We start from the raw sequence: 55,965 nt of genomic DNA, 5'->3' as shown, positions 1-55,965 counted from the left end.
CACCGCATTGAGCCGTTCGCCGGTTCGCCGCCTTTCCCGCCGCTACCATCTGTGACTGTCCGTACGGGAATGGTCACCTGGAGGCGTGCGTGCGCGACGAGGCTCGCGGTGAGGGGCTCATGACCGTCGTCAGATCCGGCCATGTGGCCTCCTGGCGGGCCAGCCCCCGCACTCCCGCCTGGATCCACTCCTATCGCCGGCAGGCCCTGGCGGCCGACCTGTGTGGGGCGGGCATCGCGTCGGCGATCGCGTTCGGCGTCAGATTCGGCGGGCTCACGCCGTACGTGCTGCCGTACCTGCTGGTCAGCCTGGCGCTGCCGGTGGTGTGGACGTGTGCGGTGGCGCTGCACCGGGCGTACGAGCCGCGCATGATCGGGGTCGGCTCCGAGGAGTTCCGCAGGATCCTGCAGTCCGGCGTGGCGCTCACCGCGGGCACCGCCATCGGGTCCTACGTGACCAAGACCGACGTCGCCCGCGGCTACGTGGTGCTCGCACTGCCCCTGGTCACGCTGCTCACCCTGGTCTTCAGGTACGCGCTGCGCCGCTCGCTGCACCGGCGCAGGGCCGCGGGCCAGTGCATGCGCCGGGTGGTCGCGGTCGGCCACGCCACCTCGATCGCCGAGCTGGTGCGGCTGTTCCGCAGGGAACGCCACCACGGGATGGAGGTCGTGGCCGCCTGCCTGCCCGGGGCCGCCCCCGGCGAGCGGGTGGCCGACGTGCCGGTCGCCGGCGACCTCAGCGACGTGCCCATCGCCGTAGACCAGCACGATGCCGACACCGTGGCCGTGCTGGCCTGCCCCGAGATGGACGGGCAGGCGCTGCGGCGGCTGGCCTGGCGGCTGGAGCGCACGCGCACCGAGCTCGTGGTCGCCCCCGCGCTGATGGACGTGGCGGGGCCGCGCACCATGATCAGGCCGGCGGCCGGATTGCCGCTCCTGCACGTCGAGCATCCCGAGCTGACGGGAGCCAGACAGCTGATCAAGAACGTCTTCGACCGGCTGGTGGCCGCCGCGCTCCTGGTCCTGCTGGCGCCGCTGATGGCGGGGCTGGCGATCGCGGTGCGGGCCACGAGCCCCGGTCCGGCGCTGTTCAGGCAGACGCGGGTGGGCAAGGACGGGCGGCTGTTCACGATCCTGAAGTTCCGCACCATGCGGCGCGGGTCCGAGCAGCAGAAGGTCACCTTGGTCAGCGACCGCGACGGGGTGCTGTTCAAAATTCGTAACGATCCGCGGGTCACGCCGCTCGGCGCCCGCATGCGCCGCCACTCGCTCGACGAGCTGCCCCAGCTGATCAACGTCGTGCTCGGCCACATGTCCCTCGTGGGACCCCGGCCGCCGCTGCCGGAGGAGGTCGCGCGTTACGGTGACGACGTGCGTAGACGGCTCCTCGTACGCCCCGGGTTGACCGGGCTGTGGCAGGTGAGTGGTAGATCTGACCTATCTTGGGAGGAATCCGTACGTCTCGACCTGCGTTACGTGGAGAACTGGTCCCTCACGCTGGACCTGCAGATCCTGTGGAAAACCTGGTCGGCCGTCGCCCGCGGGCAAGGAGCATATTGATGACGATTCGCGACGACCACGCGCTCGCCGCCGACCTGGCGACCGAGGCAGGCGAGAGACTGCTGCGGATTCGCGAGCGCTTGGGGTTCGGCGATCAGCCCGCGTTGAAGGCCGAGGGCGACCGGGCCTCCCACGTCTTCCTCATGGAGTCCCTGGCCCGGCTGCGGCCCAGCGACAGCGTGCTGTCGGAGGAGGCCACCCGCGAGGAGCGGCTGGACCCGCGCAGGCTCAAGGCCGACCGGGTGTGGATCGTGGACCCGCTCGACGGCACCCGTGAGTTCGCGGAGCGGCGAGTAGGCCCCGGAAGCGGCAGCCTGCGTGACCAAGACGGGGCCGTAGGGAGCGCGACCATAGGCGCAGCAGAGGGCCGGGCCGACTGGGCCGTTCACGTGGCGCTGTGGGAGGGCGGCCGGCTGACCGCGGGCGCGGTGGCGCTGCCCGCCCAGGGGCGCACGCTGACCACCGCCGAGCCGCCCAAGCCGCCCGCCTTCGACGGCGGCCGCTTCCGCATCGCGGTGAGCCGCACCAGGCCGCCGGAGTTCGTCCAGAAGCTCGCCTATCTCCTGGGCGCCGACCTGGTGCCGATCGGCTCGGCGGGGGCCAAGATCTCCGCCGTGCTCACCGGCGAGGTCGAGGCGTACGTGCACGCCGGCGGCCAGTACGAATGGGACTCCGCCGCGCCGGTCGCCGTCGCCCTGGCCGCCGGAGCCCACGCCAGCCGCATCGACGGCGCGGCGCTCACCTACAACCAAGCCGACCCGTCACTACCGGATATTCTGGTTTCCCTACCGGAGCTGGCGGCATCCCTGCTCGCCGGGATTCGGGACCTGCACCGCTAAACGCCGGAGGAAGCTCCCATGCTCCAGCGCGACTACACGACGTCGCAGCTCGACGTACTCGAAGCCGAGGCCATCCACATCATGCGCGAGGTGGCGGCCGAGTTCGAGCGTCCGTGTCTGCTCTTCTCCGGGGGCAAGGACTCGATCGTCATGCTCCGCATCGCGGAGAAGGCGTTCTGGCCCGCGGCCATCCCGTTTCCCCTCATGCACGTCGACACCGGCCACAACTTCGACGAGGTCATCGAGTTCCGCGATCGCCGCGCCGCCGAGCTGGGCGCTCGCCTGATCGTGGCCAGCGTTCAGGACTCCATCGACCAGGGCCGCGTCGTGGAGGAGACCGGGCGGCGCGCCTCGCGCAACCGGCTGCAGACCACCACGCTGCTGGACGCCATCGAGGAGCACGAGTTCGACGCCGTGTTCGGCGGCGCCAGGCGCGACGAGGAGAAGGCGCGCGCCAAGGAGCGCGTGTTCTCCTTCCGCGACGACTTCGGCCAGTGGGATCCGAAGAACCAGCGCCCCGAGCTGTGGAACCTCTACAACGCGCGCATCCGCAAGGGCGAGCACATCCGCGTCTTCCCGCTGTCCAACTGGACGGAGCTCGACGTCTGGGACTACATCAGGCGCGAGGGCATCGAGATCCCCTCCATCTACTTCGCCCACACCCGCAAGGTCTTCGAGCGCGACGGCATGCTGCTGCCCGACTCCGACGTGGTGCAGCGCGGCGAGGACGAGCCGCTGTTCGAGGCCGTGGTGCGCTACCGCACCGTGGGTGACATGACCTGCACCGGCGCCGTGCAGTCCACGGCCGCCACGGTCGAGGAGATCATCGAGGAGATCGCGGCCACCCGGATCACCGAGCGCGGGGCCACCCGGGCCGACGACCGCTCCTCCGAGGCCGCCATGGAGGACCGCAAGCGAGAGGGCTACTTCTAATGGACATTCTTCGCTTTGCCACCGCGGGAAGCGTCGACGACGGCAAGTCCACCCTCATCGGACGCTTGCTCTACGACTCCAAGGCGATCTTCGAGGACCAACTCGAGGCCGTCGAGCGGACCTCGCGCGACCGGGGCACCGAATACACCGATCTGTCGCTGCTCACCGACGGGCTGCGGGCCGAGCGGGAGCAGGGGATCACGATCGACGTGGCGTACCGCTACTTCGCGACGCCGCGCCGGAAGTTCATCATCGCCGACACCCCCGGCCACATCCAGTACACCCGCAACATGGTCACCGGCGCCTCCACGGCCGACCTGGCGATCATCCTCATCGACGCCCGCAAGGGCGTGCTGGAGCAGTCGCGCCGGCACGCGTTCCTGACCTCGCTGCTGCGCGTGCCGCACCTGGTCCTCGCCGTCAACAAGATGGACCTGGTGGACTACTCGCAGGAGCGGTTCGAGGAGATCAGGGAGGAGTTCACGGCGTTCGCCTCCAAGCTCAACGTGGCCGACCTGACCTTCATCCCGATCTCCGCGCTGCACGGCGACAACGTGGTCTCCCGCTCGGAGAACACGCCGTGGTACCAGGGCACGTCGCTGCTGCACCACTTGGAGAACGTGCACATCGCCTCCGACCGCAACCTCACCGACGTGCGCTTCCCCGTGCAGTACGTCATCCGCCCCCAGCGCGCCACCGATCACGCCTTCCACGACTACCGCGGCTACGCGGGGCAGGTCGCCGGCGGCGTCCTGAAGCCGGGCGACGAGGTCGTGCACCTGCCGTCGGGGCTGACCACGCGGATCGCCTCGATCGACACGTTCGACGGCCCGGTGGAGGAGGCGTTCCCACCCATGTCGGTGACGCTGCGCTTCGAGGACGACATCGACATCTCGCGCGGCGACATGATCGCCCGGCCCAACAACCAGCCGCACGTGGCGCAGGAGCTGGAGGCGATGGTCTGCTGGATGACCGACGGTCTCAAGCTGACGCCGCGCTCCAAGCTGACGATCAAGCACACCACCCGTACGGCCCGCGCCCTGGTGCGCGACCTGCACTACCGGCTTGACGTCAACACCCTGCACCGGGACGAGGAGGCGACGTCGCTCGGCCTCAACGAGATCGGCCGGGTGTCGCTGCGGGTCACCCAGCCGCTGTTCGTGGACGACTACGGCCGCAACCGGCTCACGGGCGGGTTCATCCTGATCGACGAGGCCACCAACGGCACGGTCGCCGCCGGCATGATCATGGACGTGCGCTGAACGGTAGATCTTTTCGCAGTTCACCGACCCTCTGGTAACGCTCCGCGCTAGGGTCTTCGCGTTCCGTGTTCACGACGCGAAAGCCCGACTCCGTGACCGATCGCGCAAGCACCACCCGGGTGATCTACCTCGGCGGTTTGGGCCGCAGCGGCACCACGCTGCTCGAAAGGCTCCTCGGCGAGCTGCCGGGCGTGGTCGCGCTCGGTGAGGTCGTGCACCTCTGGGAGCGCGGAGTGCTCGCGGAGGAGCTCTGCGGGTGCGGCGTGCCCTTTCCCGCCTGCGCCTTCTGGCGGCAGGTGGGGGAGCGGGCGTTCGGCGGGTGGAGCAGGCGGCTGGCGGAGCGGGTCCTGGCGCTGCGGTACCGGGTCGACCGCACCCGCAGGATCGCCCGCATCGCCCACCCCGACCTGGCCGAATACGCGCGGGCCTACCGGCTGCTCTACGATGCCACGGACGCCCAGGTCGTGATCGACTCCAGCAAGCACGCCTCGCTGGCCTGCTGCCTGGTGACCTGCGGCGTGGACGTGCGCGTGGTCCACGTGGTCAGGGACCCGCGGGCCGTGGCCCATTCGTGGGACAGGACCGTGGCGCGCCCCGAGGACGGGCGGCCCATGACCCGCTGGGGGCCCGCCCGCACGGCGCTGCACTGGACGGCCCAGAACGCCGCGCTGGAGCTGCTCGCACGGCGTGGGGCGTGGGTCACCACCGTCCGCTACGAGGACCTGCTCGCCGACCCCGGGCCCACGCTCACGGCGCTGGCCCGCGAGCTCGGCCTGGCCGCCGGGCCGGAGCTCCCGTTCGTGGACGGCCGGACCGCCTGGCTCGGGCCCTCGCACACCGTCTCCGGCAACCCGATGCGTTTCCACGTGGGACGCGTGGAGCTGCGGCGTGACGACTCGTGGGCGACGGGGCTGGGCGACGGCGACCGGCGGGTGGTCAACACACTCACGTGGCCGCTCAGGGTCAGGTACGGATACTGGGGGGTGGCGGCGTGAGGCCCGTCGGCGTGGTGATCCCGACCCGCGGCGACCGCCCCGTCCCGCTGCGCGAGGCCGTCGAGGCCGCGCTGGCCCAGGACTGGCCGGTCTCCGTGGTGGTCGTCGTGGACACCCCGGCCCAAGAGGGCGTTCCGGTGGATGTCCCGGCCCAGCAGGGCGCCCCACCGGATGGCACGGCATGCCGGGACGTCGCGGCGCAACTCGCCGGCGTGTCCGGCCCCGTCCGGGTGCTCCCCAACTCGCGCACACCCGGCCTTCCGGGAGCGCGCAACACCGGCGTCGACGCCTGCGACACCGACCTCGTGGCCTTCTGCGACGACGACGACGTCTGGCTGCCCGGCAAGCTCGCCGCCCAGGTCCAGGCGCTTCGGGACGGCGCCGAGTTCGCCAGCTGCGGCATCGAGGTCGAGCACGGGCGCCACCGCGTGGCCAGGCTCGCCGGCGTCCCCGCCGTCACCGCGGCCGATCTCGTACGCTCCCGCATGGTGATGGTCCACTCCTCGACGTTCCTGTTCGAGCGCGGCCGGCTGTGGGCCGACGAGAGCGCGCCCGCAGGACAGAACGAAGACTGGGACCTGGCGCTGCGCGCGGCCAAGCGGCGCCCGATCGCCTACGTCGACCGGCCGCTGGTCCGGGTGCGGTGGGGCGGATCCCACTACGCCGCCCGCTGGGCGGACCGCATCGCCGGGCTCGACTGGATGCTCGCCCGGCACCCCGAGCTGGCCGTGGACTCGCGCGGCGCGGCGCGGGTCTACGGCCAACTGGCCTTCGGTCACGCCGCGCTCGGGCACCGGCGCGAGGCCGCCCGCTGGGCCTTGCGCACGTTCGCGGCCCGCCTCGGCGAGCCCCGCGCGCCGATCGCGCTGGCGGTGGCGGCCGGGCTCGTCCCCGCCCGCGCCGTGGTCTCGATGCTGCACAACCGGGGGCACGGCATTTGAGCACGTCACAGGCGGCAACCGGCCACTCGACCCCCTCACGTCCCGAGCCCGCGCCCGAGACCGGAGCCTCCGTCGACCAGCACGAGCCTGCGGCCGCAGACGGGCGGACGCGGGTGGGCGGCGTCGGGGTGGACGCGCTCACCGAGGAGCAGGTGGTGCGCCGCGTCGCCGCCGCGCTGGAGGCGGGCCGGGGCGGCCACATCGTCACCCCCAACGTCGACATCTGCCGGCTCGCCACCGCCGATCCCTCGCTCATGGAGCTCGTGTGGGCCGCCGAGCTGGTGGTGGCCGACGGGATGCCCCTGGTGTGGGCCGCCAGGATCCTCGGCACGCCGCTGCCGGAGCGCGTCACCGGCGCCGACCTCATCTGGGCGCTCAGCGAGCTGGCCGCCCGCCGGGGCTGGCCGGTATACCTGCTCGGCGGCCCCCAGGGCGCTCCGCAGCAGGCCGCCCGCGAGCTCACGAGCCGCTTCCCGGCACTGCGGGTCTGCGGTGCCCACGCGCCGCCCTACGGCTTCGACACCACCCCGGCGGGACGCGACCTCGTGCGGCGGAAGGTGATCGCCGCGCGCCCCCGGCTCGTCTTCGTGGGGCTCGGCTTCCCGCGCCAGGACCGGCTCATCGCCGACCTGCGGGGAGGGCTGCCCGGCGCGTGGTTCCTGGGCTGCGGGGCGGCGATCGCCTTCGCGGCGGGGACGGCCCCCCGGGCGCCGGAGTGGATGCGGCGGGCGGGGCTGGAGTGGGCGTTCCGGCTCGGCAGCGAGCCCGGGCGGCTGGCACGCCGCTACCTGGTCGACGACCTGCCGTTCGCCGTGCGGCTGCTGGGCCGGAGCCTGGCCGAGCGGCTCAGGGCGGGTGGGTTCACGGCCGAGCGGCTCACGGCAGGGTGGTTCGCGGCAGGGCCAGGGCACGCACGCGGGCCGCGTCCTCGGGGCTGAGGCCGCGGGCGGCACCCTCGAGCGCTCGGCGGGAGTCCATCCGCCGGTACGCCGTACGGGACAGGCCCGACCAGCGGAAACCCCCCTCCCGCGCGGGGCCGGTGCACGCCCTGGCGATGCGGCGTTCGGCGGCCGGCGTCCAGGTGAGGCCCGCGTAGGCGTACAGGCGGCGGAAGCCCGCGATCGGATCGGCGGCCAGGGACTCGTACGACGTGAGCAGAATCCCCGGCGTCCGGCCGAGGATCGTGTGGGTGACCCGCCACAGGGCGGCCGTCTTGGCGACGGCGTCCTGTGAGTCGTCGAGGGTCAGCAGCTCAGGGTGGTCGCGTACCAGCAGCGGCTGGTCCAGGAGCTCGCGGAAGCCGACCGTCCAGCCGAGCCGCCGCCAGCTCGCCACGAACGACACCGGGTCACGCACCAGCGCGATCACCCTGCAGCCGAGCCGCCGGGCGAACCAGCCGGCGCTGAGCACCGCGAACGGGTCGTCGAGCAGCGCCCGCCGCCCGGCCAGGCGGCCGTACGCGAAGGCAGTGCCGTACCGGAGCAGGCGGGCCAGGTCGTAAGGGGAGTGGTTCGCGCGCAGCTCGGCCAGCCAGTGGTAACGCAGGGCGACCGTGTCGCGGAAGGCGGGCAACCAGGAGTCCGCGTTGTCGTCGCAGATGTACTGGAACCTGTGGGTCACCTCGGCCCGCAGCACACCGGGGCAGCGGCCGGGCGGATGCTGGGGGTTGAGGGGCTCGTTGACGTAGATCAGCTCGCCGCCGGCCGCGAGCATCTTGCCGGTCCAGCTGGTGCCGCTCCTCGGCAGCCCGGTCACCAGGACTGGGGCCGTCATGCCGCCGCCCACGTACGCAGGCGTACCGCCGCCAGGGTGTGGCGGCCGAACGGGCGCAGGCCGTAGCGGCGGTGGAGCTGCCACAGCGGGAGCAGGTTCTTGACGAGCACGCCGCCCGACCAGCCGGCGACCGCGCCCAGGGCCCCGTACGCGGGGATGAGGGCGAGGTCGAGCGCCAGCGTGCAGGCGACCGCCGCCAGCAGGTTGAGCAGGCTCGCCCCGGTGTGCCCGGCGGCGGTGAGCACGACGTCGACCATCCCGCAGGCGGTGGCCACCATCATGGTTCCGGCCAGCACGAGCGCCACCGGCGCCGCCGACGCGTACGAGGGACCGAACAGGCGCAGCAGCCACGGCGCCAGCGCCGCGTACGCCAGCCAGACCGGCCACGTCAGCAGCACCAGCCAGGCCGTCGTGGTCTGGTACAGCTCCCTCGCCCGCGCCGGCTCCCCGTCGGCGAGGGCGGCGACCAGCCGCGCCTGCGCGGCCTGCGCCAGCCCCTGGTTGGCCAGCTGCCCGACGACCTTGAACCGCGTGGCGGCCGTGTAGACGGCGGCCTGCGCGGGCCCGGCCAGCACGGCCACGATCACGACGTCCACCCGCTGGAACACCGCCTGGATCGCTCCGGCGAGCGACCGCGGAGCGGTGTGCCGCCACAGGTCGCGTCCCGTCCCCGGCAGGTACGGGCTCCGCGGCACCCGCCCCCGCAGCCCGGCCGCCGCCAGGACCAGCACCGGCACGTACGGCAGCCCCCACGCCACCGGCAGCCACTCGGCCGCCCCCGCCACGGCCACGCCGGCGACCAGGACGAGCTGCGCGGCAGGCAGCAGCACCCCGTCCAGGAGCACCGTCGCCCGCATGCTCCCGAAGCCCCGGGTGGCCGCCAGGAGCACGTCACCCAGCACCATGACCGGCAGGACCGCCGCGACCATCCCCACGTGCGGGTAGAGGACGACCGAGGCCACGCACGCCATCACCGCGCAGGGCACGAGCGCCGCCCGGATATATCCAGAAATGCCGCGATAGCCGTACGTCTCCGCTCGCGCGATGAAGTACACCAGCCCGTTGCCCGCATCCAGCTTGGCGATCCCCGCCGCCATGAGCACCACGGCGGTCACCGCGAAGAACCCCCCGGCCTCTGCCGCGGTGAACGCCCTGGTCACGATCACCACCAGCACGAACTGCGCCAGCGCCGAGAGCCCCGCCCCGGCCACGCCCGCGATCCCGCCCCGCGCCACCCTCGCGGGAACCCGCGTCACCGCCGCCACGACGGCTCCTCGCCCAGCCACCGCACCAGCCGCGCGTCGTACGCCTCGAAGTGGTCCCGCAGCGCCCGCCAGAGCGCCGGCGGCACCGGCCGCGGCAACGACCGGCCGTTGTGCCGCTCGAACGTGGGATAGCCCAGATGCGGCATCCCCAGGAACTCCAGCACCCGGTCGTAGACCTGCTCGGGGTCCTCGAAGAACCGGTGGCTGTCCAGCACCAGGATCCGGTCCGGCCCGAAGAACGGCTCCAGCCGGTCGAGCTGGTCGGCGTAGCGGCCCCGGGCCAGGTAGGCGTGGTGGCGGTGGGAGCGGTGCAGCGCGTACGGTGACTGGCGCAGCAGTTCCTCGGCCCCCGCCAGCCGCCGCGACTCCAGCTCGATCGCGTACTCGAAGTGCGACTCCGTCTCGTAGCCGCGGGCCAGCTCGTGGGCGTGGGCCGAGCAGGCGCGCTCGACCGGATCGCGGACCAGCACGATCAGCTTCACCCCGGGCAGATCGGCCGCGATGCGCTCGCCGGCCAGCGGATGGAACAGGTAGTAGGGGGACGACTCGAACGCCTGCGCGCGGGCGCCGTACCGGTGTCCGAGCAGCGCCGCGCTGACCCGCAGCGGGAAATGCCCCTGATACCAGGACAGCCCGCGCCAGTAGGCGACGTCGAAGTAGTGGACCCCCTTGTGCAGCACCGGCTTGAGCAGCAGCGGGTGCTGCGCCAGCGCCCGGTACATCGACGTGGTGCCGCACCGCTGCGCCCCCGCGATCAGGAACGACGGCAGCATCCGCGCCCCCGCCGTGACCCTGCCCGCGCTCCGCGACAGCGACAGCGCCGACCGCTTCATCGTCTTCATGTGAGCAGCTCCTCGGGGTCGACGGCCGGATTGAGCCAGGTCTCCGGCGGGCCGAGCGGCGCGTGGCCGTCGGAGGCGTGCCGGTGGGCCAGGGTGATGAGGTAGCGCAGCGCGGTCTGCCTGGCCACGGCCGCCGACAGGCCCAGAGGCGCCAGCTCGCGCGCGGCCTGCGCCACGCACGCACGGGCGGCGGCAGGCGGGCGCATCCTGCGCAGCGACCGCTGGAAGAAGTGGTGCACGGCGTCGAACCCGAACGGCACGCCGATCTCGTACCGCTCCCAGTCCCACACGAGCAGCCGCCCGTCGGGCCCAGGGCACATGTTCCACGGTGCGAAATCACCGTGCCAGGCAGGGCCGGCCTCTCCCGTGCCCGCGATCTCCTCGATCGCGCTCATCAGCAGCGGGCGCGGTGCGCGGCGCCGCCGCATCGGCACCGGGAGCGGCGACAACGCCAGCACCGCCAGCCCGCGCCAGTCGCCGTGGTGCAGCACGCCGGGCGTGGTCACGGTCTTCAGCCCGAGCCCCGCCAGCCTGCGGAGCGCCGCCGCCTCCGCATTGATCAGCTCGCGGGCCCGCGCGCTGTCACCGATCTTCACGAACGCCAGCCGCCGCCCGCCGGAGCGGGCCTCCAGGAGGGGTTTGCGATTGGCCCGCCGCGCGGGGCGCACGTGCAGGACAGTCTCGACCGGCCTGCCGAAGACCTCGCTCAGGTACGCCGCGATGGACCCCTCGGCCGGCACCACGACCCGGGACCATAGGTGCCACCAGCGGCGCGGCGCCAGCCTGCGGGGCATGGCGGCGTGCGGCAGCAGGGTGTACGCCCGGGGCGAGCCGGAGCCCGGATAGAGCAGCCTGACCGTCTCGGCGAGGTAGTCGAGGCGGACGGCGGCGTCATTCATGGGTTCCTCCACAAGAGGGCGAACGAGATCAGGTAGAGGCCGAGCGGCGTGACCAGGCCGTCGTAGACGAACATGTAGAGCAGTACGAGGCCCATCACCAGCACTCCGGCCAGCCCGATCGGCGTGCGGTCGCGCCAGTGGCGACGGATCGCGCCGGCGAAGAACGCGATGTACAGTGCCGCGCCGGTGAACCCCTGCGTGATGATCAGCAGCCAGAGCTGCCCGTCGCTGCCCAGCGGCGGATGCCCGCAGCCCGTGCACCACTCGGTCTTGCCCGTGGTGATCGTGCGGTGGTTGCCCAGGGCGTTGCGGGTGTTGCCGTAGCCGATCACCGGCGAGTGCGCGGCCGCCGCGAGGGTGGCGGTGACGGTGAAGGCCCTGATGTCGTTGGAGTGGGGTTTGTCCAGCCGCTGCGCGAACAGGGCCGCGAGCGGGCTCAGCGCGAACGCCAGCGCCCCCGCCGCCACCGCCGCGCACAGCGCGACCCTGGTGCGCCCGCCCACACGGACGATGAGATAGACCACGGCCAGGCCCAGGCCGATCCAGAGACCGCGGTTGAGCGAGTAGACGACGGGGATCGCGGCCAGGGCGATCGTCACGGCCACGAACAGCCGGTGCCGCGGCCCGCCGTACACCCACCACCCCACCACGGCCCAGATCAGCAGCACCGACACGTTGCTGCCCCACGCGTTGGCCCACTCGAACGGCGCCTCCGGCCTGGGCATGGCGTAGCCGAGCACCTTCTGCGTCTGCGCCGCGGTGGGGTGGATGAGGTTCTGGACGAACGGGTTGTCGCCCAGCCATCTGGGCAGCAGCCACTCCACCGGCGAGGTGAAGGAGAACCCGGGCAGGAACACGCCGAGCAGCCCGCCCGCGACCGTCGTGACGAACAGCACGCCGAGCCACCGCACCAGGCGCAGCTGCGGCAGCTCGCGCTCGGTCAGATTGCCCAGATAGAGCACCATGACGAGGACGGCCGCGTAGAGCGCCAGTCGCATGGCGTAGCCGATGATCCGGCCGGGGCCGAGCTCGCCGTACGTGCCCGGCGGCATCTCGGCCAGCATCAGCGCGCTCACCAGATAGCCCGCCAGCAGCAACAGCCACAGCCCGAACCCGGGCGGGACCCTGATCGGCCTGCGCCGCCACAGCAGCACGGCCATCGGCACAGCGAGCACGATCACCGACAGGCCGCCGAACCCGAGCGCCCACCAGACCGGATAGCCGACCAGCAGCGCCGCGACGGGCCAGGCCGGTCCTCTCACGTCGGCCGGCCGGGCGGGGACTGGTGCAACGCCTGCATGGGCGTGGTCTCGGCCGACATGCTCACCCCGAACTCGCCGGTCGCGACGAGCTTGCCGAGCGGGGTGTGCGGGCGCGGCTCGGGCAGCGGCACGAATGACGGCGGCGCGTCGGCGGCCGTGACCACGCCGATGATCGGCACGTCGTGCCGGCCGAGCCGGCGCACGGCGGCCGCGACCCGCTCCGCGGTGACCCGGCCGAGCCCCACCACCAGCAGGGCGGCGTCCGCCCTGGCCAGGTCGCGCACGTCGGAGCCGTCGAGCACCGACAGCGGCGTGCCGACCTCCAGCGGCTCGGCCGGCGAGGCGGCGCGGAGGTCCGCGGGCAGCGTCTTGACCAGCAGTCGCTTGCCCGGGCAGGCGGCGACCACGGCGCAGGCCAGCTCGTGCAGCACGTCGGGGTCGCGTGGGGGCGACAGGTCGCCCAGGACGGGCAGGCCGGTCAGCCGCTCGACGTCGGCGGCCGTGCGCAGCCGCGTGTCGAGGCGGTCGCGGGCGTAGGCGGCGGCGGAGCCGGCCAGCAGGCCCGCCATCAGGCCCGTGCCGAGGTAGAGGGGCAGGCTGGGCGAGCTGGGCGCGGTCGGCGGCGCGGCCCGGCCGATGATCGCGCCGGGGGTCACGGCGACCGTGCGCAGCGCGTCGTACTTGAGCGCGAGATTGGCGGCCTGCCGGTTGAGCACACCCCGCCGCTGCAGCGCGATCTCCCGCTCGGGGCTGCCCTTGGCGAGGCGGCCGAGCCCTCTGATGGCGGTGTCGAGGCTCGCGTTGACCTGTTTGAGCTTGGCCAGCACCGCCTGCTGCTGCTCGGCGAGCGCGGCCAGCGCGCTCTCACGCCGGTGGGCGAGGTACGCCTCGGCGTACGCGTGCGCCTGGGCGGCCGAGACGTCGGGGTCGGCGGCGGTCACCGAGATCAGCAGGACCGCCGAGTTGGGCGGCACCGAGACCTCGACCGGCTCGGCCGCGTCGATCCCCAGGCTCTTGGCGGCCCGTGCGGCCACCACGGCCGACTGCGCGACCTGGGCCTCGGTGTCGAGGTTGAGCGGCTCGCGCTGGCGCGGGGTGACCTGGTTGCCCGGCTCCTGGGGGCCCACCGGCATGACGTGCACCTGCGTGGTGGCGGTGTAGGCGGGCGGGGTGAGTCGCATCAGCGCGAGCCCCGCCGTGCCGCCGAACACGACGCAGCCCACGAGGAGCAGCCACCGCCTGCGCAGCAGCGAGAGATGCTCCTCCAGGTCGGCGCCGGGGCGGCGCGCCTGGACGTCCGGCGACTGGCTCATGGGGGAGGTCTCCTGGATGGTGTGCGCATTGTCGTCGGACGACGACGCAGCGTCACGTGCCGAGGTGTGCGCCCACTATAGGCCGGACGATCAGCACCCAGGCCGAATATGCAAGATTTTCTCCTGTACGGCAGGAAAGAAGGGCCTACATAAAACGAAATTCCCGAAAATTCCGGCGAGCTGTTTTCCCAGCACGAACTGCGGATTCGGGAATGGCATGGCAAGGTTCAGGAGACCGATGAGAAATCTGCGAAGCGGACTGCCGCTACGGTCTTGGCCGGGCGCCACGGTGGGGCGGCAGTCTGACGAGCAGGTTTCTTGTCGGCCAGCTCAGTCCTTCGACAAGGGGGTTGGACGGCTTTGCAGCTACGGGGAATTTCTCACAAGACGACGGGGCTGGTCGTGGTGGCGGCCCTGGCCGCCTGCACCGGCGCCGAGGAGTCCAGCGCGCGGGCGCCGGTAGGCACGCCCGTCAAGGAGATCGCGGTGGAGCCGACGTGCACGGCCACCTCCAGGCTCATCCCCTCCTGCGGCGCCTGGTGGGGGCTGGCGCCCGAGGTCTTCACCGGCGTTCCCGTCGACGAGGCGCTGCGCGGCGCGGAGGAGCGCATGGGCGCCACGGCCGACGTGTTGCACGTCTATCACCGGGGCAGCGAGCTCTTCCCCACCGACGCCGAGCTCAGGCTGGCCCGGGACCCGGCGCGGCCGCGGCTGCTCATGATCAACTGGAAGCCGTCGTTCGACCACACGTGGGCCGAGATCGCCGACGGCGCGCTGGACGCCAGAATCGACCGGCTGGCCGGCTACCTCAGGCGCACGTTCCCCGAACGGTTCTTCCTCACCATCCACCACGAGCCGGAGAACGACGTGGACGACTCGCCGGGGTCGGGCATGCGGGCCGCCGACTACGCCGCGATGTACCGGCACATCGTGCTCCGGCTGCGCGACCGGGGCGTGCGGAACGCCGTCATGGTCATGACGTACATGGGGGCGCCCAACTGGGCGGCCCAGCCCTGGTTCGAGGAGCTCTACCCGGGCGACGACGTGGTCGACTGGGTGGCGATGGACCCGTACGCCGACGACCGGGTCCAGGACTTCGACGGGCTGGTCAACAAGACCCGTGAGGAGTACGCGCACTGGCCCGGCTTCTACCGGTGGATGCAACTGCGCTTTCCCGGCAAGCCGGTCATGGTGGCCGAGTGGGGGGTGTTCGAGCGGCCGCACGATCCCGGGTTCAAGCGGAAGTTCTACGAGTCCGTACGCCGCCAGATCAAGCGCTATCCGCAGATCAAGGCGCTGGTGTACTTCGACTCGCCGCGGGCGCCGCGCGGCGACACCAGCTTCGACTCCAACGAGGCGGCGGACCGGGCGTTCAGCCGGCTCGCGCGAGATCCTTACTTTCGCTCGACCCGCGTCCCGCGACCTTGACCCGCCATCCGACGACGGTGACCACCACTGCGATCACCAGCGCGCAGACGGTGAGCGTGTTGTCCACGTCGAGCAGCTTGAGCGCGGAGGCGAGCAGCACGATCGCCAGCATGGCCCTGATCAGGCCGCCGGGGGCGCGCGAGGAGATCCTGGCGCCGAGGTAGACGCCCGGGATCGAGCCGATGAGCAGCGACACCGTGAGGTCCATCTGGAAGTCGCCGAACAGCAGGTGGCCGAGCGCCGCCGCGCTGACCAGCGGCACGGCCTGCACCAGGTCGGTGCCGACGAGCTGGTTGGCCTTGAGCGCCGGGTAGAGCACGAGCAGGGCCACGATGATGAGCGATCCCGAGCCGACGGAGGAGACGCCGACCACCAGGCCCCCTACCATACCGACCAGTAGGGTGGGGATCGGGCGCACGACGATCTCGTGCGCGCTCGACGTCCCGCCCCGTTGACCGAGCAACGCCTTCAGCACCATGCCCGCGACGGCGAGCAGCAGCGCCACGCCCAGGGCGTACTTCACGCCGTCGGTCACCGGGAACGCCCGGGCCACGAACACCCCGCAGAACGCGGTCGGCACCGATCCGGCGCACAGCCACCCCACCAGGCGCAGGTTGACCGTGCCCCGGCGCAGGTGCACCACGCTCCCGACCGGCTTCATCACCGCCGAGGCGACCAGGTCGCTGGAGACCGCGGCCAGCGGTGGCACGTTGAAGAACAGCATCATCATCGGCGTCATGAGGGCGCCGCCGCCCATGCCGGTCAGCCCGACGACGATCGCGACGAGAAAGGACCCGGCGATCAGGGGGAAATCGATCAACGGACCCAACCTCCAGACCGCAGCGTCCCCAGCACCTGGGAGACGGCCGCGTCGATCGTGATGTGCGTGGTGTCGATCACCAGGTCGGCGTCGTCCGGCTCCTCGTAGGGGTCGGAGATGCCGGTGAACTCGGGGATGAGGCCGGCGCGTGCCTTGGCGTACAGGCCCTTGCGGTCGCGCCGCTCGCACTCCTCCAGCGGCGTCGCGACGTGGACCAGCAGGAAGTCGGCGCCGACCGCCTCGACCATCTCGCGGACCTCCGCGCGGGTGGCCGCGTACGGGGCGATGGGGGCGCAGATGGCCAGCCCGCCGTGGCGCGCCACCTCGGCTGCCACGAACCCGATGCGGCGGATGTTGAGGTCGCGGTCGGCCTTGGAGAACGTCAGGCCCTTGGACAACAGGTGGCGCACCACGTCGCCGTCGAGATAGGTCACCGTGCGGCTGCCCAGCTCCAGCAGCGCGTCGCGCAGCCCGCGGGCGATGGTGGACTTGCCGGAGCCCGACAGACCGGTGAAGAACACCACGAGCCCGCGCCGGTGCGGCGGGCCGGGGATGCTCACCGGCTCGGGTCCGGCCAGGTGCTCGGTCGCGCCGTAGGCGGTGGCGACGTGCTCGCGCAGCTCCAGGTCGATCTCGGGTTCTTCGCGCGGCGCCAGGGGCACGGAGACGACGAGCGTGTCCTCGGGCAGCCGCTCCTTGGCGCGCAGGGCGGTGCGGACGACCGCTGGCCCGCCCTCGCCGTACGAGAGGGCGAGCAGCATGATCACCGCGTCGAGTTCCTTCGCGGTGGCGACGATCTCGGAGAGGTCGTCGAGGGGGCCCCGCAGGGTCACGACGAGCGCGGGACGCCCGCCGAGCTCCTCCTTCACCTGGGCGGGAGTGCGCCGGAGGCGCGCGAACGGCCCGTGCTCCGGCGTGCCGAGCCCTTTGACGGGGCCCGAGGTCAGCCCGTCGGCCTCCTGAGCGGTCACCGTGAGGACGGCAAGGGGCAGGCCCTCCGGGTCCAGCAGGGTGACCTCGTCGCCGGGGTGGACCTCGACGGGCAGGCGGAGGGTGACGGGCGCGGGCCACGGGGTGCCGTCGGCGAGCGTGCCCCGCTCGTGCACCGCGTGGAGGTCGTCGTGGCCGAGGAAGCCGCCGAGCGGCTCGAACGCCCCGGAGAGCAGCAGCTCGAGGTCGGCGAGCTCGTGCGGCTCGGGGGTCCACTCCACGGTTCCTACATCCCAACTATTCCGATTGAATTGGTAGGGAAGGAGTTTACCGAGAGATGTCGGTACGCCGCTAGATGACCCGGGCGAAGTGATGCTGCGGCTTCCTGATCACCATCGTGATCTCGTCGTGGGAGTCGGGGTAGCGGCCGTTGGTGAGCCTGGCGACGGCCTTGATCGCGACGCGGGCGATCCAGCTGGCGCGCGCCGGGCCGCTGGAGTTCCGCACATCGTCGGTGATCATGAGGCCGCGGCTCAGGCAGAACGCGTGCATGCCGTCGCTCGACGCCAGCGGCTCGTAGACGGCCGGCAGCGGCCCCGTCGGGCCGGAGCCGACGAGCGGCCGCCACAGCAGGCGGCGCAGCCATGCCGGCGTCATCCGGTCCAGCAGGCCGTAGGCGGACCTGCGGTCGCGCATGCGCAGCAGCACCAGCCCGCCCGGGCGCAGGGACTGCAGGAGGCGGTCGAAGATGAGCTCGGCGTGCCTGACCCGCTCCAGCAGGAACGACAGCTGGATCACGTCGTACGCCCGGTGCTCCAGCGGCACGCTGCGCAGGTCGCCCAGCGACCACTTGACCAGGTCGGTCCGCTCCTCGAGCGCGGCCCTGATCGCGGGGTGGTCCTCGTCGACGCCGGTGGCCCTGGTCTCGATCCGCTCCAGCGGCGGCGGCTGATCGTGCGCGCAGCCGGCGACCAGCACGTCGAGCCGTCTGCCGTACTGGCCGGTCCAGTGCTCGCGGATCCGCTGACCGAAGAGATCGCCTCGCTGGGCGACCGATCTCACCTCTGACATGTCACCTACAGTAGTCACTCCATCCGTATCGGTAAGGCATTTCCCTGCTAGCGTCCTGGCCTGTGAGCGATCGCATCTACGTGGGCAACGCGGCGGGGGACGCGCTCGGTGACCGCGGCTGGCTCCTCGGGCACTTCAAATCCCCGGGCGATCCGCGTCACAGCGACGAGGTCGAGATCAAATGGGGCGTGCACCCGCCGGGGGACGAGCGGGCCGAGTGGGTGCGCGGCGAGGAGCGCACCGCGCTTCTCGTGCTGATCAGCGGCCGCTTCCGCGTCGAGCTGCCCGGCCGCAGCGTGTTGTTGTCCGAGCCGGGCGACTACGTGGTGTGGGGCAAGGGCGTCGACCATTCGTGGCGGGCCGAGGAGCACTCCACGGTGCTCACCGTGCGGTGGCCGTCCGTGCCTGGTTACCGCGTCGGCTGAGGGCCCGGGCCGAGTAGTCTGGTGAGGGACACCCCCGCGACCTGACACGGCCGGGGGTAATCGTGTTGCCGTCGTGGGGCTGTGGGCTTATCTGATGAGTCTTTCCGGACTGCTTGACCTTGTTCGCGCCGACCCGAAACTGACCGCCGCTCTCGAAGAGGGCGGCGACGTCGCGCTGATCGCGCCGTCCGCGCTGCGGCCGTTCGGCGTGGCCGCGCTGGCCGGGCACGACCAGCGGACCGTGCTGGCGGTCACCGCGACGGGCCGCGAGGCCGAAGACCTGGCCGCGGCGCTGACCAGCCTCATCGAGCCCAGTTCGGTGGCGGTGTTCCCGGCGTGGGAGACGCTGCCGCACGAGCGGCTCTCGCCGCGCAGCGACACCGTCGGCCAGCGGCTGGCGGTGCTCAGGAGACTGGCGCACCCGGTCAAGGGCGACGCAGCGGCCGGGCCGCTCAGCGTGATCGTGACCCCGGTGCGGGCGCTGCTGCAGCCGGTCGTCAAGGGCCTGGGCGACCTGGAGCCCATCAGGCTGCGCGCGGGCGACGACGCCGACCTCGAAGACGTGGTGGACGCCCTCGTCACCAACGGATACCACCGGGTCGACATGGTGGAGAAGCGCGGCGAGGTGGCCGTGCGCGGCGGGCTGCTCGACGTGTTCCCGCCGACCGAGGAGCATCCGCTGCGGCTGGAGTTCTGGGGCGACACGGTCGAGGAGATCCGCTGGTTCAAGGTGGCCGACCAGCGCTCGCTGGAGGCGGCCGAGGACGGGTTGTTCGCGCCGCCGTGCCGCGAGCTGCTGCTGACCGACGAGGTCCGGGCCCGGGCGCGGGAGCTGGCCGAGGAGCACCCGGCGCTGGCCGAGGTGCTCGACCAGCTCGCCGAGGGCACTCCCGTGGAGGGCATGGAGGCGTTCGCGCCCGTGCTGGCCGGGGAGATGGACCTGCTGATCGACCACCTGCCGATCAGGTCCGCCGTGTTCGTGTGCGACCCCGAGCGGATCAGGGGGCGGGCCGAGGAGCTGGTCCGCACCTCGCAGGAGTTCCTGGAGGCCTCCTGGATCAACGCGGCGGCCGGCGGGGAGGCGCCGATCGACCTGGGCGCGGCCGCGTTCCGCACGCTGGAGGAGATCCGCGAGCACGCCGACGCGCTGGGGCAGCCGTGGTGGACCATGGCGCCGTTCGGCGGCGGGGTGGAGCTCGACGCGCAGGACTCCGAGTCCTATCGCGGCGACACCGCCAAGGCGCTGGCCGACATCAAGGGCTGGCTGGCCGACGAGAAGGCGGTCGTGCTGCTCAGCGAGGGCCACGGTCCGGCCGAGCGCATGGTGGAGCTGCTCAAGGGCGTGGACGTGCCTGCCCGGCTGCAGAAATATCTGGATAAAGCGCCCGAGCCGAAGGTCGTCCACGTCACGACCGGCCTCATCGAGCACGGCTTCATCACCCCCAACCTGGCCGTGCTCACCCACCTCGACCTGGTCGGGCAGAAGGCCTCCACCAAGGACATGCGGCGCCTGCCCTCGCGCCGCCGCAACATGGTCGACCCGCTCCAGCTCAAGGTCGGCGACCACGTGGTTCACGAGCAACACGGAGTGGGCCGCTACGTCGAGATGGTGCAGCGCACGGTGCAGGGCGCCACGCGCGAATACCTCGTCATCGAATACGCCAAGGGCGACCGCCTCTACGTGCCCACCGACCAGCTCGACGAGGTCACCCGCTACGTCGGCGGCGAAGCGCCCACGCTCAACCGCATGGGCGGCGCCGACTGGGCCAAGGCCAAGTCGCGGGCGAAGAAGGCGGTCAAGGAGATCGCCGGGGAGCTGATCAGGCTCTACTCGGCCCGCATGGCCTCGCCGGGGCACGCGTTCGGCGACGACACGCCGTGGCAGCGGGAGATGGAGGACGCCTTCCCCTATGCCGAGACGGCCGACCAGCTCGCGGCCATCGACGAGGTCAAGCGCGACATGGAGCGCGGCGTGCCGATGGACCGGCTGATCTGCGGCGACGTCGGCTACGGCAAGACCGAGATCGCGGTGCGGGCGGCGTTCAAGGCCGTGCAGGACGGCAAGCAGGTCGCGGTGCTGGTGCCGACGACGCTGCTGGTGCAGCAGCACATGTCGACGTTCACCGAGCGGTTCTCCAGCTTCCCGGTCACGGTCAAGCCGGTCTCCCGCTTCCAGACCGACGGCGAGGTCAAGGGCACGCTCGAAGGGCTCAGGTCGGGCGCGGTCGACGTGGTGATCGGCACGCACCGGCTGCTCAGCCCCGAAGTCAGGTTCAAGGACCTCGGGCTGATCATCATCGACGAGGAGCAGCGGTTCGGCGTCGAGCACAAGGAGGCCATGAAGCACCTGCGCACGCAGGTGGACGTGCTGGCCATGTCGGCCACGCCGATCCCGCGCACGCTGGAGATGGGCCTGACCGGCATCCGCGAGATGTCCACGATCCTCACGCCGCCGGAGGAGCGGCACCCGATCCTCACGTTCGTGGGGCCGTACGAGGAGAAGCAGATCGCCGCCGCGATCCGGCGCGAGCTCATGCGCGACGGGCAGATCTTCTTCGTGCACAACCGGGTGGCCTCGATCAACCGGGTCGCCGCGCGGCTACGGGAGATGGTCCCGGAGGCGCGCATCGCGGTGGCGCACGGGCAGATGAACGAGCACCAGCTCGAGAAGATCATGGTGGGCTTCTGGGAGCGCGAATACGACCTCCTCGTCTCCACCACGATCGTCGAGTCCGGCCTCGACGTGCCCAACGCCAACACGCTGATCGTCGACCGGGCCGACAACTACGGCCTGTCGCAGCTCCACCAGCTCAGGGGCCGGGTCGGGCGAGGCAGGGAGCGCGGATACGCGTACTTCCTCTATCCGCCGGAGAAGCCGCTGACCGAGACCGCGCACGAGCGGCTCGCCACCATCTCGCAGCACACCGAGATGGGCGCGGGCATGTACGTCGCGATGAAGGACCTGGAGATCCGCGGCGCGGGCAACGTGCTCGGCGCCGAGCAGTCCGGCTTCATCGCGGGCGTCGGGTTCGACCTGTACGTGCGGCTGATGGCCGAGGCCGTGCAGGAGCAGAAGGCCAAGCTCGACGGCCGCGAGGTGAAGGAGGAGCTCCACGACGTCAAGGTGGAGCTGCCGATCAACGCGCACATCCCGCACGACTACGTCACCTCCGAGCGGCTGCGGCTGGAGGCGTACAAGCGGATGGCGGCCATCGCCGAGGAGAGCGACATCGACGAGGTGCGCGACGAGCTCACCGACCGCTACGGCAAGCCGCCGACGGAGGTGGACAACCTCCTGGAGGTGGCCAGGTTCCGGATCAAGGCCCGCCGGGCCGGGCTCACGGACGTCACGCTGCAGGGACAGAACATCAAGTTCGGCCCGGCCAGGCTGAAGGAGTCGCAGCAGGTGCGCCTCGAGCGGCTGTACAAGAAGGCCATCTACAAGCAGGCCGCGGAGACGCTGCTGGTGCCCGTCCCCAAGACGAAACCGCTGGGCGGGCAGCCGCTTCGCGATCTCGACCTGCTCAAATGGTGCGGCGACCTGGTCGAGGCACTGTTCCTCGAGCCCGCACGGGTAAGCTAGCGGCGGTTTTTCGGTCGGAAAGGGAAGCATGTGAAGTCGATACGAGTGGCTGTGGCCGCCGCCGCGGTGGGCATCGCGCTGACCGCCTGCTCCTCGCCCATGCAGGCCGGAGCCGCGGCCGTGGTGGGCAACGAGCGCATCACGGTGAGCAAGGTCAACGCCGACGCGGAGGCGTACGTCGCGGCGCTGAAGAAGGCCAAGCTGTCCGAGGCGGACCTCGGCGGCGTGCCGGTCAGCCATGTCGTGCTGCAGCGCCTGATCAACATCGCCGTCACCGAGCAGCTCATGGCGCGCTACAAGGTGAACGCGAGCGAGACGGAGATCGACAACGCGCTCAAGGACCCGGGCCAGTTCGGGTCCCCCGAGATCAACCTGTTGTCCCAGGGCGTCGCGCCGACCGACGCGCGTGACTGGGGCAAGGCGATCGTGGGCCTGCAGAAACTGCAGCAGCAGTTCGGCGGCGAGAGCGGGCAGCAGCGGCTGAGCCAGGAGTTCAGCTCGATCAAGCCGGTTCTCAACCCCCGCTACGGCGCCTTCAACCCGCAGCGCTCGCAGGAGAACCCCGGGATCTTCGTGGACACCGGCAGGTTCGGCAAGCTCACCCCCGAGCCGGCGCAGCAGCAAGCGCAAGGCTGACCCGTGCCGCTGGTCCTCGTCACCACGTCGCCCAGGGTCGCCCCCGGGCTGCTCAGCCACCAGGCCTGGCAGGCTCTGCGCTCCGGCCCGGTGCTGACCGGGGCGGCCGCGCACCCGCAGCTGCCCTACCTGGCCGAGGCCGGGATCGACGTCGAGGTCGTCGAGCCGGACGCGCGGGCGCTGGCCGCGCGGGCGGTCGGCGAGACCGTCGTCTGGCTCGCGGGGTCGACGTCCGAGGGGGCCGACGAGGACTTCATGCGGGCCGTGGGGCACGCGGCGATCGCACTCGACGAACCGCCGGTGATCGAGGTCGTGCCGGGGTCCTACGACCTGCCGGGCGCGCGGGTGCTCGACCTCGTGGCGGTGATGGACCGGCTGCGTACGGAATGCCCGTGGGACCGCAAGCAGACCCACGAGACGCTGGTGCCATACCTGCTCGAAGAGGCCTACGAGGTGCTGGAGACCATCGAGCAGGGCGACTACCCGGCGCTCCGGGAGGAGCTCGGCGACCTGCTGCTGCAGGTGGTCTTCCACGCCAGGGTGGCCGAGGACTTCGACATGGACGACGTGGCCGCCGGCATCGTGGAGAAGCTGGTGCGCCGCCATCCCCACGTGTTCGGCTCGGTGCGGGCCGAGAGCGCCGACGAGGTCAACGACAACTGGGAGGCCATCAAGGCGGCCGAGCGGGCGTCCAAGGGGAGCGGGTCGGCGCTCGACGGGGTCCCCATGGGGCAGCCGGCGCTGTCGCTGGCCGCGCAGCTCCTACGCCGGGCCGACCGCGCCGGGGCGCCCGATTCGCTGGCGGCCGGGGTCGGGCAGGGGGTGGCTCGGGAGCTGTTCGACCTGGTCCGCCGCGCCGCCGCCGCCGGCCTGGACGCCGAGGCCGAGCTCCGCGCCGCCGCCCGCACCTATCGCGACCGCGTCCGCGCCTGGGAATCACGCTGACCCCGCCCGACGGGATGTAAGGGACGCTGCGCCGAGGGCGGATCGCGCCATCGACACGAGGGCTGATCGCGCCATCGGCGCCCCCGGGCATCACCGCACACCAACCGGCGAGCCGTCGCACGGCGCCCTCCGACGGTGCGCGTGCTTCTTCCCGGCGCCGACCGAGGGGCCGTTGAGTGGTGCGCCCTCCGGTGGTGCGCGTGCTTCCTCCCGGCACCGACCGACGGGCCGGTGAGTCGTTGTGTGACGCGGCGCCCGGTGGCGCGCGGGCTTCGTCCCGGCGCCGTGCCGGCGGGGTGTGGTCCGGTGCGGCCTTCGGCGGCGCCGGGTTTCTACCGGCGCCGGGCCGGTGTGGTGCGGTCGTGATCGGCGCAATGCGGCCGGCGCTTGGCGTGGTGGGCCGTGCCCGGCGCGTCCGGCCCGCGCCTGGTCGTGGGCGCGGGGGTGTCCGGAGCAGGGCAGAAGGGGCGGTGGGCGGGCAGAGCGTGCGATGGGAAGGGCGCCGGGGCGCGTGAGGTGTGTGCCGGGGCGGGCTTGCCGTCGTCGAAGGGTAGGGGACCGATAGGCTCTGAAGGCATATTGCCTTTTCGATTTAGGAGCGCATCCCGTGGCTACCATCGAGGTCGTTTACGCTCGCGAGATCCTCGACTCCCGGGGCAACCCGACGGTCGAGGTCGAGGTGGTGCTCGACGACGGCAGCACCGGCCGCGCGGCCGTGCCGAGCGGGGCGTCCACCGGCCAGTTCGAGGCGGTCGAGCTGCGTGACGGCGGCCAGCGTTACGGCGGCAAGGGCGTGGAGAAGGCCGTGCTCGCCGTGACCGACGAGATCTTCGAGGAGATCAGCGGCGTCGAGGCCGAGGATCAGCGCATCATCGACCAGATCATGATCGATCTGGACCGCACGCCCAACAAGTCGAAGCTCGGCGCCAACGCCATCCTCGGCGTCTCGCTGGCCGTCGCCAAGGCCGCCGCCGACAGCGCCGACCTGCCGCTCTTCCGCTACCTCGGCGGCCCCAACGCGCACGTGCTGCCGGTCCCGATGATGAACATCCTCAACGGCGGCGCCCACGCCGACACCAACGTCGACATCCAGGAGTTCATGATCGCGCCGATCGGGGCGGAGACGTTCCGCGAGGCCGTGCGCATGGGCACCGAGGTCTACCACGCGCTCAAGAGCGTGCTCAAGGAGAAGGGCTACGCCACGGGCCTGGGCGACGAGGGCGGTTTCGCGCCCAACCTGCCGTCCAACCGCGACGCGCTCGACCTGATCCTGGTCGCCATCGAGCGGGCCGGCTACACCCCCGGCGAGGACATCGCGCTCGCGCTCGACGTGGCCGCCTCCGAGTTCCACAAGGACGGCGTCTACACCATCGACGGCAAGGGCCTGTCGGCGCAGGAGCTCATCGCCTTCTACGAGGACCTGGTGGCCAACTACCCGCTGGTCTCCATCGAGGACCCGCTCAACGAGGAGGACTGGGAGGGCTGGAAGGCCATCACCGCCTCGCTCGGCGACAAGGTGCAGCTCGTCGGCGACGACCTGTTCGTCACCAACCCCGAGCGGCTTGAGCGCGGCATCAAGGAGGGCGCGGCCAACGCCCTGCTGGTCAAGGTCAACCAGATCGGCACGCTGTCGGAGACGCTCGACGCCGTCGACCTGGCCCACCGCAACGGCTACAAGTGCATGATGAGCCACCGCTCCGGCGAGACCGAGGACACGACGATCGCCGACCTCGCGGTGGCGGTCAACTGCGGCCAGATCAAGACCGGCGCGCCGGCCCGCTCCGACCGGGTGGCGAAGTACAACCAACTGCTGCGCATCGAGGAGCTCCTCGACGACGCCGCCCGCTACGCGGGTCGCGCGGCTTTCCCGCGTTTCCGGCGCTAGTTTCGAGTACGGCTCGCGGCACCCCGGGATCCCGCCGCGAGCCGTACGTCGAGGGGGTGTGCAGCAAGTGGCGAAGAGACCGCAGCTGACCGGACGGGCCGCCATCCTGGCCGTCGTGGTGTGCGCGATCGCGATGAGCCTCGCCTACCCTGTGCGCGAGTACATCAGCCTGCGCCGCAGCATTTCCGAGCTGCGGGCGGAGAAGGCCAGGGTCGAGGCGGAGAAGCAGGCGCTGCTGGCCCGCGACCGGCAGAGCAACGATCCCAACTGGATCAAGAAGACGGCCAAGGAGCGGTTGCATTACTGCGGTCCTGGCGAGAAGTGCTACGTGGTGATGCAGCCCGAACAGGACAAGCAACAGGCGAGCGTGAAACAGCCCGCGGCGGTGCCGCCGTGGTACCAAACCCTCTGGGAGTCCGTGGAGGCCACCGACAAGGGCACCGGGCGCCGGGCCGTCGTGGGGAAGGAAAGCGGTGGACAGTAAAGACGTCGAGGTCGTGCGGCGGCAGCTGGGGCGGCCCCCGCGAGGTCTGCGCGGGGTGGCGCACCGCTGCCCGTGCGGCAACCCCGACGTGGTGGAGACCGCGCCGAGGCTGCCGGACGGCTCGCCGTTCCCGACCCTCTACTACCTGACGTGTCCCAAGGCGGCCTCGGCCATCGGCACCCTCGAGGGCTCGGGCCTGATGCGCGAGATGCAGGGCAGGCTGGCCGCAGACCCCGAGCTGGCCGCCGCCTACCAGGCCGCGCACGACGACTACGTCGCCAGGCGCGACCAGGCCGCGCAGGAGCAGGACCTGGAGCCCCTGCCGCGTGACATGCAGAGCACGGGAGGCATGCCGCGGCGGGTCAAGTGCCTGCACGCGCTCGTCGCGCACGAGCTGGCGGCGCCCGGGGTCAACCCGTTCGGCAGGGAGGCGCTCGACGCCCTCCCCGAGTGGTGGAGTGACGGACCATGCGTGTAGCCGCCGTCGACTGCGGCACCAACTCCGTACGCCTGCTCATCGCCGACGTCGGCGACGAGCTGATCGACGACGTCGAACGGCGGATGGAGATCGTCCGCCTGGGCCAGAACGTCGACAAGACCGGCAGGTTGGCCCCCGACGCGCTGGAGCGCACGTTCAAGGCCATGAGGGCCTACCGCGAGCTGATCGACCGGCACGGCGCCGTCGCGACCCGGGTCGTGGCGACGAGCGCGACCAGAGACGCGGCCAACCGGGAGGAGTTCGCGGCCGGAGTGCGCGAGATCTTCGGGGTGGAGCCGGAGGTCGTGTCAGGGGGCGAGGAGGCCGAGCTGTCGTTCGTCGGCGCGACCAGGGGCCTCCTCCGGCTGTCGCCGGAGACCGAGGTGCCGCAGGGCCCGCTGCCGCCTTACCTGGTGGTGGACATCGGGGGCGGATCCACGGAGTTCGTGGTCGGCTCCGAGCACGCCGAGGCGGCGCTGTCGGTGGACATCGGCTGCGTACGCCTGACCGAACGGCATCTGCGTGACGCCGGCGACCCGCCGCCCGCGCCTGCTCTGGAGGCCGTGGTGGCCGACATCGAGGCGGCGCTCGACGAGGTCGAGGCGGAGGTGCCCGTCGAGCGGGCCCACACACTCGTGGGCCTGGCCGGGTCGGTGACGACGGTCGCGGGCATGGCGCTCGACCTGTCCGCGTACGATCCGGCGCGGATCCATCACTCTCGGATTTCGGCTCAACAGGTCCATGACGTCACGCGGAGACTGCTCGCGATGACCCATGGTGAGCGCGCGGCCGTTCCGGTGATGCACCCGGGGAGAGTTGACGTCATAGGCGCGGGTGCCCTTATTCTTGACCGCATCGTGCGGCGTTTCGCGTTTTCGCAGGTCGTTGTCAGCGAACACGACATCCTCGACGGTATCGCCTGGTCCCTGGCGCGATAGGCGCGGGGAAATCCCGGGATTTCCGATCTACGTGCTGTGTTGAGTGTGCAATCATTATTGTGCTTAGGTAAAGGGGCATTACGGGGGCTTTGCCATATCGCTGTGTACGGAAGGTACCGGCGTGGCGACCGTTCCCGAGCGCGTCTTTTCCCTCACGGAATGGAGCACTCTCACATGAAGTTCTCTGGGTTAGCAGCGCGCAAGGCGGCGGCCTTCGGCGCGTCCGCCGCGATGCTGGCCGCCCTGGCCGCGGGGCTGGTCGCCGCCCCCGCACAGGCGGCGACCTCCAAGGCCGGACCGAAGGTCGCGGTGTCCGCGCCCAAGGCGACGCCTGGCAAGTACGAAGGTTCCTGTCCGGTCAAGGTCAACTTCTCGGCCAAGATCAAGGTGCCGCTGAAGGGCAAGACCGAGCTGGCCTACCGCTGGCTGCACGGTGACGGGTCCAAGGGCAAGGTCCAGGTGATCAAGCTCAAGGGCAAGGGCACCAAGACGGTGACCGTCAAGCAGTCCATCACCTTCAAGGAGAGCGTCAAGGGCTGGGAGGCCGTCCAGGTCCTCGGTCCGAAGAAGGCCATCTCCAAGAAGACGTACTTCTCCGTCTCCTGCGAGAAGCCGCAGCAGTCCGACCCTGATGACGACGTCTACATCGAGAACCCCGTGGAAACGAGGGTGTCGGCCCGCGCCTGGGCCAGCCCCGACTCGTACGTCGGCACCTGCACCCCGGGCGACAAGATCGGCTTCACCGGCCTGATCAAGGTCAACCGGCCGAGCTGGGTCAAGTACCGCTGGGTGCTCAACGGTGACGTCGTCGACTACGGCAAGGTCAAGGTCTACGACGTCCGCAAGGTCGGCTTCGGCTTCTCCCCGCGTGAAAGCCACCGCGGCTGGGCGCAGCTGGAGATCCTCCGTCCCGACTACGCGTCCTCCAACCGGGCCTACTACAAGGTCTGGTGCAAGGACCCGGCCCCGGCTCCCGCTCCCGTGAAGGTCTCGGCCACCACTCCGGTGACCGCGACCAACCACGACGGCTGCAAGGTCAGCGCCCACGCCACCATCAGCACGACCGGTGCGGCGAGGGTTCAGTGGACCTGGGCCGTGAACGGCGAGTCCGTGAGCAAGGGCGAGGCCTACTTCGGCGCCTTCAACGCGAAGACCGTCGAATTCGGCGACCGCCCGCTGACCGGTGACGCCACCAAGGGCGGCACCGTCACGCTGACGGTCACCGGGCCGAACAACAGCGTGGTGGAGTCGCAGTCCTACGCTGCGTGCAACACGCCGGCTCCGGTCACGCCTCCGTCCGACAAGCCGACGCCTACTGAGTCGTCCAAGTGAACGACGGTGTGACTGAGTAACGACCGGGTGGTGCCTTCGTGGCGCCACCCGGCTTTCTTGTTGCCACTACTACGCTTTGCGCAGTAGTGTGCTTCGCGTGGATAGCAGCCAGCTGCTCAAGGGCGTGCTCGACCTGGCCGTGCTGGCCGTGCTCAACGAGCGCGACGGCTACGGCTACGACGTCGTGCGCAGGCTGAGGGAGGCGGGCCTGGAAGAGGTCGGCGACGCCTCCGTGTACGGCACGCTGCGCCGCCTGTTCAAGGCGGGCGCCCTGACCTCATATGTGGTCGCCTCCGATGAGGGGCCGCACCGCAAGTACTACGGGCTCAACGAGGTCGGCAGGAGCATGTACGCCACGCAGGCCAAGACCTGGGCCTCTTTCGCGGCCACCATGGCATCGCTGTTGGAGGAGAGACGAGGATGACCCCCGAGGAGTACGCGCAAGCCGTACGCGACGTCGTGGGCGACCACCCGGACCGGGAGGAGTTGCTCGAAGACCTCGACGATCACCTGGCGGAGATCGCCGCAGAGTCGGACCTGCCACTGGAAGACCGGCTCGGCCCGCCGTCGGTCTACGCCGAGGAGCTCATGGCCGCCTACGGAGGTCGTTCGGAGGGCCGCCGGAAGCGCCGTACGACGCCGCGGGAATGGGTTTCGCCGGCGCACGCCGCGATGATGCGCCATGGCTCCTACAGGAGCTTCGTGGGCTTCCTGCCGGAGCTACGGCCGGGTTGGTGGGTGCTGCGCGGCTACCTGCTGGCGATGCTGCTGCTGTCGGTGGCCGACCACGCCAGGCTGGCTCCGCAGAGCCTCGCCGACTGGGCGCTGGTGGCGGCGGCCGTCTGCGTGTCGGTGTGGTCCGGCAGGCGGCGGAGGGGGCGCGCGCTGGGCCTGCTCGCCTCGGCCGCCAACGTCGCCGGCGCGCTGGCGCTGTTCTTCGGCCTGGTGACGGCGGCGTCGTGGAACAACGGGGCGGACCACGGCGGGTTCATGGCCGAGCCCTCGCCGAACGTCTACGTGCAGCCGGCGTCGTCGTTCAACGAGGTCTACAACATCAAGCCCTACGCCAAGGACGGATCCCCGCTCACCGACGTCTACCTCTACGACCAGGACGGCAAGCCGGTCATCACCAGCCCGGAGGAGTACGGCTACACCGTCGACAGGTCGTGCGGCGAGCCGATTCTCAACCGCTACCCGCTGCCGCTGGTGCCGCAGGACGGGATCGCGAACGAAACCGCCACTCCGGCCGTCACCTGCCCTACCACGGAACCCCCCGTCCCGCCGGTGACCGCTGAGCCGGAGCCGACACGCGGCAAGTGATCGGGCACGATCGGTCTTATGAGCTTCGTACCACCTGGCACCGGCTGGCCCGGCGACCCCGCGACCGCTGACACCCCGGTCGCCCTGGACCCCGCGGACGTGCGCCGCCTCGCCTCCTCCAGCAGCACCCTCGCGGAGCTCACGGCCAGGCAGTCCGTCTGCCGGGCCTGTCCCCGCCTGGTGGAGTGGCGCGAGCAGGTCGCCACGGTGAAGCGGCGCGCGTTCGCGGACGAGACGTACTGGGGCCGTCCCGTCCCGGGCTGGGGTGACGAGCACCCGCGGATCCTGATCGTGGGGCTGGCGCCGGCCGCCCACGGGGGCAACAGGACCGGGCGCATCTTCACCGGCGACCGCAGCGGCGACTGGCTGTTCGCCTCGCTCCACCGCAGCGGACTGGCCGCCCAGGAGACCAGCACGCACGCCGGCGACGGCCAGAAGCTCCTCGGCGCGCGGGTGCTGGCGTCGGTGCGCTGCGCGCCGCCCGCCAACAAGCCCACGCCGGAGGAGAAGAGCGCCTGCTTCCCATGGATGGCCCGCGAGGTGACGCTGGTCGCGCCGAGCGTGCGGGTGGTGGTGGCGCTCGGCGGGTACGCCTGGCAGGCCATGTGGCCGGCGCTGAAGGACGCGGGCTACGAGCTGCCGCGCAGCCGGCCGCCGTTCGCCCACGGCGCCGAGGTCGAGGTCCGGTACGCCGGCGCCCCCGTGACGCTGATCGGCTGCTACCACCCGAGCCAGCAGAACACGTTCACCGGCCGTGTCACCGCCCAGATGCTGGACGACGTCTTCACCAGGGCCAGGTCACTGGCTGTGTGACGCGTTCCACCACCCCCGGATTGGATTCGTCGAGAGCGCTTGACGTAAGCTTGTGAATGCTTTCACAAGCATTCCACGAGGGATGGGGCCTCAGGATGAACAAGCACATACTCATCGTCGGCGGTGGATACGTCGGCCTGTACACAGCGCTCCGGCTGCAGCGCAAGCTCCATCGCGAGCTGCGCGGTGGCGAGGTGCGCATCACGATCATCGACCCCCAGTCCTACATGACCTACCAGCCCTTCTTGCCTGAGGCGGCTGCGGGTAACCTCTCACCCCGGCACCTGGTGGCCCCGCTGCGGCGGATCCTGCCGAAGGTGCGGATACTCAACGGCACCGTCACCAAGGTCGATCACAACGAGCGCGTCGTCACCTTCCAGCCGGCCGAGGGCAAGCCGCGCCAGGTGGCCTACGACATCATCGTGATGGCCGCCGGATCGATCTCCCGTACGCTGCCCATCCCCGGACTCACCGACATCGGCATCGGCTTCAAGACCGTGGGCGAGGCCATCGCGCTGCGCAACCGCGTGCTGCACCTGCTCGACGTCGCCGAGTCGACCGACGACCTGAAGGTGCGGCGCAGGGCGCTCACGTTCGTCGTGGTCGGCGCGGGCTTCGCCGGCGTGGAGGCGCTGGCCGAGCTTGAGGACATGGCCAGGGACTCGGTGCGCTACTACCGCAACCTCAGGGCTTCGGACATCCGGTGGGTGCTCGTCGAGGCCACGAACCGGGTGCTGCCCGAGGTCGGCCCCGAGATGGGCAAGTGGACGCTGGAGCAGCTGCGTGAGCGCGGCATCGACGTCAAGCTGGAGACCCGGCTCGAGTCGTGCGTGGACGGGCACGTGGTGCTCTCCGACGGCACGAAGTTCGAGGCCGAGACCCTCGTGTGGACCGCCGGCGTCAAGCCCAGCCCGGTGGTGAAGGACAGCGACCTGCCCCTCGACGAGCGCGGCCGGATCAAGACCACGACCATGCTCACCGTCGCGGGCACGCAGGACGCCTTCGCGGCCGGCGACGCCGCGGGCGTGCCCGACGTCACGAACCCCGGACAATACTGCGCGCCCAACGCCCAGCACGCGGTCCGGCAGGCCAAGGTGCTGGCCGACAACATCGTCCGCCACCTGCGCGGACAGCAACTGGTCGAATACCGCCACAAGTATGTCGGATCGGTTGCCGGGTTGGGCCTCCATCAGGGCGTCGCCAATGTCTATGGCGTCAAGCTTCGCGGATTCCCTGCGTGGTTCATGCACCGGACCTACCATCTGTCGCGGGTGCCGACGCTGAACCGCAAGGTCCGTGTCGTCGTCGATTGGACCCTGGCCCTGTTCTTCAAGCGAGAGACGATCTCGCTGGGTGAGATGGAGCATCCGCGCGAGGACTTCAGGGCCGCCGTCGCGACGATGCGCCGCTAGCCCGGGTACGGCAGCGCCCCGGTGAGCCTCGCCGGGGCGTTTCGGCGCCCCTGTGAGCAAGCGGAAGGGGTACCACGGGTGGGTCTCTCAGCGGTGACCGTGCTCGGCGTGGACAGGCCGGGAGTGATCGCCGCAGTCACCGGTTCCCTCGCCGAGTGCGGGGCGAACATCCAGGACTCGACCATGACGCTGCTCGGCGGCCACGTGGCGATGATGCTGCTGGTCTCCGGCGATCTGGACTCCGACGAGCTGCTCAAGCGACTGCGGGCGCCCGATCTGGTGGTGACCGCCTCCGCCATCGAGGCGCGGCGGCACTTCTGCGAGGACGGGGGCGGGCTCGGCTACGTGCTGACCGTGCACGGCCCCGACCGGCCCGGGATCATCTCGGCCATCAGCGCCGTGCTCGCCGCCGACGGCGGCAACATCACCGGCATGAGCACCAGGCTCACCGGGCGGCTCTACGTGCTCATCGCCGACGTCGAGCTGCCGAAGGAGGTGGACGTGGCGGCGCTCATGCGCAGGCTGGCGGCCGTCGGCGCCAGCCTCGACTCCGAGATCACCTTCCGCCCCGTCGAACCGGATCTGCTGTGAGGGAGCGAGCCATCAGATTCGGGGATCCGGCGGAGGAGGACCGGTGAACCTGCCTCGGGGGACCCCGCGGGAGGTGCTGGCCGCCCCGCATCCGATCCTGTCCACCGTGGCCGAGCCGGTGGACCCGACCGCCCCCGAGGTCGTGGCCGCGGCCGCCGATCTCCTCGCCACCCTTCGCGAAGAGCCGTCCACCACGGGCCTGGCGGCCCCCCAGATCGGCCTGAGCTTGCGCCTGATCGCCTTCGACGTCGGACTCCACCCCCGCAGCCGCTCATGGGCCGGAGAGCTCGTGGTGGCCAATCCACGGCTTGCCAGGGCCTCCCACTGGGACCATGGGCGGGAGGGCTGCGCTTCGATCGCCGGGCTGTCCGCTGACGTCCTGCGCGCGACACGTATCACCGTAACTGGGCATTTGCCAGGCGCGGGCGAGGCAGTCACCATCGAAGCTGATGCCTTCGAAGCCCGTTGCATTCAGCACCAACTGGACCATCTGGACGGTCTACTCTTCTTGGACAGAGTGCCAGGAGCTCTATCGCTTCACCGCAGACTTCACAGATGTGACGCCTGATGCGAAGTTGTGCTCCTCGGAAGCATGGTCCGTTTCGTATGATTGCGGCGCCCCCGTAGCCCAATGGCAGAGGCAAACCCCTTAAAAGGGTTGTAGTGCGGGTTCGAATCCCGCCGGGGGCACATGCCTCTACCATTGGAAATGCCTTTTCCTGAGCAGGGATGACCACGGGAACTCTTCGGCAGCCACGCTCGTTGTCAACGCTGCCGTAGTCCCATATGAACATCGATCTGAGCGCGAGTTGACCAAGGTGCCGCCCAGCCCCGTAGGCTTGGCGTCACAGGAGGCAGCGATGGAGAGCAAGAACCCCGTTTTCAGCAGATCACGCCGCCAGGCAGGCGGGTGGTCAGGGCCCGCCGCCCCGTCCCCGGACGTGCTGCAGAACATGTACGACGCGCCGTCGTACGCACCCCCGAGCCGGCCCGCGTACCGGACCATGACGCTGGACGACGTCGTGGTGCGCGGGTTCATCACCCTAGGCGCACTCGTCGTGGCCGCGGCGGCGGCCTGGATCCTGCAGGTTCCGCCCGTGGTCGCGATCGGCGCCGCCGTCGTCGCCCTGATCCTGGGCCTGATCGCCTCGTTCACGATGAGCACCAACCCGGCGCTCATCCTCGCGTACGCGGTGTTCGAGGGCGTGTTCCTCGGCACGATCAGCCGCCTTTTCGAGGGGCTGGTCAGTGGCATCGTGTTGCAGGCGGTGCTCGGCACCGCATTCGCCTTCGGCGCGGTGCTGACCGTCTACGCGCTACGTGTGATCCGCGTCACACCGAAACTCGTGAAGTTCGGCATCGCGGCCGCGATCGCCGCCGTCGGGCTGCTGCTCGTCAACCTGCTGGTGGGCCTCTTCAACGGCGTGGGCCTGGGCCTGCGCACCGACACCCCGCTCGGCTGGATCTTCAGCATCGTGATGATCCTGATCGGCTGCTTCTTCCTGCTGCTCGACTTCGCCTCGGTGGAGGAGGGCGTCAAGCAGGGGGCACCGGAGAAGTTCGCCTGGCAGTGCGCGTTCGGGCTGACGCTGAGCCTCGTGTGGATCTACCTCGAGGTCCTGCGTTTCGTCTACTACTTCAGTAACAGCGACTGATCGTTCAGCCGCGCGTCATCACCGAGGGCCCCGCCGTTCACGCGGGGCCCTCTCTTTGTGCGATCGAAAATCTACGTGCCGTCACGAAATGATGCCTGGCTTGGGGCTTGCCATTCGGACGATGGTGTTGCAGTGTCAAGCAAAGGACCTTATTCCGCGGAGGTGCCCATGTCCTTGAACCACTCACCGGAGATGCAGACGAAGTTGATCGCAAGGGTCCCGGCCATCACGGGACGCGAACTCCCAGAGTGGTTCCAAGCACTTGACAACGGCCCGAGCTTCCTACGGTGCGACGAGCGGGCCAACTGGCTCGCCGACGAGCACGGGCTCACTCACGGCTACGCCGCCGCGATCGTCCTCGAGCACGAGCGGCAGCGCCGTAACCGCATGGGCTTCATCTAAGCCCATCCATCCCCGCGCCCGTGCCTCAAGCACGGGCGCGTCATCATGTGTGGATGGATCTCGACAAGGCTCTCGCCTTTCTCCGCGCCAACCACAACGCCGTCCTGCTCACCCGGCACCCCGACGGGCGTCCCCAGATGTCGCCGGTGACGGCCGGGGTGGAGGATGATCGCATCGTCGTCAGCACCAGGGAGACGGCGATCAAGACCCGCAACGTCCGCCGCGACCCGAACGTCTCGCTCTGCGTCTTCACCAAGGGCTTCTACGGCGACTGGATCCAGGTGGACGGCACGGGCGACCTCATCTCCCTGCCCGAGGCCATGGACCACCTGATCACCTACTACCGCAACATCTCGGGCGAGCACCCCGACTGGGACGACTACCGCGCCGCCATGATCCGCGAGCGCCGCGTCCTCCTCCGCATCACCCCGACCCACGCCGGCCCCGACCGCCACGGGTAGAGCCCGCCGCCGACCCGCCGTCACTCACCCCGACAGCTGGCGAATGGCGCTGCGCCGTGCCCGTGCTGGAGCCCGGGTGCCAGCACGCCCAGCCGGCCAAATCGGTCGTGTGCGATCGGCCGGCTTGTCCCGGCGCTGGGACGGCGGGATGTGGTGCGGCGATGTTCGGCGCATGGATCGGTGAGCTGCCGGTTCTCGGCGGTCGGTGGGCTGTCGGCGTTGGATGCCGCCAGGCGGGTTCTCGCCGCCGGCTCGGTGAGGCGTCAGGCCAGGCGTTCGACGATCATGGCCATGCCCTGACCGCCGCCCACGCACATCGTCTCCAGCCCGATGGTCTTGTCATGGTGCTGCAGGCTGTTGATCAGCGTCGACGTGATGCGGGCACCGGTCATGCCGAACGGGTGCCCCACCGCGATCGCGCCCCCGTTCACATTGAGCCGGTCCAGATCGATCCCCAACTCACGGTAGGACGGGATCACCTGAGCGGCGAAGGCCTCGTTGATCTCGACCAGGTCGACGTCGTCGATGGCCATCCCGGCCCGCGCCAGCGCCTGCCTGCTCGCCTCCACCGGGCCCAGCCCCATGATCTCGGGCGACAGCGCCGACACCCCGGTGGACACGATCCGGGCCAGCGGGGTGATCCCGAGCTCGGCGGCCTTGACGTCGCTCATCACGACCACGGCGGCCGCCCCGTCGTTGAGCGGGCAGCAGTTGCCGGCCGTGACGGTGCCGTCGGGCCGGAAGACCGGCTGCAGCGTGGCGACCTTCTCGTACGTCGTGCCGGCCCGAGGCCCGTCGTCCTGGCTGACCACGGTGCCGTCGGGCATGGTCGCGGGCGTGATGTCCTTGGCCCAGAACCCGTCGGCCAGCGCCTTCTCGGCGAGGTTCTGCGAGCGTACGCCGAACTCGTCCTGCTCCTGGCGGCTGATGCCCTTGAGCTGGGCGACGTTCTCGGCGGTCTGGCCCATCGCGATGTAGATGTCCGGGATCGCGCCGTCCTCGCGCGGGTCGTGCCAGGACTGCCCGCGCTGGGCGAACGTCGCCGTACGGGCCACAGCCTCCTGGAAGATCGGGTTCTGCGTGTCGGGGTGCGAGTCTGAGCTGCCCTTGGCGAAGCGTGAGACGGTCTCCACGCCGGCCGACACGAAGACGTCGCCCTCGCCCGCCTTGATGGCGTGGAAGGCCATCCTGGTGGTCTGCAGCGACGAGGAGCAGTAGCGCGTGATCGTGGTGCCGGGCACGTCGTCGAGGCCGAGCATCACGGCCACCACCCGCGCCATGTTGAACCCCTGCTCGCCGCCCGGCAGGCCGCACCCCAACATGATGTCGTCGATCGTGTGGGGGTCGAGCTGGGGCACCTTCGCCAGCGCCGCCTTGATCATCTGCACGGTCAGGTCGTCGGGGCGGATGTCCTTCAGCGACCCCTTGAAGGCTCGTCCGATGGGAGAACGCGCGGTTGCGACGATGACTGCCTCGGGCATGGCCCCTCCTCGTTTCGGCGCTACTACCCGAACTATATTCCAGAGGCTCAGCCGTACATGCCCGGGGCCGTCGCGGTCTGGTCGTTGACGGCGTGCAGAGCGCCTTTCTCGTCGCGCCACAGCCGCCAGCCGTCATGGCTGCCGGTGAACCAGGGCGGCGGCGCGGCGGCCGGGGAGACGCGCTTGCCGGTGCCGAGGTCGTACTCGCAGAGGGCGGCCGTGGAGTAGAAGCCGGGGGGCTGCCCGCGCAGCGGCAGCGGCTTGGGGTCGGTGACGCAGAAGGACCAGCCGCGCTGCTCCTCCACGGGCACCGGCTTGCCGGAGACGAGGTCGAAGGCGGTGCCCTTGGCGTTGTGCTGGAGGAAGCCCAGTTTGTCCATGCGGTCGGGGAAGGCCAGCCACCAGCCCGACCCGGGCACGTCGGCCGCCGTGATCTGCCCGAGGACCCGGCCGGACTCCGAGTCGAGCCGGGCGAAGCCGCCGTAGGCGCCCCGGCGGTCGACGGGGCGCACGACGGGGGCGTAGCCGGGGCTGCCGCTGGGATAGACGCGGACGACCGAGGGCCGGATCCAGTTGATCGTCCCGTCGGCGATCTTGACGGAGAACAGTCCGAAGGTGGAGACCTTCTTGGTCTGGGGATTCGTGTACGGGGCGATGTATCCGACCAGATTGTCCCCCGTGGCGCCGAACGCCCACCCGCCCGACAGGTCGATGCCGGGACCGAGGGCCTGTTCGATCGGCTGCTGCCACTGGAGCTTGCCGGTCTTGATGTCGTACGACTCGATCATGGGGTCGTCGGCGAGCCTGAGCAGCAGCACCCGCGCCTGATCGGACCACTCGACCTCGGAGATCCCGGGCAGGTTCCACAGCTGTTTGCCGGTGGCCGGGTCGAGCACCACCATCCGGGCCTTGGCCAGCGCCGTGTGCTCGGACAGGCAGATGTACGGCCCGCAGCGCTGCGGCCCGAACGTCGAATGCACCGGCCGGGTCCACTTCTGCACCCCGGATTGGGCGTCGCGGGCCACCAGGGTGGCGTTCCAGCCGGCCTTCTTGGCCGGGTCGAGGGCGACGACCACGCCCTGGTGCCGGGCCGTCTCCACGATCGCGGGGGCGGAGACGCCCATGCCGGGCAGGCGCCCGGCCATCGTGGCCGGATAGGCCCACAGCCGCTTGCCGTCGCGAAGGCCGATCGCGACGGTCTCCAGCGTGCCGTCGGGTTTCATGGAGGTCGTGGCGACGACCCCGCCGGCCGCCGTGGTGCGGCTGACCGCGTTGACCTGGCTGTTGTGCCAGGTCGGGTATTTCGAGGTGGTCGCCGCGTCGCTGCCGGAACACGCGGCGACGGCCAGGGTTCCGGCGAGGGCGATGGACGGTGTGCAGAGGGGCCGGAGCACGGGCAATTCACTCCCAAAGGGACGAGGAGTGACGGCTCGGGCTCGGAGGGTGACCGGACCGAGACAGGCGTCGCCAGAGCGGTCAGGCGTCGCTGGGCTGCTCGCCGAGCCGCCGGCGGAACAACGCCGCCCACTTCCCGTGCAGGCCCGTCGCCCGCCCGTCGACCCGGGTCGCGGTGACCTCGGTGCCGGGCTCCTCCGCGGCCGTAGCCGCCGCAAGGTAGATCGGTTGCAGTGCTTCGCCGCGCGCGAGGCGCGGCTCAGGCCACAGCCCCAACGCAGCGCACACTGACGGTAGCACCGCGTAAGCGGCCTGCGCGTAACCTCGGGCAGATGGATGGAAACGATCGGGTCCGAACATTTCTGCCGGGTTTGTCTCGAATTCCGGGCCCAGGAGGTCGGCGAACGCCACCGTGCGCCCGCCCGCGTCGACCACCGCCACCGTCTGCGCCGCCGCGAGCTGGCGGCTCCAGCGCCGGGCCACCCAGCGCAGCGGCTGCGAGAGCGGCCGTACGGTGCCGAGGTCCGGGCACGTGCCCACGACCACCTCGGCCCCCGCGTCCCGCAGCCGCCGCACGGCCTTGGTCAGATGGCGTACGGCGGTCGCGGGCGGCGTCTGGGTGATGATGTCGTTGGCCCCCACGAAGATCACCGCCACGTCGGGCCGCATGTTCAGGGCCGCGTCCACCTGCTCGCCCAGCTCGGCCGACGGGGTGCCGGACTTGGCGGCGACGAGCAGCTCCACCGGGCGCTCCGCGATCGCGGCCAGGCCGTGGGCGATCAGCACGCCGGGGGTGTGGGCGGGGTCCGTCATGCCGAGGCCGACGGCCGTGGAGTCGCCGAGCATGGCCAGTTTGAGCGGCTCTCCGGGGAAGTCGCCGTACGTGCCGTCTGAGGGCGGGCCGTCCAGGCCATGCGGTTGGCCGATGACCCTGCGCGCGAGCAGGCCCTCCGCGATCAACAGTCCGTATGCCGTGGCGCCGAGCGCCGTCAGGCCGCCACCTCCGAGCGCCGCCGCGGTCGCGATCTTGCGTGCCGCGCGGGCCATCCCACCTGCCCCCACCACCTATGTGCCTCCCCGGTCGAACTCGGCGGTAGCGTTTGCATGAAAACTAGCCGAGGGCCCGCCACCCCCAATGGATCTCGGCCACAGGCAAGCTGATCAAGCTTTGGCAAAGAAGGTGAACACCTCGGTGCGCGTTTACGATTCCCTGGTCGACCTGATGGGCAACACCCCGCTGGTCAGACTGCACAAAGTCACCGCGGGTCTGCCCGCCCAGGTGCTCGCCAAGGTCGAATACTTCAACCCGGGTGGCTCGGTCAAAGACCGCATCGCGGCCCGCATGATCGAGGCCGCCGAGAAGTCCGGAGAGCTGCGCCCGGGCGGCGTGATCGTCGAGCCGACGTCCGGCAACACCGGTGTGGGCCTCGCGATCGTGGCCCAGCAGAAGGGCTACCGGTGCCTGTTCGTGGTGCCGGACAAGGTGGCCCAAGACAAGATCGCGGTGCTGCGCGCGTACGGGGCGGAGGTCGTGGTCTGCCCGACCGCCGTCTCGCCCGACCACCCCGACTCCTACTACTCGGTCTCCGACCGGCTGGCCCGCGAGGTGCCCAACGCCTGGAAGCCGGACCAGTACTCCAACGTCAACAACCCGGAGTCCCACTACCACTCGACGGGCCCGGAGGTGTGGGCGGACACCGAGGGCCGGGTCACGCACTTCGTGGCCGGCATCGGCACCGGCGGCACCATCAGCGGCGCCGGCCGTTACCTCAAGGACGTCTCCGACGGCCGGGTGAAGATCATCGGTGCGGACCCGGAGGGCTCGGTCTACTCGGGCGGGTCCGGGCGGCCGTACCTCGTGGAGGGGGTCGGCGAGGACATCTGGCCGGCGACGTACGACACCACGATCTGCGACGAGATCATCGCGGTCTCCGACAAAGACTCCTTCACCATGACCCGCCGGCTCGCCCGGGAGGAGGGGCTGCTGGTCGGCGGCTCGTGCGGGATGGCGGTCGTGGCGGCGCTGCGGGTGGCGGCGAAGGCGAACAAGGACGACGTCGTGGTCGTGCTGCTGCCCGACGGCGGCCGCGGCTACCTGTCGAAGATCTTCAACGACGACTGGATGGCCGACTACGGCTTCCTGACGACCTCCTCCGAGGAGGGGCTGGTCGGCGACGTGCTGGCCCGCAAGGGCGGGGCGATGCCGGAGTTCGTGCACGCGCACCCGCACGAGTCCGTCAAGACCGCGATCGCGATCATGCGCGAATACTCGGTGTCCCAGCTTCCGGTCATGAAGGAGGAGCCGCCGGTCATGGCGGCCGAGGTGATCGGCTCCATCGTCGAGCGCGACCTCCTCGAAGCCCTCTACCACGGCAGGCTCTCCTCCGACGATCCGATCGCCGATCACATGTCCGCTCCGCTACCCACGATCGGCAGTGGTGAACCTGTGGCGCGTGCGGTGGAAGCGCTGGAGAAGGCGGATGCGGCTGTGGTGCTGGAAGACGGCAAGCCCGCCGGGCTGATCACCCGGCAGGACCTGCTCGCCTTCCTCGCCAATCATTAGGGCTTTGTGATCGACTCGATCACGGTGCCGAGGCCCTCGTGGCCGCGCCCCTCGGCGTCGGCCCGCTCGAAGAGCGCCTTCAGCGCCTTCGGCACCGTGGTCTCCACGCCGGCCTGCTCCAGCGCCTCGACGACGTGGCCCATGCCGACGGCCTGCATGTGCAGGGTGTTCTCCTCGCCGGGGTAGGCCCCGGCCTCGAACTCCTCGGTCAGGATCTTCGCGTACCCCATGGGGCCGTCGGAGCCGAGCTGGGTGAACAGCGACTGGGCGAACGGCAGGAACTCCGACGGCGACACCCCGGCGGTGCGCAGGAACGCCATGGCGTGCATGTGGCTGGTCAGGCTGGACCAGAAGGTCAGCAGCTGGGCCTGGTAGTACATCATGGCCAGGCCCTGGTCCGGGCCCACGTAGGTGATCTCGCTCAGCGCCTCCAGCGTCCCCGCGTGCCGGTCGAGCACGTCCTTGGGGCCGCTGTAGAACGTGTACGCCCCCGGCTGGCCGATCCCCGGCGGCGGCACCATGATGCCGGCGGTGATCAGCGTGCCGCCGCGCCCCTCCACCCACCTGGCCGCCTCGCGCAGCCGCTCCGGGGTGTCCGAGCTGAGGTTGACCACCACCTTCCCGTCCAGCCGGGCGTCGCCGAGGCTGTCGTACATCGCCTGGTAGCTGATCTGGCTGACCACCAGCAGGTCGCCGTCCGCCGCCGTGACCGCCCTGGCGGCGCCTCTGGCCAGCAGCGGCTCGGCCTTGCTCGCCGTGCGGTTCCACACCTTGACCCGGTGGCCCGCGGCCAGGAACGTCTCGGCCATCTTCGATCCCATCGGGCCGAGCCCCACAACCGTCACTTCACTCATGCCCCCACCTTCGGACCCGCCGCTACGGAAATCCTTCGGGCCCGCTACGGGTTGACCATCATGTGGTGCGATTCGGGGTGTTGGGGCCGCTGGCGGTGTGGGTCGACGGACGGTCCGTTCAGGTGGCCGAGGCCAAGGTCAGGGCTCTCCTGGCCGACCTGCTGGCGCACGACGGCGGGCCCGTCCCGGTGGACCGGCTGGTCGAGGACCTCTGGGGCGAGCGGGCCGGGCGCAACCCCGTCGGCACCCTCCAGGCCCGCGTCTCCCAGCTGCGCCGCGCGCTCGGCGATCCCTCGTCGATCACCCACGGGCCTGCCGGGTACCGGCTGGGTCCCCACGACAGCGACGCCGCCCGCTTCCGAGCCCTCGTCAACCGGAGGTCCGCGGATCCGGTCGCGCGGGCGGCCGAGCTGGAGCAGGCGCTGGCATTGTGGCGCGGGCCCGCGTACGCCGACTTCGCCGACGCCGGCTTCGCCCGCGCCGAGGCGGCGAGCCTGGAGGAGATGCGCCTGGCGGCGCTGGAGGAGCAGGCGGAGGTACGGCTGGAGCTGGGCGAGCCGGTCGAGCTCGGCGAGCTGGTCGCCCGGCATCCGCTGCGCGAGCGGCTGCGTGCCTCGCACATGCGGGCGCTGTACCGGGGCGGGCGGCAGAGCGAGGCGCTGGCCGCGTACGAGGAGCTCCGGGAGCGGCTGCGGGACGAGCTCGGCGTGGACCCCTCACCGGAGCTGGCCCGGCTGCACCAGGCGATCCTGCGCCAGGATCCGGCGCTGGCCCGGAGCCCGGCCCCCGCGTCGAACCTGCCCGCGCCGCTGACGGATCTGATCGGGCGGGACGCCGAGCTGGCCGAGGTACGGGCGTTGCTGGCGGCGTCCCGGCTGGTGACGCTCACGGGGCCGGGCGGGGTCGGCAAGACCAGGCTCGCCCTGGCCGCCGCCCGCGACCACCGGCCCGGCGCGATGTTCCGGGACGGCATGTGGCTGGTCGAGCTGGCCGGTGCGGTCAACGTGGCCGAGGCGGTCGCGGTCGTGCTGGGCATCCGCGACGACGCCGCCCTCGCCCTGGCTCCCCGGGTGGCCAGGGCGCTGGCGGGCAAGCGCATGCTGCTGGTGCTGGACAACTGCGAGCACCTGGTGGCGCAGGCCGCCGAGGTGGTGTCGCGGCTGCTCCAGGCCGCGCCGGGGCTGCGGGTCCTGGCCACCAGTCAGGAACCGCTGCGGATCGAGGGCGAGCGGGTGTGGAGCGTGCCGCCGCTGGCGCCGGAGGCGGCGGTGGAGTTGTTCGCGGCACGGGCGGGCATCGAGCTGGACGCCACCGTGGCGGAGATCTGCGCCAGGCTCGACGGCCTGCCGCTGGCGCTGGAGCTGGCCGCCACCCGGGTGCGGGCGTTGGGGGTTCGTGAGCTGGCCGATCGGCTGGACGATCGGTTCAGGCTGCTCAACGCGGGCCTGCGGGACGCGCCTGCGCGGCAGCGGACGCTCCGGGCGATGATCGACTGGAGCTGGGAGCTGCTGGGCGAGGCCGAGCGGGTGGTGTTGCGGCGGCTGGCGGTGCACGCCGACGGCTGCACGCTGGAGGCGGCCGAGGAGGTGTGCGCCGAACCGGGCGTGGACGTGCTCGACACGCTCGCCCGGCTGGTGGACCGCTCGCTGGTCGTGCGGGCCGGGGCCCGCTACCGGCTCCTGGAGTCCGTGGCGGCCTACTGCGTGGCGCGGCTGCGCGAGGCCGGCGAACACGACGTGATCAAGGTGCGGCACGCGCGTTACTACACGGCGCTGGCCGAGCGGGCGGACCTGCGGGGAGCGGGGCAGCGGGAGTGGCTGGCGCGGCTCGACGCGGAGCGGGCCAACCTGCGGCTCGCGCTCGCGGGCCCGGAGGCGTTGCGGCTGGTCAACGCCCTTGCCTGGTACTGGATGCTGCGCGGCAGGCTTCAGGAGGCACGCAGGGCGCTGGCGGCCGCGCTGGCGGCTCATGAACCGGACGATCCCGCGGCGGCGCGGGCATCGGTGTGGCTGGCCGCGATCGAGCTGTCGCTCGGCGAGCAGGTCTCGCCGGTGCGCCGCGACGGGCTCGACCGGGAGGGCATGGCGCTGGCCGACTGGCTGCTCACCAACGTCCGCTGGGCGTACGGCGACCGTGCCGTGCACGAGGCGGCGGCGAACCGGGCGCTGGCCGCGTACGAGGAGCTGGGCGACCGGTGGGGTGTGGCGGCGGCGCTGTGCCTGCGTGCCAAGCTCACCGTCGGCAGGGCCGACCTGGCGGCGATGGAACGGGACGGCGAGCGCGGGCTGGCGTTGTTCAGGGAACTGGGCGACGCGTGGGGGCAGATCGAGGCCATGGACGTGCTCGACCGGGCGGCCGAGATCCGAGGCGACTACGCGAAGGCCACGCGGCTGCGTGAGGAAGGCCTGCGGCTGGCCGAGGAGCTGGGCTTCGAGATCTCCTTCAAGCTGGCCTCCCTCGGGCGGATCGCGTTGCTGAAAGGCGACTACGAGCGGGCCGACGACTACCACGAGCGCGCCAGGCGGGTGGCCGTCGAGCAGTCCTACCGGTCGGCCGAGGAGAACGCGCTGCTCGGGCTGGCCATGGGCGCGCGGCGGCAGGGCCGGTACGAGGAGGCGGAGTCGTACCTGCGGCCCGTGCTGGACTTCCTGCGGCGGGTGCGGGGGACACCTGGGATCGCGCTCGTCATGGCGGAGCTGGGGTTCGCCGCCGAGCAGCGGGGTGATGCGGAGACGGCGCTGGCCAGGCAGCGCGAGGGGCACGAGGCGGCGCGGGCCACGGGCGACCCGAGGGCGATCGCCCTGTCCCTCGAAGGGCTGGCCGGGGCCATGTCGCTCCCGGAGGTCGGCTGCCCCGCGGAGGCGGCCCGGCTGATCGGGAGGGCGGCGGCCATGAGGCGGGCCGTCAGCGCGCCCCTTCCCCCAGGGGAGCGGAGGGACGTGAAGCGGATCACCGGCCGGCTGCGTGCCGCCCTGGGCGACGGCGCGTTCGAGGCGGCGTTCGCGGCGGGGGAGGAGTGGGGCTCAGGGCAGGGGGAACTCGGCGACGACCTCCCAGGCGCCCTCCGGGGAGGGGCCGGCGTAGAGCCTGCCGCCCAGCGCCTCCACCCGCTCGGCCATGCCGACGAGCCCGAACCCGCCGCCAAGGCGAGAAACCCGCGGATCTGACGCCGACCCGAAGTTCCGCACCCGCAACACCACGACCTTCTCGTGCCGCCGCAGATCCGCCTCCACCCAGGCGGCGCGGGAGGCGTGCTTGCGCACGTTCGTGAGCGACTCCTGCAGCACCCGGTGCAGGGTCGTCATGACCTCCGGCGGCAGCGTCCGGTCGTCCAGCCCCGGCCCGATCTCGAACGCCACCCTCGGCCCGTCGGCCGAGAACCGCTCGGTCAGCATCCGCAGGTCCGCCAGCGTGACGCCGGGCTTGCGGGCGGGATCGTCCTCGGTACGCAGCACCGCCACCATGCGGCGCATCGACGTCAGCGCGTCCGACCCGGCCGCGGCGATCGCGTCCAGCGCCGGAGCCACGGCCTCCGGCCTGGTCTCGGCCACCGTACGCGCGGCCTGCGCCTGGACCACGATGCCCGTGATGTGGTGGGCCACCAGGTCGTGCAGCTCCCTGGCCAGCTCCAGCCGCTCCGCCCGCCGTACCGAATGGACGGCCTCCGACCGGCGCTCCTGCTGGAAACGCAGGTAGCCGCCGACCCCGGCGGCCATCGACCACCCCGCGAACAGCAAGAACGAGAACGCCAGCCCCTGGCCGTGGTAGTCGCGCCCGACCGCCTCGGACATCAGCACGACCAGTCCCACGCAGGAGAGCGCGGCGGCCCTCCGCACCGGCTCCACGTGCCTGAGCACGCCGATGGTGAGGATGAGCAGCGACCCGGTCTCCGCCATGCCGGGCACGCCCGCGAACTCGGTGCCCCCGATCACCGTGGACGTGCCGAACGACAGGGCGAGCATGATGTGGTAGCCGTTGACGCGGTGTCTGCGCCGCAGCACGACGGCCGCGATGCCGCACGCGCCGCAGAGCGGCACGAGCCACTGGTAGCCCCCGGTGGTGACGGCGAGCACCAGATCGAGCATGAGCATCATGCCGAGCCAGCCGAGCATCGCGATCTCGCTCAGCCGCCGGATCCAGTACACGAGGCGTTTGGAGTCACCCACGGCCCCGAGCCTAGGCCGGAAGTCGGACATGTCGTATCAACCGTTCGGCCGAGACGGTCCGTCACAGACCGATCCTTCAGTGGAGGCGGTGACCGGGGGACGTCACCGATGCTGGATATGTCGGAAAGGGGACAGAGATGGTTGCCATCGGGTTCGCATTACTGGGAGTCGGGCTGGTCGTCGTGGTGATGCTCGCGCTGGCCGACCCGGTGCTGCTCTCCCGCATCAACGGGGAGCCCGCCGAGGGCGGCAGCGGCCGGTTCATCGACGTGGACAAGGCGGGCGACGCCGACGTCGTACGGCTCGCGCCCAGGCCGGGCGGGGGGGACCGCCGCGCGCCCAAGGCGGCCTGACGACCCGGCTCGCGCGGGCATGGTGCGCGAGCCGCGCGGGCGGCCGTTGGGGGATGGCGCCCGCACCGCGGCCCGCGGTCCACTGGGGACGGACCGCGGGCCGTCGCCCGCCGGTCCAACCGAGGACGGACCGCGGGCCGTCGTCCGTTAACGTGGCCTCTATGAGCAACGGTTTTGAGACCCTGGCCATCCACGCAGGTCAGGAGCCCGACCCGCTGACCGGCGCGGTCGTGCCACCGATCTACGCCACGTCCACCTACAAGCAGGACGGCGTGGGCGGCCTGCGTTCGGGATACGAGTACAGCCGCTCGGCCAACCCCACCAGGACCGCGCTCGAACAGGCGCTGGCGGCCGTGGAGGGCGGTGCGCGCGGGCTCGCGTTCGCGTCGGGGCTCGCCGCCGAGGACACCTTCCTGCGTACCGTCTGCAAGCCGCAGGACCACGTGATCATCCCCGACGACGCGTACGGCGGCACGTACCGGCTGTTCGCCAAGGTCCACGAGCGGTGGGGCCTGCACTACGACCCCGTCCCGCTGCACGACCTCGACGCCGTGGCCGCGGCCATGACGCAGAAGACCAAGGTGGTCTGGGTCGAGACGCCCACCAACCCGCTGCTCGGCATCGCCGACATCGCGGCGCTCGCGCGACTGGCCCACGACGGCGGGGCGCTGCTGGTGGTGGACAACACCTTCGCCTCCCCCTACCTGCAGCAGCCGCTCTCCCTGGGCGCCGACGTCGTCGTGCACTCCACCACCAAATACGTGGGCGGGCACTCCGACGTGGTCGGCGGTGCGCTGATCGCGGCCGACGCCGGCCTCGGCGAGGAGCTCGCCTACCACCAGAACGCGATGGGTGCGGTCGCCGGGCCGTTCGACGCCTGGCTGACGCTGCGCGGGCTCAAGACCCTCGGCGTCCGCATGGACCGCCACTGCGACAACGCCGAACGCGTCGTCAACCTGCTGCTCGCGCACCCGCGCGTGACCGAGGTGCTCTACCCGGGGCTGCCCGGGCACCCGGGGCACGAGGTGGCCGCCAAGCAGATGAAGCGGTTCGGCGGCATGGTGTCGTTCCGCGTCGACGGCGGCGAGGAAGAGGCCGTGGCGGTGTGCAACCGGACGAAGCTGTTCACACTGGGCGAGTCGCTCGGCGGGGTCGAGTCGCTCGTCGAGCACCCCGGCAGGATGACGCACGCCTCGGCGGCGGGGTCGCCGCTGGAGGTGCCCGCCGACCTGGTGCGGCTGTCGGTCGGCATCGAGACGATCGACGATCTGCTCGCCGACCTCAGCCAGGCGCTCGGCTGACGGGTGCGGATCAGCCAGGGACCACCATCAGGAAGAGGATCACCAGCCAGATCACCGAGAGCAGCCCGCTGATCGCGGCGATCCGGCCGTTCTGGGCCTTGGCGTCGTCGGCCGCGTCCTCGCTCTTCAGCGCCCGTACGGCGGTGCGCAGGTCGCGGTCGATGATGACGAGTAGCACGGCGGCCACGATGAACAGCGTCATCGAGGCCGTCATGTACCACCTGCCCAGCACCCCGCCGGGCAGGACCGCGCCGAGCGCCAGCCCGAACACGAACACGCCGATCGCGCCGAGGCTGTAGATCCTCGTCGTGCGCTGGATGAACTCCAGCGCGGGCACGTTCTTGTTGCGGATGGCTCGGGGCGCGGCCATCGTCGCGGCGGTGACCGGGCCGATGGTGAAGATCGCGAAGCCGATGTGCAGCCAAAGAAGCAGGGACGACATGCGGGAGAGACTAGTCCCCGACGATCTCGCTGCGGGACTCGACACTCTCTTTGCTCTCTGCGGAGCTGCGCATGATGAGCTCCATCGCCGCGATCGTGACGACCATCAGCACGAGGAGGATAACCGTGGCAATCATGGGCTCACCTTCTTCCCCGTGGCGGACATAAATATCGTCCTTAATGACTAGACGGTCGTGCAACGGAATAAGTTCGTCGCCTGTAGGGTTGCTAACCGCTCCGTTTTCCTTACCGTCAGGGCACAAGGGGGTGCCGTCCGTGGCCATCAGGCACGTCGAGCCGTATACCGACGAGTGGCTGCAGCAGCCGATCAGCTACGTGAGCCAGGTCGTCGACCGGCTCGGAGCCGAGGTGGTCGACTGGTGGGAGGGCCCCTGCGATCCGCGTGACGCCACGCTGAAGCTGGCCGACGGCAGTGCCCTGGTGTGGGACGAGGAGAGCGGCTGGCGGCTGGGCCGATTCGTCTCGGGCGGCCGTGGCCGCCACACCGAGCTGACCGGCGTCCGCTACCTCGGGCACGGCCTGCTGCCCAGGCCGGAGCGCGTGCCCTCGGCCTTGAACGACGCCCGCGCCGGAGTGGGCGCCAGCACGGCCTGGCGTCCCTGCTACCGCTCCCACCGCAACTGCCGCGACGGCTTCGACCTCGCCCTCGACTTCTACTCCCGGCTCGTCGACGCCTGAATCCCCACCCCGCAGGGTGCCGGCCGATGAGTTGCGCCGCTCCCGTCCGTCTCCATGGCCTGAAGGATTCCGTGAGTGGGATCCGCGAACCTCAGGGCATACACGAGAGCGACGGAGCGCCGGAAGGGCCTCCGTGAGAAGGAGCGACCGATGATCGAGCCGAAGACCCACACCCTCGACGTCCCCGGGGCCGTCCTGCACTACGACGTACGCGAGGCCCAGGGCAGCACCGCGCCCATCCTGCTGATGATCGGGTCGCCGATGGACGCCAGTGGATTCGGCACCCTGGCCGGATATTTCCAGGATCGCACGGTGGTGACCTACGACCCGCGCGGGGTCGGGCGGAGCAAGCGGAGTGACGGCGCCGCCGAGTCCACGCCGGAGCTGCACGCCGACGACCTGCACCGGCTGATCTCCGCGCTGGGCGGCGGACCGGTGGACATCTTCGCCAGCAGCGGCGGCGCCGTCAACGCGCTCGCGCTGGTGGCCCGGCACCCGGAGCAGGTGCATACGCTCGTGGCCCACGAGCCGCCGGCCGTTCAGGTGCTTCCCGACCGCGAGGAGGCGCTGGCGGCGGTGGTGGACAACCGCCGCACCTACGACCGCGACGGCTTCGGCCCGGCGATGGCGAAGTTCATCGCGATCACGAGCTGGACCGGCCCGTTCCCGGCGGACTTCGCCGATCGCCCCGTGCAGAATCCGGCCGAGATGGGGCTGCCCACGCAGGACGACGGCTCGCGTGACGACGCGTTGTTCGGCCAGAACCTCATGACGTGCACGCACTACGCGCACGACTTCGACGCGTTGCGCAAGGCGTCGACGCGGATCGTGGTGGGTGTGGGGGTCGAATCGGAGGGCCAGCTGTGCTACCGCGCCGGGGTGGCGGTCGCCGAACGGCTCGGCACGAAGCCTGTGGTCTTCCCCAGCCACCACGCCGGTTTCCTCGGCGGCGAGTTCGGCATGCAGGGCGATCCCGACGCCTTCGCCGTGACGCTCCGCCAGGTGCTCGACGGGGACATTTGAACTAAGCCGGACCGGGCCCGCTCGCTCTCGCGGGGCCCGGTCCGCTTCACCGGCGTTTCAGGCCAGCGTCGCCGCCAGCTCCGCCAGGCGGTCCAGCTGCTCCAGCACGCCCTTGGCCATGCCCTGGGAGATCGCGAAGGCGAGCACGTCCTCGGAGGGGAAGCGGGCGTGGTGGCGGAGCCTGGTCTTGCCGCCGCCGAGGTCCTCCAGGCTGATCGTCTCAATCGCGGGCGGTCCCTCGGGGCCGACGTCGAACAGCGACGTGCGGACGAGCCGCTCGGGCGGGACGACCTCGAGGTATTCGCCCTTGTAGGGCGCCTCTCCCGTCTCGAACTTGTTGATCCAGCGCCACCTGCCGCCGGGCCGTACGTCCATCTCGACCACCTCGGTGGTCGAGCCGCGCGGCCCCCACCAGTGGGGGATGTGCTCGGGGGTGGTCATGGCCGCCCACACGGCCTCGCGCGGAGCGTCGAAGACGCGCTCCATGAGGAGTTCGTCGCCCTCAGCGGTCATGGTCGTGGTCTCGTCGCCCAGGTTCTGTCGTGTCATGTTCTGCTCCTTCGAGTGTGTTCCGCAGGTACTCGTCGAGGCGGTCATAGCTGGCGCCGAGGAACGCGCGGTACTGCGTCATCCAGGCCGCCACCTCGCGTAGCGGTTCGGGCCGCAGGCGGCACGGGCGCCATTGGGCCTGCCGGCCCTGCTCCACCAATCCGGCCCGTTGCAGGACCTTCAGGTGCTTGGAGATCGCCGGGAGCGTGAGCTGGAACGGCTCGGCCAGTTCGTTGACCGTGGCCTCGCCGCCGGCCAGCCGCGCCAGGATGGCCCGCCGAGTGGGATCCGCGAGCGCGGCGAAGGTGACGCTGAGCGGATCGGTGTGGGCCATCACGTATGCCGTGCCGGGGCGGGGGCGGTGGTGGCGAGTCCTCGCATCAGCCGGCTCGCCACCGCCCCCACGAAGCCGAACTGGACGGCCGTCGCCGCCACCAACCGCAGGCTGAGGCTGTCCAGGTCGGGCCACGCGCTGACGACCAGGATGGCCACCACGGCGGCCACGCTCGCCCACATCCAGCCGCGCTGCCCGTGGGCGGCGAACCGGCGGGCGAGCACCAGGGCGGCCGCGATCGTCCCGATCAGCGCGAGGACGAATCCGGCCTGGTGCAGCATGCCATGCCAGCTGATCGCCGGAGGCGCCCCGGCCGGAGCTCCGGGCGGGAACCCGGCGCCGGCGTCGGTGACGAACACCCCTCCCATGACCAGGCCGATCCCGAGGGCGCCGACCAGCAGCGGTCCCCAGGCCGAGCCCCGGCCCTCGCGAAGCGCGCGCCGCATGCCGATGGCGCACGCCACATACAGCAGGCCGGTCACCACGAAGTTGGCGATCTGGATCCAGCCCAGCTCGCCCAGGCTCAGCAGGCTGATCGGGTGGCGGGCCGGGTCGAAACCGTCGCGGGTGAGCGCTTGGACCAGCCACACCACGAGGAACAGCGGCCCTGCGACGACGCCGCAGGCCAGCAACTGGGCCGTCCGCTGAGACACGGGCTTCACCTCGTCTCGTAGTTTCCATGTTGGTTAATTAACTATTCTGGAAACTACGAGGCTCTGTCAAGCCCCGGATTCCCGGATGCCGGACCTGGTGGGGTTGACCGTTCTGGCGCTGCCGGGCGAGCGGGAGGGCATCCGGCGTTCACGGCCGCGGTCGGGCTGCCGGCCCAGCTGCCCGACGACGCCGCGGAAGCGGCGTTGCGCACCCGTACCGTGCTGCTGGAGGGCCAGATCGCGGAGCTGGAGGCGCAGCGGGCCGGGCTGGAACGGCACGATGAGCTGAGAGGGCCCCGGCCGCGTGCACCAACACGCCTGCCGGGGCCGGATCGGAACACCTCGCGTCTCACCCGCGAGCCCACCGCCTGGACCAGGCCGCTGCAGCTGATCGTCGCGGTGGGTTCGGTCCTGACCACCATCGGCACCGCGATCGTGCTCGGCTACGTCATTCCCGAGGCCATCGCCCCCGCCTTTCCCGGCCTGAGCGGGGACGAGGTCGACACCTTCCTGGTCGGCCGGCGATCGTCGGCGTAATCTTCTGATCGCCAACATGGTCGGCATCCTGGCCATCTGGAACAAGGCGTGGATCGGCCTCGCGCAGGGGATCTGCTTCCTCACCTTCGACCGGGAGGAGGTGGGGCTGCGGGAGCTGGGTAATGCCGCGTCGATCCTGGCCGACGGGGCCGGTGGGCTGCCGGCCCTGGTGATGCTCGGCTTCCTCCTGCGATACCGGGCCGCGTGGGCCTGCAGGCGGGTGCCCGCTCGCCCGTAGCCGCCCCAGGCGGTCCGGCTAGTCTCGGAGCACGAGCATGACGTGCTCGTCCTCGCCGTGCCGGACCGTCCCCTCGCGCTGGAAGCCGACCCTCTCCAGGAGCCGCACCGACGCGGTGTTGCCGTGGAACGGGTCGGCGTAGAGGGGGCGGGTCTTCTCCTGGCTCAGGAAGAGGGTGAGCGCTCGGGTGCCGATGCCGCGGCCCCAGAACTCGCGGCCGAACCAGTAGCCGATGAAGCGCCGCTCTCCTTCCGTCCAAGCCACGATATTTCCGGCCAGATCGTCGCCCACCATGACCGCCTGCACGTAAGCGTCCGGGTCGTCGAGGATCCGGGTGCGCCAGTGGGTCAGGAACCGCTCCCGCGGCCGAGCGGGGAACCTCGACCTCCGCTGGGCCTCCGGATCGTGCTCCTGCGCCAGGAACACCTCCAGATCCGCCTCGACCACGTCTCTCAGCCGCACCTCGTCGTCCATGCCGAGCGAGTCTGGCACGGGCGACCGACAGTTCAGCGGGCGCGGCGCAGCCGGAGGAAGTCGCTGACGACGTACTCGCCCAGGCGCTCGGCGCTCGGCGAGAACACGCGGCCGCCGTTCCTGCGGGCCACCTCGTCCACGAACTCCTTCAGCCGGTCGTCCGCGGCCAGCATGAACACGTTGATCGTGGCCCGCCGCCGCGTCATCTTGTCCACCTCGGCCAGCGTGAGCTCCAGCGTCTCGTGCGACGGCGGCCACTCGAAGGCCGACCTGCCGTTGCGCATGAGGTGCGCGGTGGGCTCGCCGTCCGTGACCACCAGCACCACCGGCTCGAAGTCGGGGTGGCGGTCGAGGTGGCGGCCGGCGATCAGCAGGGCGTGGTGCAGGTTGGTGCCCTGGACCATGTCCCAGTCGAGGCCCGCCAGCTCGTCGGGCTGCAGCACCCTGGCGTAGTTGGAGAAGCCGATGATCTGCACCGCGTCCTGCGGGAACTTCGAGGCGACCAGCGCCTGCAGAGCCAGCGCGGTCTGCTTGGCGGCGGCCCACGTGCCGCGCAGGGCCATCGAGTACGACAGGTCGACGAGCAGGCAGACGGCCGCCGCGCTGCGGCGCTCGGTCTCGGCCACCTCGAAGTCGTCCACGGACAGCCGCACGGCCGTTCCCCCGGGGCTGACGCCGCCGTTGCGTACGCCGTTGACGAGCGTGCGCACCACGTCGAGGGGCTGCTCGTCGCCGAAGCGCCACGGCCGCGACGAGCCCGTGAGCTCCCCGGCCGAGCCCGCGTCGTGCTGGTCGTGGTCGCCGCGCCGGCCCGCGTCCAGTGAGGAGAACACCCGGCGCAGCGCTGTCTCGCCGAGCCGGCGCACGGCCTTGGGCGTCAGCTCCAGCTTGCCGCGGCGGCGCAGCAGGTAGCCCTGCTCCTCCAGCTCCCGTTCGATGCGCTTGAGCGCCTCCAGGTCGTCGACCGCCGAGCGGCCGAGCGCGCGGCGTACGGCGGCCTCGTCGATGTCGTCCAGCCGGGCGCCCGGGTAGTCCTGGCGCAGGGCCGTCTCCAGCTGGGTGAGGTCGGCCAGCTCCTCCAGGGCGGTCACGGCGTCGCCCATGCCCAGGGGCTCCTCGCCGGTGAGCCGCTCCGGGGCGTTCCAGGCCAGGTCGGGACGGCGGGCGTAAAGGGCCTCGCCGAGCCGGCGCATCTGCTCGGACAGCCCCGCCTGGTCGAGGGTCTGGTTGATCAGGTTGCTGAGCTCCTCGCGCTGGCGCGGGGTCATCGAGGCCAGCATGCGCTGGGTGGCGGCGGCGCGGCGGGCCAGGATGTCGACGAGCTCCTCCAGGTTGCGCGGCTTCTCGGGGAACAGGTCGCCGTATTTCTCCATGAAGGCGTCGAAGTCCGCCTGGGTGTGCTGGCCGCGGGCGTCCTTGTCCAGCATGTCGTTCAGATCCGACATCATCTGCCGGATGCGCTCCATGGCCTCCGGGTCCGGGTTGGCCAGCGCGTCCCGCAGCCCCCTGAACTGGCTGTCGAGGACCTCCCGCCGCAGCAGGTCACGCAGCTCCTCGAAGGTCTGGCGGGCCGCGGCCGAGCGCCAGTCGTACGCGTTCAGCTCCTGGATGGCGCTGGCCGTGTCGTCGGGCAGCGCGTCGAGCTGGGTCTCACGGAACCGCGCGTCGTCGGACGGGTCGGGGAACAGCTCCGCCCGCTCCTGCCCGATGGCTTTGTCGAGCAGCGCCCGAGCCTTCTCCAGCGTGCCGTCGAGCCGGCCGCGCTCGCGCAGGTCGCGACGGCGCCGACGGACCTCCCTGAGCATGTCGTCGAGACCGCGCCGGTCCTGGGCGCCGGGCAGGCCGCGCTTGAGCAGGTCGCGCAGGGCGTGGACCGGCGTGGAGCCCGACAGGATGGCATCGCCCATCTCGTCGAGCGCCGCTCGCACGTCGTAGGGCGGGGCAAGGGGATCGGGGCCGTCGTGGTACTCGCCATAGCGGAAGGCCATCACGAGACCACGCTAACCCGGAATGTCCGCCTACGCGTCCCCGTAGACCTCCCACACTTCGTCGATGCCGCCGACCTCGGGGGAGTAGCGCAGCTGCGCCAGCACCGGGTGCTTGACGGACTTCAGCACCTTGGTCAGGTCGCCCGCGGTGCAGGCCTTCTCGCCGAGCCCGTTCCTGTCGGCGTTGACCGGGCGGCCCGTCAGCCAGCCGTCCCCGCAGCGTTTCGTCACCCGGTAGAAGGCCGTGGTGTACGAGTAGCCCAGTTTGATCTTCTTGCCGCGGGTCTCGAACAGGAGGGTGGTGTCGTTGATCCGCTTGATCGTGCCCTGGGCGGTGCGAGAATTCGGCCACTTGTCGACCAGGATCTCGTTGACCTTGACGGCCTTGGTCCCCGTGTACTCGATCCGCAGCGGCTTGACACCGCGTCCGAGCTCGCTCGCCAGGTGGCCGGGCTTGCAGACCGTCCGGCCCAGGCCCTTGGCGTCCACCGCGACCCGGCCCTCCGTCTCCTTCAGGTCGCAGGCCACGGTCAGCCGCCCGAACGCGGTGCCCGTGTAGTCCAGCCGCACCTCCGTCGCGCCCGGAATCGTCTTGAGCCGGTAGCTCAGGAAATCCTTCTGCTTCACGAACGTCGCCGACTTGGGGACGACCCGCAGGTGTCCCTTGCCGTCACCCCAGGCGTATCCGTACACGACCTTGGTGGCGGCCTCCGCGGGCGTGGCGAAGGCGCTCAGGGCCAGAGCGGCGGCAGTGGCACAGACGAACACGCGCATGGGCGGTCTCCCCCGTCAAATGTGATGAGCACTCTCTATGACGCGGGAATCCGTCCATCCGTTCACGTACGGTAAACGGCGACTCCGTCAAGATCTTCCTTGGACAGGCGCCGCATGAGGTAAAGGCCCTCCAACGCGAACTCCAGCGCCGCCGCGGCGTGGCCCGGCGACTCCTCGCCCGCCCCCATGCCCAGCCTGGACATGATCTTTGCCAGGCCGGCGACGGGACCCATCCGGTGCAGCAGCTCGCCGGCCGGGACCAGCTCGCCGGACTCCACCTGGTTGCCCTCGGCGAACTTGTCGGTCACCGCCGACAGGTCCATGCCGCCCAGCCGGGTCCTGAACGTCTCCGCCGTGGCCCGGCGCAGCAGGTGGGCCAGGATCTCGGTCTCCCTGCCCTCCTCGCTGACCTCGAACTCCACCTTGCCCCGCAGGCTGTGCACCACGCAGGCCAGGTCGATCACGCGGGTGACCGGCTGCTCCTCGCCCGCGATGGCCGCCCGGCGCACCGCGGAGGCCGCGGCGGTCTCGGCGGCGGCGATCGAGAAGCGCGCGGACACGCCGGAGCGGGAGTCGACGGCGGTGGACTCGCGGACCAGCCGGGTGAACCTGGCGATCACCTCGACCAGGTGCTCGGGGATGTCGGCCCC

The 55,965-nt window shown here is 71.1% G+C and carries 56 protein-coding genes, 1 tRNA gene and 1 pseudogene (1 of these 58 cut by a window edge); 35 read left to right on the top strand and 23 right to left on the bottom strand.

The features are described from left to right. Nucleotides 1–119: 119 nt before the first annotated feature. From ID574_RS31705 to ID574_RS31675, 7 genes are all read left to right on the top strand, one after another. On the top strand, nucleotides 120–1,559 hold the full coding sequence (locus ID574_RS31705; RefSeq protein WP_188192646.1) for a sugar transferase: 1,440 nt from the start codon (nucleotides 120–122) through the stop codon (nucleotides 1,557–1,559). Continuing rightward, nucleotides 1,559–2,398 (top strand): 3'(2'),5'-bisphosphate nucleotidase CysQ, encoded by an 840-nt coding sequence (locus tag ID574_RS31700; RefSeq protein WP_188192645.1) that lies wholly within the window; start codon nucleotides 1,559–1,561, stop codon nucleotides 2,396–2,398. The genes ID574_RS31705 and ID574_RS31700 overlap by 1 nt, the downstream gene beginning before the upstream one ends. A gap of 18 nt (nucleotides 2,399–2,416) precedes the next feature. Next, complete coding sequence (cysD, locus tag ID574_RS31695) at nucleotides 2,417–3,331, top strand: sulfate adenylyltransferase subunit CysD (RefSeq protein ID WP_080045072.1); 915 nt, start codon at nucleotides 2,417–2,419, stop codon at nucleotides 3,329–3,331. Then, nucleotides 3,331–4,593 (top strand): sulfate adenylyltransferase subunit CysN, encoded by a 1,263-nt coding sequence (cysN, locus tag ID574_RS31690; RefSeq protein ID WP_188192644.1) that lies wholly within the window; start codon nucleotides 3,331–3,333, stop codon nucleotides 4,591–4,593. The genes cysD and cysN overlap by 1 nt, the downstream gene beginning before the upstream one ends. A gap of 92 nt (nucleotides 4,594–4,685) precedes the next feature. Further along, nucleotides 4,686–5,588: a sulfotransferase gene (locus ID574_RS31685; RefSeq protein ID WP_188192643.1), complete on the top strand. Its 903-nt coding sequence runs from the start codon at nucleotides 4,686–4,688 to the stop codon at nucleotides 5,586–5,588. Next, nucleotides 5,585–6,529: a glycosyltransferase family 2 protein gene (locus tag ID574_RS31680; protein ID WP_188192642.1), complete on the top strand. Its 945-nt coding sequence runs from the start codon at nucleotides 5,585–5,587 to the stop codon at nucleotides 6,527–6,529. The genes ID574_RS31685 and ID574_RS31680 overlap by 4 nt, the downstream gene beginning before the upstream one ends. Then, entirely contained in the window at nucleotides 6,526–7,467 is a 942-nt protein-coding gene (locus ID574_RS31675) for a WecB/TagA/CpsF family glycosyltransferase (RefSeq protein ID WP_223167259.1), read from the top strand. The genes ID574_RS31680 and ID574_RS31675 overlap by 4 nt, the downstream gene beginning before the upstream one ends. Here ID574_RS31675 and ID574_RS31670 read toward each other — a convergent pair. Genes ID574_RS31670 through ID574_RS31645 form a run of 6 tightly spaced genes read right to left on the bottom strand, consistent with a single transcriptional unit; the run spans nucleotide 7,406 to nucleotide 13,883 of the window. Then, nucleotides 7,406–8,302, bottom strand: coding sequence for a sulfotransferase (locus ID574_RS31670; protein ID WP_188192641.1), 897 nt, complete (start codon nucleotides 8,300–8,302; stop codon nucleotides 7,406–7,408). The genes ID574_RS31675 and ID574_RS31670 overlap by 62 nt on opposite strands. Further along, on the bottom strand, nucleotides 8,299–9,567 hold the full coding sequence (locus ID574_RS31665; RefSeq protein ID WP_223167258.1) for a lipopolysaccharide biosynthesis protein: 1,269 nt from the start codon (nucleotides 9,565–9,567) through the stop codon (nucleotides 8,299–8,301). Before ID574_RS31665 ends, ID574_RS31670 begins: the two co-directional genes overlap by 4 nt. Next, nucleotides 9,555–10,409 (bottom strand): sulfotransferase domain-containing protein, encoded by an 855-nt coding sequence (locus tag ID574_RS31660; protein WP_188192639.1) that lies wholly within the window; start codon nucleotides 10,407–10,409, stop codon nucleotides 9,555–9,557. Before ID574_RS31660 ends, ID574_RS31665 begins: the two co-directional genes overlap by 13 nt. Further along, on the bottom strand, nucleotides 10,406–11,308 hold the full coding sequence (locus tag ID574_RS31655) for a hypothetical protein (RefSeq protein ID WP_188192638.1): 903 nt from the start codon (nucleotides 11,306–11,308) through the stop codon (nucleotides 10,406–10,408). Before ID574_RS31655 ends, ID574_RS31660 begins: the two co-directional genes overlap by 4 nt. Continuing rightward, nucleotides 11,305–12,570 carry a hypothetical protein gene (locus tag ID574_RS31650; RefSeq protein ID WP_188192637.1) on the bottom strand — a complete coding sequence of 422 codons (1,266 nt, stop codon included), beginning with the start codon at nucleotides 12,568–12,570 and terminating at the stop codon, nucleotides 11,305–11,307. The genes ID574_RS31655 and ID574_RS31650 overlap by 4 nt, the downstream gene beginning before the upstream one ends. Continuing rightward, a complete protein-coding gene (locus ID574_RS31645; RefSeq protein WP_188192636.1) occupies nucleotides 12,567–13,883 on the bottom strand; it encodes a Wzz/FepE/Etk N-terminal domain-containing protein in 1,317 nt (438 codons plus the stop codon). The genes ID574_RS31650 and ID574_RS31645 overlap by 4 nt, the downstream gene beginning before the upstream one ends. A 360-nt stretch (nucleotides 13,884–14,243) precedes the next feature. Between ID574_RS31645 and ID574_RS31640 the strand changes: the two genes are divergently transcribed. Next, on the top strand, nucleotides 14,244–15,311 hold the full coding sequence (locus tag ID574_RS31640; protein WP_188192635.1) for a glycoside hydrolase family 26 protein: 1,068 nt from the start codon (nucleotides 14,244–14,246) through the stop codon (nucleotides 15,309–15,311). Here ID574_RS31640 and ID574_RS31635 read toward each other — a convergent pair. The 3 genes from ID574_RS31635 to ID574_RS31625 all read right to left on the bottom strand — a co-directional run bounded on the left by ID574_RS31635 (nucleotide 15,256) and on the right by ID574_RS31625 (nucleotide 18,132). After that, nucleotides 15,256–16,131, bottom strand: a complete 876-nt coding sequence (locus tag ID574_RS31635) for a sulfite exporter TauE/SafE family protein (protein ID WP_223167257.1) — start codon at nucleotides 16,129–16,131, stop codon at nucleotides 15,256–15,258. The genes ID574_RS31640 and ID574_RS31635 overlap by 56 nt on opposite strands. Further along, a complete protein-coding gene (gene cysC / locus ID574_RS31630) occupies nucleotides 16,128–17,342 on the bottom strand; it encodes an adenylyl-sulfate kinase (RefSeq protein WP_188192634.1) in 1,215 nt (404 codons plus the stop codon). The genes ID574_RS31635 and cysC overlap by 4 nt, the downstream gene beginning before the upstream one ends. A 70-nt stretch (nucleotides 17,343–17,412) precedes the next feature. Continuing rightward, a complete protein-coding gene (locus ID574_RS31625) occupies nucleotides 17,413–18,132 on the bottom strand; it encodes a class I SAM-dependent methyltransferase (RefSeq protein ID WP_188192633.1) in 720 nt (239 codons plus the stop codon). A 62-nt stretch (nucleotides 18,133–18,194) separates the two neighbouring features. Between ID574_RS31625 and ID574_RS31620 the strand changes: the two genes are divergently transcribed. The 19 genes from ID574_RS31620 (at nucleotide 18,195) to ID574_RS31530 (ending at nucleotide 35,492) form a co-directional block, all read left to right on the top strand. Beyond that, nucleotides 18,195–18,557, top strand: coding sequence for a cupin domain-containing protein (locus tag ID574_RS31620; RefSeq protein WP_188192632.1), 363 nt, complete (start codon nucleotides 18,195–18,197; stop codon nucleotides 18,555–18,557). 94 nt (nucleotides 18,558–18,651) lie between these two features. Then, nucleotides 18,652–22,140, top strand: coding sequence for a transcription-repair coupling factor (gene mfd / locus ID574_RS31615; protein WP_188192631.1), 3,489 nt, complete (start codon nucleotides 18,652–18,654; stop codon nucleotides 22,138–22,140). A gap of 30 nt (nucleotides 22,141–22,170) precedes the next feature. Continuing rightward, entirely contained in the window at nucleotides 22,171–22,776 is a 606-nt protein-coding gene (locus tag ID574_RS31610) for a SurA N-terminal domain-containing protein (RefSeq protein WP_188192630.1), read from the top strand. Nucleotides 22,777–22,779: 3 nt separating this feature from the next. Then, complete coding sequence (locus ID574_RS31605) at nucleotides 22,780–23,721, top strand: nucleoside triphosphate pyrophosphohydrolase (protein WP_188192629.1); 942 nt, start codon at nucleotides 22,780–22,782, stop codon at nucleotides 23,719–23,721. 607 nt (nucleotides 23,722–24,328) lie between these two features. Continuing rightward, nucleotides 24,329–25,606 (top strand): phosphopyruvate hydratase, encoded by a 1,278-nt coding sequence (eno, locus tag ID574_RS31600; RefSeq protein ID WP_188192628.1) that lies wholly within the window; start codon nucleotides 24,329–24,331, stop codon nucleotides 25,604–25,606. Between the two features lie 67 nt (nucleotides 25,607–25,673). Beyond that, nucleotides 25,674–26,090, top strand: a complete 417-nt coding sequence (locus tag ID574_RS31595; protein ID WP_188192627.1) for an FtsB family cell division protein — start codon at nucleotides 25,674–25,676, stop codon at nucleotides 26,088–26,090. Continuing rightward, a complete protein-coding gene (locus tag ID574_RS31590; RefSeq protein WP_188192626.1) occupies nucleotides 26,080–26,568 on the top strand; it encodes a DUF501 domain-containing protein in 489 nt (162 codons plus the stop codon). The genes ID574_RS31595 and ID574_RS31590 overlap by 11 nt, the downstream gene beginning before the upstream one ends. Continuing rightward, entirely contained in the window at nucleotides 26,559–27,506 is a 948-nt protein-coding gene (locus ID574_RS31585) for a Ppx/GppA phosphatase family protein (RefSeq protein WP_188192625.1), read from the top strand. Before ID574_RS31590 ends, ID574_RS31585 begins: the two co-directional genes overlap by 10 nt. Before the next feature lie 174 nt (nucleotides 27,507–27,680). Continuing rightward, nucleotides 27,681–28,838 (top strand): hypothetical protein, encoded by a 1,158-nt coding sequence (locus ID574_RS31580; RefSeq protein ID WP_188192624.1) that lies wholly within the window; start codon nucleotides 27,681–27,683, stop codon nucleotides 28,836–28,838. Between the two features lie 97 nt (nucleotides 28,839–28,935). Next, nucleotides 28,936–29,262, top strand: coding sequence for a PadR family transcriptional regulator (locus ID574_RS31575; protein ID WP_188192623.1), 327 nt, complete (start codon nucleotides 28,936–28,938; stop codon nucleotides 29,260–29,262). After that, nucleotides 29,259–30,158 carry a hypothetical protein gene (locus ID574_RS31570; protein WP_188192622.1) on the top strand — a complete coding sequence of 300 codons (900 nt, stop codon included), beginning with the start codon at nucleotides 29,259–29,261 and terminating at the stop codon, nucleotides 30,156–30,158. The genes ID574_RS31575 and ID574_RS31570 overlap by 4 nt, the downstream gene beginning before the upstream one ends. Nucleotides 30,159–30,176: 18 nt before the next feature. After that, nucleotides 30,177–30,971 (top strand): uracil-DNA glycosylase, encoded by a 795-nt coding sequence (locus ID574_RS31565; RefSeq protein WP_188192621.1) that lies wholly within the window; start codon nucleotides 30,177–30,179, stop codon nucleotides 30,969–30,971. Nucleotides 30,972–31,066: 95 nt separating this feature from the next. Beyond that, nucleotides 31,067–32,383, top strand: coding sequence for an NAD(P)/FAD-dependent oxidoreductase (locus ID574_RS31560; RefSeq protein ID WP_188192620.1), 1,317 nt, complete (start codon nucleotides 31,067–31,069; stop codon nucleotides 32,381–32,383). 78 nt (nucleotides 32,384–32,461) lie between these two features. Then, nucleotides 32,462–32,974 (top strand): glycine cleavage system transcriptional repressor, encoded by a 513-nt coding sequence (locus ID574_RS31555; protein ID WP_188192619.1) that lies wholly within the window; start codon nucleotides 32,462–32,464, stop codon nucleotides 32,972–32,974. Nucleotides 32,975–33,017: 43 nt separating this feature from the next. Then, nucleotides 33,018–33,542 carry a peptide deformylase gene (locus ID574_RS31550; protein ID WP_188192618.1) on the top strand — a complete coding sequence of 175 codons (525 nt, stop codon included), beginning with the start codon at nucleotides 33,018–33,020 and terminating at the stop codon, nucleotides 33,540–33,542. Between the two features lie 49 nt (nucleotides 33,543–33,591). After that, a tRNA-Leu gene (locus tag ID574_RS31545) sits at nucleotides 33,592–33,664 on the top strand. 170 nt (nucleotides 33,665–33,834) lie between these two features. Further along, the gene (locus tag ID574_RS31540) at nucleotides 33,835–34,629 is read left to right on the top strand and encodes a Bax inhibitor-1/YccA family protein (protein WP_188192617.1); all 795 of its coding nucleotides are present in this window, start codon (nucleotides 33,835–33,837) and stop codon (nucleotides 34,627–34,629) included. 168 nt (nucleotides 34,630–34,797) lie between these two features. Next, nucleotides 34,798–35,031 (top strand): DUF4287 domain-containing protein, encoded by a 234-nt coding sequence (locus ID574_RS31535; protein ID WP_127936493.1) that lies wholly within the window; start codon nucleotides 34,798–34,800, stop codon nucleotides 35,029–35,031. A gap of 53 nt (nucleotides 35,032–35,084) precedes the next feature. Continuing rightward, a complete protein-coding gene (locus ID574_RS31530; RefSeq protein ID WP_188192616.1) occupies nucleotides 35,085–35,492 on the top strand; it encodes a PPOX class F420-dependent oxidoreductase in 408 nt (135 codons plus the stop codon). 263 nt (nucleotides 35,493–35,755) lie between these two features. Here ID574_RS31530 and ID574_RS31525 read toward each other — a convergent pair whose 3' ends face one another. The 3 genes from ID574_RS31525 to ID574_RS31515 form a co-directional block, all read right to left on the bottom strand. Beyond that, nucleotides 35,756–36,973: an acetyl-CoA C-acetyltransferase gene (locus ID574_RS31525; protein ID WP_188192615.1), complete on the bottom strand. Its 1,218-nt coding sequence runs from the start codon at nucleotides 36,971–36,973 to the stop codon at nucleotides 35,756–35,758. A gap of 47 nt (nucleotides 36,974–37,020) precedes the next feature. Continuing rightward, on the bottom strand, nucleotides 37,021–38,367 hold the full coding sequence (locus tag ID574_RS31520; RefSeq protein WP_188192614.1) for a PQQ-binding-like beta-propeller repeat protein: 1,347 nt from the start codon (nucleotides 38,365–38,367) through the stop codon (nucleotides 37,021–37,023). 82 nt (nucleotides 38,368–38,449) lie between these two features. Beyond that, nucleotides 38,450–39,433: an SGNH/GDSL hydrolase family protein gene (locus ID574_RS31515; RefSeq protein ID WP_336245572.1), complete on the bottom strand. Its 984-nt coding sequence runs from the start codon at nucleotides 39,431–39,433 to the stop codon at nucleotides 38,450–38,452. Between the two features lie 127 nt (nucleotides 39,434–39,560). Here ID574_RS31515 and ID574_RS31510 point away from each other — a divergent pair, with 127 nt between their 5' ends. Next, complete coding sequence (locus ID574_RS31510) at nucleotides 39,561–40,931, top strand: cystathionine beta-synthase (RefSeq protein WP_188192613.1); 1,371 nt, start codon at nucleotides 39,561–39,563, stop codon at nucleotides 40,929–40,931. Here ID574_RS31510 and ID574_RS31505 read toward each other — a convergent pair. Beyond that, a complete protein-coding gene (locus ID574_RS31505; protein WP_188192612.1) occupies nucleotides 40,928–41,785 on the bottom strand; it encodes an NAD(P)-dependent oxidoreductase in 858 nt (285 codons plus the stop codon). The genes ID574_RS31510 and ID574_RS31505 overlap by 4 nt on opposite strands. Nucleotides 41,786–41,850: 65 nt before the next feature. On the opposite strand from ID574_RS31505, the gene ID574_RS31500 reads away from it, so the two are divergent. Further along, entirely contained in the window at nucleotides 41,851–44,952 is a 3,102-nt protein-coding gene (locus tag ID574_RS31500; protein WP_223167256.1) for an AfsR/SARP family transcriptional regulator, read from the top strand. On the opposite strand, the pseudogene ID574_RS62460 reads toward ID574_RS31500, so the two are convergent. After that, a pseudogene (locus ID574_RS62460) lies at nucleotides 44,875–45,501 on the bottom strand (sensor histidine kinase); the annotation flags it as partial. The gene ID574_RS31500 and the pseudogene ID574_RS62460 overlap by 78 nt on opposite strands. A gap of 587 nt (nucleotides 45,502–46,088) precedes the next feature. Between ID574_RS62460 and ID574_RS31490 the strand changes: the two are divergent. Next, nucleotides 46,089–46,304 (top strand): hypothetical protein, encoded by a 216-nt coding sequence (locus ID574_RS31490; protein ID WP_188192610.1) that lies wholly within the window; start codon nucleotides 46,089–46,091, stop codon nucleotides 46,302–46,304. Between the two features lie 161 nt (nucleotides 46,305–46,465). Then, a complete protein-coding gene (locus ID574_RS31485) occupies nucleotides 46,466–47,605 on the top strand; it encodes a cystathionine gamma-synthase (RefSeq protein ID WP_188192609.1) in 1,140 nt (379 codons plus the stop codon). Nucleotides 47,606–47,615: 10 nt separating this feature from the next. On the opposite strand, the gene ID574_RS31480 is transcribed toward ID574_RS31485, so the two are convergent. Next, nucleotides 47,616–48,047, bottom strand: coding sequence for a DUF2269 family protein (locus tag ID574_RS31480; RefSeq protein WP_188192608.1), 432 nt, complete (start codon nucleotides 48,045–48,047; stop codon nucleotides 47,616–47,618). A gap of 10 nt (nucleotides 48,048–48,057) precedes the next feature. Continuing rightward, on the bottom strand, nucleotides 48,058–48,183 hold the full coding sequence (locus ID574_RS61845; protein ID WP_262496074.1) for a hypothetical protein: 126 nt from the start codon (nucleotides 48,181–48,183) through the stop codon (nucleotides 48,058–48,060). A 139-nt stretch (nucleotides 48,184–48,322) separates the two neighbouring features. Here ID574_RS61845 and ID574_RS31475 point away from each other — a divergent pair, with 139 nt between their 5' ends. Both ID574_RS31475 and ID574_RS31470 read left to right on the top strand, forming a co-directional pair. After that, nucleotides 48,323–48,745 (top strand): DUF6292 family protein, encoded by a 423-nt coding sequence (locus ID574_RS31475; protein ID WP_223167255.1) that lies wholly within the window; start codon nucleotides 48,323–48,325, stop codon nucleotides 48,743–48,745. 150 nt (nucleotides 48,746–48,895) lie between these two features. Continuing rightward, nucleotides 48,896–49,768 carry an alpha/beta hydrolase gene (locus ID574_RS31470; RefSeq protein ID WP_188192606.1) on the top strand — a complete coding sequence of 291 codons (873 nt, stop codon included), beginning with the start codon at nucleotides 48,896–48,898 and terminating at the stop codon, nucleotides 49,766–49,768. 57 nt (nucleotides 49,769–49,825) lie between these two features. Here the strand turns inward: ID574_RS31470 and ID574_RS31465 are convergent, their stop codons facing one another. Genes ID574_RS31465 through ID574_RS31455 form a run of 3 tightly spaced genes read right to left on the bottom strand, consistent with a single transcriptional unit; the run spans nucleotide 49,826 to nucleotide 51,304 of the window. Beyond that, the gene (locus ID574_RS31465) at nucleotides 49,826–50,317 is read right to left on the bottom strand and encodes an SRPBCC domain-containing protein (protein WP_188192605.1); all 492 of its coding nucleotides are present in this window, start codon (nucleotides 50,315–50,317) and stop codon (nucleotides 49,826–49,828) included. Continuing rightward, entirely contained in the window at nucleotides 50,271–50,651 is a 381-nt protein-coding gene (locus ID574_RS31460) for an ArsR/SmtB family transcription factor (protein ID WP_188192604.1), read from the bottom strand. The genes ID574_RS31465 and ID574_RS31460 overlap by 47 nt, the downstream gene beginning before the upstream one ends. After that, entirely contained in the window at nucleotides 50,651–51,304 is a 654-nt protein-coding gene (locus ID574_RS31455; protein WP_223167254.1) for a DUF998 domain-containing protein, read from the bottom strand. Before ID574_RS31455 ends, ID574_RS31460 begins: the two co-directional genes overlap by 1 nt. 204 nt (nucleotides 51,305–51,508) lie before the next feature. On the opposite strand from ID574_RS31455, the gene ID574_RS31450 reads away from it, so the two are divergent. Together ID574_RS31450 and ID574_RS31445 are read left to right on the top strand one after the other, a co-directional pair. Further along, nucleotides 51,509–51,841, top strand: a complete 333-nt coding sequence (locus tag ID574_RS31450) for a hypothetical protein (protein ID WP_188192603.1) — start codon at nucleotides 51,509–51,511, stop codon at nucleotides 51,839–51,841. Between the two features lie 16 nt (nucleotides 51,842–51,857). Further along, complete coding sequence (locus ID574_RS31445; protein WP_188192602.1) at nucleotides 51,858–52,079, top strand: hypothetical protein; 222 nt, start codon at nucleotides 51,858–51,860, stop codon at nucleotides 52,077–52,079. A gap of 18 nt (nucleotides 52,080–52,097) precedes the next feature. On the opposite strand, the gene ID574_RS31440 is transcribed toward ID574_RS31445, so the two are convergent. The 4 genes from ID574_RS31440 to ID574_RS31425 all read right to left on the bottom strand — a co-directional run. Continuing rightward, the gene (locus ID574_RS31440) at nucleotides 52,098–52,553 is read right to left on the bottom strand and encodes a GNAT family N-acetyltransferase (protein WP_188192601.1); all 456 of its coding nucleotides are present in this window, start codon (nucleotides 52,551–52,553) and stop codon (nucleotides 52,098–52,100) included. Between the two features lie 32 nt (nucleotides 52,554–52,585). Beyond that, nucleotides 52,586–54,541: a vWA domain-containing protein gene (locus ID574_RS31435; RefSeq protein ID WP_188192600.1), complete on the bottom strand. Its 1,956-nt coding sequence runs from the start codon at nucleotides 54,539–54,541 to the stop codon at nucleotides 52,586–52,588. 30 nt (nucleotides 54,542–54,571) lie between these two features. After that, nucleotides 54,572–55,315: a hypothetical protein gene (locus ID574_RS31430; RefSeq protein ID WP_188192599.1), complete on the bottom strand. Its 744-nt coding sequence runs from the start codon at nucleotides 55,313–55,315 to the stop codon at nucleotides 54,572–54,574. A 62-nt stretch (nucleotides 55,316–55,377) separates the two neighbouring features. After that, nucleotides 55,378–55,965, bottom strand: partial view of a sigma 54-interacting transcriptional regulator gene (locus ID574_RS31425; protein ID WP_188192598.1) — the end only. 810 nt of this gene lie beyond the right edge of the window; the window shows 588 of its 1,398 coding nt (coding positions 811–1,398); the start codon falls outside the window, past its right edge — the gene reads right to left on this strand; it ends in the stop codon at nucleotides 55,378–55,380.

Origin of the sequence: Nonomuraea sp. SYSU D8015 (genome assembly GCF_008065375.1) — a bacterium.
Classification (GTDB): Bacteria; Actinomycetota; Actinomycetes; order Streptosporangiales; family Streptosporangiaceae; genus Nonomuraea.
Note: the sequence above shows the minus strand (reverse complement) of the source record. Positions and strands in the feature narration are given on the sequence as shown.

What these genes read in the sequence shown, in the direction of transcription:
- ID574_RS61845 (WP_262496074.1), bottom strand. Translation starts at nt 48,183, where the DNA reads ATGATTGCCACGGTTATCCTCCTCGTGCTGATGGTCGTCACGATCGCG.
- ID574_RS31625 (WP_188192633.1), bottom strand. Translation starts at nt 18,132, where the DNA reads ATGTCAGAGGTGAGATCGGTCGCCCAGCGAGGCGATCTCTTCGGTCAG.
- ID574_RS31540 (WP_188192617.1), top strand. Translation starts at nt 33,835, where the DNA reads ATGGAGAGCAAGAACCCCGTTTTCAGCAGATCACGCCGCCAGGCAGGC.
- ID574_RS31535 (WP_127936493.1), top strand. Translation starts at nt 34,798, where the DNA reads ATGTCCTTGAACCACTCACCGGAGATGCAGACGAAGTTGATCGCAAGG.
- ID574_RS31435 (WP_188192600.1), bottom strand. Translation starts at nt 54,541, where the DNA reads ATGGCCTTCCGCTATGGCGAGTACCACGACGGCCCCGATCCCCTTGCC.
- ID574_RS31490 (WP_188192610.1), top strand. Translation starts at nt 46,089, where the DNA reads ATGGTTGCCATCGGGTTCGCATTACTGGGAGTCGGGCTGGTCGTCGTG.
- cysN (WP_188192644.1), top strand. Translation starts at nt 3,331, where the DNA reads ATGGACATTCTTCGCTTTGCCACCGCGGGAAGCGTCGACGACGGCAAG.
- ID574_RS31525 (WP_188192615.1), bottom strand. Translation starts at nt 36,973, where the DNA reads ATGCCCGAGGCAGTCATCGTCGCAACCGCGCGTTCTCCCATCGGACGA.
- ID574_RS31585 (WP_188192625.1), top strand. Translation starts at nt 26,559, where the DNA reads ATGCGTGTAGCCGCCGTCGACTGCGGCACCAACTCCGTACGCCTGCTC.
- ID574_RS31530 (WP_188192616.1), top strand. Translation starts at nt 35,085, where the DNA reads ATGGATCTCGACAAGGCTCTCGCCTTTCTCCGCGCCAACCACAACGCC.
- ID574_RS31445 (WP_188192602.1), top strand. Translation starts at nt 51,858, where the DNA reads ATGGTCGGCATCCTGGCCATCTGGAACAAGGCGTGGATCGGCCTCGCG.
- ID574_RS31645 (WP_188192636.1), bottom strand. Translation starts at nt 13,883, where the DNA reads ATGAGCCAGTCGCCGGACGTCCAGGCGCGCCGCCCCGGCGCCGACCTG.
- ID574_RS31430 (WP_188192599.1), bottom strand. Translation starts at nt 55,315, where the DNA reads ATGCGCGTGTTCGTCTGTGCCACTGCCGCCGCTCTGGCCCTGAGCGCC.
- ID574_RS31565 (WP_188192621.1), top strand. Translation starts at nt 30,177, where the DNA reads ATGAGCTTCGTACCACCTGGCACCGGCTGGCCCGGCGACCCCGCGACC.
- mfd (WP_188192631.1), top strand. Translation starts at nt 18,652, where the DNA reads ATGAGTCTTTCCGGACTGCTTGACCTTGTTCGCGCCGACCCGAAACTG.
- ID574_RS31470 (WP_188192606.1), top strand. Translation starts at nt 48,896, where the DNA reads ATGATCGAGCCGAAGACCCACACCCTCGACGTCCCCGGGGCCGTCCTG.
- ID574_RS31655 (WP_188192638.1), bottom strand. Translation starts at nt 11,308, where the DNA reads ATGAATGACGCCGCCGTCCGCCTCGACTACCTCGCCGAGACGGTCAGG.
- ID574_RS31570 (WP_188192622.1), top strand. Translation starts at nt 29,259, where the DNA reads ATGACCCCCGAGGAGTACGCGCAAGCCGTACGCGACGTCGTGGGCGAC.
- ID574_RS31660 (WP_188192639.1), bottom strand. Translation starts at nt 10,409, where the DNA reads ATGAAGACGATGAAGCGGTCGGCGCTGTCGCTGTCGCGGAGCGCGGGC.
- ID574_RS31485 (WP_188192609.1), top strand. Translation starts at nt 46,466, where the DNA reads ATGAGCAACGGTTTTGAGACCCTGGCCATCCACGCAGGTCAGGAGCCC.
- ID574_RS31560 (WP_188192620.1), top strand. Translation starts at nt 31,067, where the DNA reads ATGAACAAGCACATACTCATCGTCGGCGGTGGATACGTCGGCCTGTAC.
- ID574_RS31670 (WP_188192641.1), bottom strand. Translation starts at nt 8,302, where the DNA reads ATGACGGCCCCAGTCCTGGTGACCGGGCTGCCGAGGAGCGGCACCAGC.
- ID574_RS31705 (WP_188192646.1), top strand. Translation starts at nt 120, where the DNA reads ATGACCGTCGTCAGATCCGGCCATGTGGCCTCCTGGCGGGCCAGCCCC.
- ID574_RS31480 (WP_188192608.1), bottom strand. Translation starts at nt 48,047, where the DNA reads ATGTCGTCCCTGCTTCTTTGGCTGCACATCGGCTTCGCGATCTTCACC.
- ID574_RS31465 (WP_188192605.1), bottom strand. Translation starts at nt 50,317, where the DNA reads ATGACACGACAGAACCTGGGCGACGAGACCACGACCATGACCGCTGAG.
- ID574_RS31440 (WP_188192601.1), bottom strand. Translation starts at nt 52,553, where the DNA reads ATGGACGACGAGGTGCGGCTGAGAGACGTGGTCGAGGCGGATCTGGAG.
- ID574_RS31700 (WP_188192645.1), top strand. Translation starts at nt 1,559, where the DNA reads ATGACGATTCGCGACGACCACGCGCTCGCCGCCGACCTGGCGACCGAG.
- ID574_RS31460 (WP_188192604.1), bottom strand. Translation starts at nt 50,651, where the DNA reads ATGGCCCACACCGATCCGCTCAGCGTCACCTTCGCCGCGCTCGCGGAT.
- cysD (WP_080045072.1), top strand. Translation starts at nt 2,417, where the DNA reads ATGCTCCAGCGCGACTACACGACGTCGCAGCTCGACGTACTCGAAGCC.
- ID574_RS31580 (WP_188192624.1), top strand. Translation starts at nt 27,681, where the DNA reads ATGAAGTTCTCTGGGTTAGCAGCGCGCAAGGCGGCGGCCTTCGGCGCG.
- ID574_RS31505 (WP_188192612.1), bottom strand. Translation starts at nt 41,785, where the DNA reads ATGAGTGAAGTGACGGTTGTGGGGCTCGGCCCGATGGGATCGAAGATG.